Origin of the sequence: Sporosarcina sp. FSL K6-5500, assembly GCF_038005665.1 — a bacterium.
Classification (GTDB): Bacteria; Bacillota; Bacilli; order Bacillales_A; family Planococcaceae; genus Sporosarcina; species Sporosarcina psychrophila.
This window is the reverse complement of sequence record NZ_JBBOTP010000001.1, coordinates 3893428-3951098: the sequence shown is the minus strand read 5'-3', so window position 1 is coordinate 3951098 and position 57671 is coordinate 3893428. Positions and strand designations below refer to the sequence as shown.

The 57671-nt window shown below is 39.9% G+C and carries 54 protein-coding genes, 1 pseudogene and 1 riboswitch (2 of these 56 only partly in view); of the genes and pseudogenes, 17 read left to right on the top strand and 38 right to left on the bottom strand.

All coding sequences use genetic code 11. From position 1 onward, the window contains the following. Positions 1-531, bottom strand: the 5' end (the start) of a protein-coding gene (locus MKX62_RS18760) for an ABC-F family ATP-binding cassette domain-containing protein (RefSeq protein WP_067209059.1). Its footprint begins 1350 nt before the window's first position; 531 of the gene's 1881 nt are visible here — the first part of the coding sequence; the start codon lies at positions 529-531; its stop codon lies beyond the left edge, outside the window. Between the two features lie 184 nt (positions 532-715). On the opposite strand from MKX62_RS18760, the gene MKX62_RS18755 reads away from it, so the two are divergent. The 4 genes from MKX62_RS18755 to MKX62_RS18740 are packed head-to-tail and all read left to right on the top strand — an operon-like array spanning position 716 to position 3352. Then, positions 716-1159: a LytTR family DNA-binding domain-containing protein gene (locus MKX62_RS18755; RefSeq protein WP_197485394.1), complete on the top strand. Its 444-nt coding sequence runs from the start codon at positions 716-718 to the stop codon at positions 1157-1159. A gap of 13 nt (positions 1160-1172) precedes the next feature. Further along, positions 1173-1592, top strand: coding sequence for a hypothetical protein (locus tag MKX62_RS18750; protein WP_187047728.1), 420 nt, complete (start codon positions 1173-1175; stop codon positions 1590-1592). After that, entirely contained in the window at positions 1585-2514 is a 930-nt protein-coding gene (locus tag MKX62_RS18745) for an ABC transporter ATP-binding protein (RefSeq protein ID WP_340742071.1), read from the top strand. Before MKX62_RS18750 ends, MKX62_RS18745 begins: the two co-directional genes overlap by 8 nt. Then, complete coding sequence (locus MKX62_RS18740; protein WP_067209045.1) at positions 2498-3352, top strand: ABC transporter permease; 855 nt, start codon at positions 2498-2500, stop codon at positions 3350-3352. The genes MKX62_RS18745 and MKX62_RS18740 overlap by 17 nt, the downstream gene beginning before the upstream one ends. A 59-nt stretch (positions 3353-3411) precedes the next feature. On the opposite strand, the gene MKX62_RS18735 is transcribed toward MKX62_RS18740, so the two are convergent. The 3 genes from MKX62_RS18735 to MKX62_RS18725 all read right to left on the bottom strand — a co-directional run bounded on the left by MKX62_RS18735 (position 3412) and on the right by MKX62_RS18725 (position 7671). After that, positions 3412-5004: a long-chain-fatty-acid--CoA ligase gene (locus MKX62_RS18735; RefSeq protein ID WP_340742070.1), complete on the bottom strand. Its 1593-nt coding sequence runs from the start codon at positions 5002-5004 to the stop codon at positions 3412-3414. A 172-nt stretch (positions 5005-5176) separates the two neighbouring features. Next, positions 5177-6523, bottom strand: a complete 1347-nt coding sequence (locus MKX62_RS18730; RefSeq protein WP_338652428.1) for a GntP family permease — start codon at positions 6521-6523, stop codon at positions 5177-5179. Positions 6524-6525: 2 nt separating this feature from the next. Beyond that, on the bottom strand, positions 6526-7671 hold the full coding sequence (locus tag MKX62_RS18725; RefSeq protein WP_340742069.1) for a glycerate kinase: 1146 nt from the start codon (positions 7669-7671) through the stop codon (positions 6526-6528). A 126-nt stretch (positions 7672-7797) separates the two neighbouring features. Here MKX62_RS18725 and MKX62_RS18720 point away from each other — a divergent pair, with 126 nt between their 5' ends. Continuing rightward, entirely contained in the window at positions 7798-8880 is a 1083-nt protein-coding gene (locus tag MKX62_RS18720; RefSeq protein ID WP_340742068.1) for a CdaR family transcriptional regulator, read from the top strand. A gap of 52 nt (positions 8881-8932) precedes the next feature. Here the strand turns inward: MKX62_RS18720 and MKX62_RS18715 are convergent, their stop codons facing one another. Then, a complete protein-coding gene (locus tag MKX62_RS18715) occupies positions 8933-9172 on the bottom strand; it encodes a hypothetical protein (protein WP_067209032.1) in 240 nt (79 codons plus the stop codon). Positions 9173-9192: 20 nt separating this feature from the next. Beyond that, a pseudogene (locus MKX62_RS18710) lies at positions 9193-9369 on the bottom strand (DUF1259 domain-containing protein); the annotation flags it as partial. A 305-nt stretch (positions 9370-9674) separates the two neighbouring features. On the opposite strand from MKX62_RS18710, the gene MKX62_RS18705 reads away from it, so the two are divergent. From MKX62_RS18705 to MKX62_RS18695, 3 genes are all read left to right on the top strand, one after another. Next, positions 9675-11165, top strand: coding sequence for a peptide MFS transporter (locus MKX62_RS18705; protein WP_067209029.1), 1491 nt, complete (start codon positions 9675-9677; stop codon positions 11163-11165). 205 nt (positions 11166-11370) lie between these two features. Next, positions 11371-11700 (top strand): hypothetical protein, encoded by a 330-nt coding sequence (locus MKX62_RS18700; RefSeq protein WP_067209027.1) that lies wholly within the window; start codon positions 11371-11373, stop codon positions 11698-11700. Positions 11701-12619: 919 nt separating this feature from the next. Further along, on the top strand, positions 12620-13636 hold the full coding sequence (locus MKX62_RS18695; protein ID WP_340742067.1) for a DUF1646 family protein: 1017 nt from the start codon (positions 12620-12622) through the stop codon (positions 13634-13636). A 208-nt stretch (positions 13637-13844) separates the two neighbouring features. On the opposite strand, the gene MKX62_RS18690 is transcribed toward MKX62_RS18695, so the two are convergent. From MKX62_RS18690 to MKX62_RS18680, 3 genes are all read right to left on the bottom strand, one after another. After that, on the bottom strand, positions 13845-14813 hold the full coding sequence (locus MKX62_RS18690; RefSeq protein ID WP_067209021.1) for a proline dehydrogenase family protein: 969 nt from the start codon (positions 14811-14813) through the stop codon (positions 13845-13847). An 87-nt stretch (positions 14814-14900) separates the two neighbouring features. Continuing rightward, positions 14901-15575, bottom strand: coding sequence for an amino acid ABC transporter permease (locus tag MKX62_RS18685; RefSeq protein WP_067209019.1), 675 nt, complete (start codon positions 15573-15575; stop codon positions 14901-14903). 20 nt (positions 15576-15595) lie between these two features. After that, entirely contained in the window at positions 15596-16456 is an 861-nt protein-coding gene (locus MKX62_RS18680; RefSeq protein ID WP_445683537.1) for a transporter substrate-binding domain-containing protein, read from the bottom strand. Positions 16457-16672: 216 nt separating this feature from the next. On the opposite strand from MKX62_RS18680, the gene MKX62_RS18675 reads away from it, so the two are divergent. Then, positions 16673-17620, top strand: a complete 948-nt coding sequence (locus MKX62_RS18675; RefSeq protein ID WP_067209014.1) for an urea transporter — start codon at positions 16673-16675, stop codon at positions 17618-17620. Between the two features lie 134 nt (positions 17621-17754). Here MKX62_RS18675 and MKX62_RS18670 read toward each other — a convergent pair whose 3' ends face one another. After that, positions 17755-19458: a methyl-accepting chemotaxis protein gene (locus MKX62_RS18670; protein ID WP_187047718.1), complete on the bottom strand. Its 1704-nt coding sequence runs from the start codon at positions 19456-19458 to the stop codon at positions 17755-17757. A 922-nt stretch (positions 19459-20380) separates the two neighbouring features. On the opposite strand from MKX62_RS18670, the gene MKX62_RS18665 reads away from it, so the two are divergent. After that, a complete protein-coding gene (locus MKX62_RS18665) occupies positions 20381-21124 on the top strand; it encodes an arylamine N-acetyltransferase family protein (protein ID WP_187047717.1) in 744 nt (247 codons plus the stop codon). Between the two features lie 59 nt (positions 21125-21183). Here MKX62_RS18665 and MKX62_RS18660 read toward each other — a convergent pair whose 3' ends face one another. Together MKX62_RS18660 and MKX62_RS18655 are read right to left on the bottom strand one after the other, a co-directional pair. Continuing rightward, a complete protein-coding gene (locus MKX62_RS18660; protein WP_340742066.1) occupies positions 21184-22011 on the bottom strand; it encodes a GNAT family N-acetyltransferase in 828 nt (275 codons plus the stop codon). Positions 22012-22095: 84 nt separating this feature from the next. Further along, the gene (locus tag MKX62_RS18655) at positions 22096-22866 is read right to left on the bottom strand and encodes a DUF2161 domain-containing phosphodiesterase (protein ID WP_340742065.1); all 771 of its coding nucleotides are present in this window, start codon (positions 22864-22866) and stop codon (positions 22096-22098) included. Between the two features lie 143 nt (positions 22867-23009). Here MKX62_RS18655 and MKX62_RS18650 point away from each other — a divergent pair, with 143 nt between their 5' ends. Then, positions 23010-23432 carry a MarR family winged helix-turn-helix transcriptional regulator gene (locus MKX62_RS18650; protein ID WP_067209002.1) on the top strand — a complete coding sequence of 141 codons (423 nt, stop codon included), beginning with the start codon at positions 23010-23012 and terminating at the stop codon, positions 23430-23432. A 54-nt stretch (positions 23433-23486) separates the two neighbouring features. On the opposite strand, the gene MKX62_RS18645 is transcribed toward MKX62_RS18650, so the two are convergent. Together MKX62_RS18645 and MKX62_RS18640 are read right to left on the bottom strand one after the other, a co-directional pair. Continuing rightward, a complete protein-coding gene (locus tag MKX62_RS18645) occupies positions 23487-24242 on the bottom strand; it encodes an SDR family NAD(P)-dependent oxidoreductase (RefSeq protein ID WP_082786558.1) in 756 nt (251 codons plus the stop codon). Positions 24243-24305: 63 nt separating this feature from the next. Continuing rightward, positions 24306-25112: an SDR family NAD(P)-dependent oxidoreductase gene (locus tag MKX62_RS18640; RefSeq protein WP_340742064.1), complete on the bottom strand. Its 807-nt coding sequence runs from the start codon at positions 25110-25112 to the stop codon at positions 24306-24308. Between the two features lie 141 nt (positions 25113-25253). On the opposite strand from MKX62_RS18640, the gene MKX62_RS18635 reads away from it, so the two are divergent. Both MKX62_RS18635 and ilvA read left to right on the top strand, forming a co-directional pair. Further along, positions 25254-26153 carry a diacylglycerol/lipid kinase family protein gene (locus MKX62_RS18635; RefSeq protein ID WP_340742063.1) on the top strand — a complete coding sequence of 300 codons (900 nt, stop codon included), beginning with the start codon at positions 25254-25256 and terminating at the stop codon, positions 26151-26153. Positions 26154-26275: 122 nt separating this feature from the next. Next, positions 26276-27544 carry a threonine ammonia-lyase IlvA gene (ilvA, locus tag MKX62_RS18630; protein ID WP_067208991.1) on the top strand — a complete coding sequence of 423 codons (1269 nt, stop codon included), beginning with the start codon at positions 26276-26278 and terminating at the stop codon, positions 27542-27544. 101 nt (positions 27545-27645) lie between these two features. On the opposite strand, the gene ypfJ is transcribed toward ilvA, so the two are convergent. Both ypfJ and dacB read right to left on the bottom strand, forming a co-directional pair. Then, positions 27646-28494 carry a KPN_02809 family neutral zinc metallopeptidase gene (gene ypfJ, locus MKX62_RS18625; protein WP_338652439.1) on the bottom strand — a complete coding sequence of 283 codons (849 nt, stop codon included), beginning with the start codon at positions 28492-28494 and terminating at the stop codon, positions 27646-27648. Positions 28495-28654: 160 nt separating this feature from the next. Continuing rightward, positions 28655-30142, bottom strand: coding sequence for a D-alanyl-D-alanine carboxypeptidase/D-alanyl-D-alanine endopeptidase (gene dacB, locus MKX62_RS18620; protein WP_340742062.1), 1488 nt, complete (start codon positions 30140-30142; stop codon positions 28655-28657). Between the two features lie 138 nt (positions 30143-30280). On the opposite strand from dacB, the gene selD reads away from it, so the two are divergent. The 4 genes from selD (at position 30281) to MKX62_RS18600 (ending at position 35625) form a co-directional block, all read left to right on the top strand. Next, positions 30281-31330: a selenide, water dikinase SelD gene (selD, locus tag MKX62_RS18615; protein WP_067208986.1), complete on the top strand. Its 1050-nt coding sequence runs from the start codon at positions 30281-30283 to the stop codon at positions 31328-31330. A 33-nt stretch (positions 31331-31363) separates the two neighbouring features. Then, positions 31364-32428, top strand: a complete 1065-nt coding sequence (gene mnmH / locus MKX62_RS18610) for a tRNA 2-selenouridine(34) synthase MnmH (protein ID WP_067208983.1) — start codon at positions 31364-31366, stop codon at positions 32426-32428. A gap of 507 nt (positions 32429-32935) precedes the next feature. After that, positions 32936-34423, top strand: a complete 1488-nt coding sequence (locus tag MKX62_RS18605) for a catalase (protein ID WP_067208981.1) — start codon at positions 32936-32938, stop codon at positions 34421-34423. Positions 34424-34599: 176 nt separating this feature from the next. Next, positions 34600-35625, top strand: coding sequence for a hypothetical protein (locus MKX62_RS18600; protein ID WP_340742061.1), 1026 nt, complete (start codon positions 34600-34602; stop codon positions 35623-35625). A 167-nt stretch (positions 35626-35792) separates the two neighbouring features. On the opposite strand, the gene cyoE is transcribed toward MKX62_RS18600, so the two are convergent. The 22 genes from cyoE to MKX62_RS18490 form a co-directional block, all read right to left on the bottom strand. After that, positions 35793-36734, bottom strand: a complete 942-nt coding sequence (gene cyoE / locus MKX62_RS18595) for a heme o synthase (RefSeq protein WP_304627127.1) — start codon at positions 36732-36734, stop codon at positions 35793-35795. Positions 36735-36940: 206 nt separating this feature from the next. Then, positions 36941-37945 carry an ABC transporter substrate-binding protein gene (locus MKX62_RS18590; protein ID WP_338652443.1) on the bottom strand — a complete coding sequence of 335 codons (1005 nt, stop codon included), beginning with the start codon at positions 37943-37945 and terminating at the stop codon, positions 36941-36943. 330 nt (positions 37946-38275) lie between these two features. Next, positions 38276-39280: an ABC transporter substrate-binding protein gene (locus MKX62_RS18585; RefSeq protein ID WP_340742060.1), complete on the bottom strand. Its 1005-nt coding sequence runs from the start codon at positions 39278-39280 to the stop codon at positions 38276-38278. Between the two features lie 198 nt (positions 39281-39478). Further along, complete coding sequence (locus MKX62_RS18580; protein WP_067208970.1) at positions 39479-40231, bottom strand: ABC transporter permease; 753 nt, start codon at positions 40229-40231, stop codon at positions 39479-39481. Then, positions 40164-41006: an ABC transporter ATP-binding protein gene (locus MKX62_RS18575; RefSeq protein WP_067208968.1), complete on the bottom strand. Its 843-nt coding sequence runs from the start codon at positions 41004-41006 to the stop codon at positions 40164-40166. Before MKX62_RS18575 ends, MKX62_RS18580 begins: the two co-directional genes overlap by 68 nt. 164 nt (positions 41007-41170) lie before the next feature. Then, positions 41171-42100 carry a cysteine synthase A gene (cysK, locus tag MKX62_RS18570; protein WP_338652445.1) on the bottom strand — a complete coding sequence of 310 codons (930 nt, stop codon included), beginning with the start codon at positions 42098-42100 and terminating at the stop codon, positions 41171-41173. 23 nt (positions 42101-42123) lie between these two features. Further along, complete coding sequence (locus MKX62_RS18565; RefSeq protein ID WP_340742059.1) at positions 42124-42747, bottom strand: precorrin-2 dehydrogenase/sirohydrochlorin ferrochelatase family protein; 624 nt, start codon at positions 42745-42747, stop codon at positions 42124-42126. A 480-nt stretch (positions 42748-43227) separates the two neighbouring features. Beyond that, positions 43228-44952 (bottom strand): assimilatory sulfite reductase (NADPH) hemoprotein subunit, encoded by a 1725-nt coding sequence (gene cysI, locus MKX62_RS18560; protein ID WP_338652448.1) that lies wholly within the window; start codon positions 44950-44952, stop codon positions 43228-43230. A gap of 25 nt (positions 44953-44977) precedes the next feature. Next, positions 44978-46804: an assimilatory sulfite reductase (NADPH) flavoprotein subunit gene (locus MKX62_RS18555; RefSeq protein WP_340742058.1), complete on the bottom strand. Its 1827-nt coding sequence runs from the start codon at positions 46802-46804 to the stop codon at positions 44978-44980. A gap of 144 nt (positions 46805-46948) precedes the next feature. Further along, the gene (locus MKX62_RS18550; protein ID WP_082786557.1) at positions 46949-47095 is read right to left on the bottom strand and encodes a YezD family protein; all 147 of its coding nucleotides are present in this window, start codon (positions 47093-47095) and stop codon (positions 46949-46951) included. A gap of 35 nt (positions 47096-47130) precedes the next feature. After that, a complete protein-coding gene (locus tag MKX62_RS18545) occupies positions 47131-47886 on the bottom strand; it encodes a sirohydrochlorin chelatase (RefSeq protein WP_340742057.1) in 756 nt (251 codons plus the stop codon). A 99-nt stretch (positions 47887-47985) separates the two neighbouring features. Then, the gene (cobA, locus tag MKX62_RS18540) at positions 47986-48768 is read right to left on the bottom strand and encodes a uroporphyrinogen-III C-methyltransferase (protein ID WP_338652453.1); all 783 of its coding nucleotides are present in this window, start codon (positions 48766-48768) and stop codon (positions 47986-47988) included. Between the two features lie 44 nt (positions 48769-48812). Then, complete coding sequence (gene sat / locus MKX62_RS18535) at positions 48813-49961, bottom strand: sulfate adenylyltransferase (RefSeq protein ID WP_067208941.1); 1149 nt, start codon at positions 49959-49961, stop codon at positions 48813-48815. After that, positions 49962-50690, bottom strand: a complete 729-nt coding sequence (locus tag MKX62_RS18530; protein ID WP_067208939.1) for a phosphoadenylyl-sulfate reductase — start codon at positions 50688-50690, stop codon at positions 49962-49964. Between the two features lie 260 nt (positions 50691-50950). Continuing rightward, a complete protein-coding gene (gene cysC / locus MKX62_RS18525) occupies positions 50951-51550 on the bottom strand; it encodes an adenylyl-sulfate kinase (protein WP_067208936.1) in 600 nt (199 codons plus the stop codon). A 223-nt stretch (positions 51551-51773) separates the two neighbouring features. Further along, a riboswitch (SAM riboswitch) is annotated at positions 51774-51874 on the bottom strand. Between the two features lie 166 nt (positions 51875-52040). Beyond that, positions 52041-52949, bottom strand: a complete 909-nt coding sequence (locus MKX62_RS18520) for a DMT family transporter (protein ID WP_340742056.1) — start codon at positions 52947-52949, stop codon at positions 52041-52043. Between the two features lie 59 nt (positions 52950-53008). Further along, positions 53009-54178: a TraB/GumN family protein gene (locus MKX62_RS18515; protein ID WP_067208930.1), complete on the bottom strand. Its 1170-nt coding sequence runs from the start codon at positions 54176-54178 to the stop codon at positions 53009-53011. A gap of 156 nt (positions 54179-54334) precedes the next feature. Further along, positions 54335-55090 (bottom strand): amino acid ABC transporter ATP-binding protein, encoded by a 756-nt coding sequence (locus MKX62_RS18510; RefSeq protein WP_340742055.1) that lies wholly within the window; start codon positions 55088-55090, stop codon positions 54335-54337. A gap of 24 nt (positions 55091-55114) precedes the next feature. Next, positions 55115-55828 carry an amino acid ABC transporter permease gene (locus tag MKX62_RS18505; RefSeq protein WP_067208928.1) on the bottom strand — a complete coding sequence of 238 codons (714 nt, stop codon included), beginning with the start codon at positions 55826-55828 and terminating at the stop codon, positions 55115-55117. Between the two features lie 12 nt (positions 55829-55840). Beyond that, a complete protein-coding gene (locus MKX62_RS18500; protein WP_187047696.1) occupies positions 55841-56548 on the bottom strand; it encodes an amino acid ABC transporter permease in 708 nt (235 codons plus the stop codon). Positions 56549-56642: 94 nt separating this feature from the next. Then, complete coding sequence (locus MKX62_RS18495) at positions 56643-57497, bottom strand: transporter substrate-binding domain-containing protein (RefSeq protein WP_187047878.1); 855 nt, start codon at positions 57495-57497, stop codon at positions 56643-56645. Positions 57498-57532: 35 nt separating this feature from the next. Then, positions 57533-57671 carry the 3' portion of an acyl-CoA dehydrogenase family protein gene (locus tag MKX62_RS18490; protein ID WP_340742054.1) on the bottom strand. The gene runs 1037 nt beyond the window's last position, so the window shows 139 of its 1176 coding nt (coding positions 1038-1176); its start codon lies beyond the right edge, outside the window — the gene reads right to left on this strand; its stop codon occupies positions 57533-57535.

Here is a 57671-nt window from a genome sequence, read left to right as displayed (position 1 = left end):
GGCAGGCTCAATCAATACTTTTGCAAGTGTTACCCGTTTTTTCTGTCCGCCTGAAAGCTCGCCCATCTTCTTATCGAACGTTTCAATACCAAGTTTCGACAAAATCGTCCGTGCTTTTGAGTTTATATCCCAACCAGATAGATCGTCCATCTCGATTTGAAACTTTGAATATTGTTCCTGGTTTAGTGTAGATTCCGGATCCGCAGAAAGTGCTTGAAGTGCGTACTCATACTCTAAGTTGACCTTGATAATCGGTGCGTCACTCTTGAACACCGTTTCCATCACTGTAAGGTCCGGGTCAATTTCTGGCTCTTGTGGTAAATAAACAATACGGTATCTATTCGGATGTTCGGCCGAAATCGAATCAGCTTGTTCGACTCCTGCAATGATTGACAATAACGTCGATTTGCCTGTTCCATTGATTCCGAGTAGGCCTACTTTTTCTCCACTTATGACCGTAAACGCTATATTTTTAAACAATGTTTTCTCCCCAACAGTCTTCGTGAGGTTTTCGATTATCAATTGACTCATAACAACACTTCCATTTCTAATATGTACCTCATCCTATCATAGCCGATTTACCTTGCTTTTTAAAAGAGTATTGTACTATCGCATGCATCTTATTAGTTGAAAAATGCATGTTACCCGAGAAGTATTGTTCCAAATTCCACAAAATGGTACGATTCTATCCATAAGATTTCCGCGAAAGGATGTGATGATCATTCGTTTGACAGTTAATGAATCCAATACCTATAACGAGGTTGAAATCACTATCAACTGTCCACAAATTGACAATGAACTTGAACGATTAATCAAACAGATTAACCAACTACATATAACCTTAACTGGAACAAAAGATGGGCGGACATATTCCCTTCTCGTCGATAACGTGTATTATATTGAATCGATTGATAACCGCTCGTTTCTTTACAATGAAAAAGATATCTACGAAAGTGACTTGAAGCTATACGAGATTGAGAAGTTGCTGGCAAGCACACATTTCATCCGCATTAGTAAAAACTTAATTGTCAATACAGCTCTAATTGACAGTGTGCGAGCCTTATTTAATGGGAAGTTTGAAGCGTCTTTGATGAACAGTGAAAAAGTCATCGTCAATAGACATTACGTCAAATCTTTCAAAGAAAAATTTTTAACGTGAGGAGGAGATCATTATGGACCTAGTTAAGCACTACATTTCAGCAAGTTGTATTTCATTCACATTTAGTAGTCTATTTTATCTTTTTTTTAGTTGGTTAAAAGTTTTCCCACCTATGGATGAAGCAATGATTGTTCATATGCTGATTATTTCAATTTGCATCATCTGTTTGATTTTTATTACGCATCAGTTACCCATTCAAAATCCGCTCATTTTAAGGTTCATCGAATTACTAGATGTCATCATTGTACTTCTTGTTGCAGGTGCAGTTTTCAAAGTTTTCCCATTCACTTGGTATGATACACCGTTCATTATCACTACTGGAATATTGACTTATATCGTAGTCATTATCGTTACGTTTATGGGTAATCAAATGAGCGCTACGCAAATTAACGCCGCCATTGCAGGTAAAAAAAGGGGAGTCCCTATTGACTAACATAATTGAGGTAATTGGATTGTCGAAATCATTCGGAAAAATAAAAGCTGTAAACGACATCAGTTTCTATGTAGAAAAAGGCGCCCTCTTTTCTTTTTTAGGTACGAATGGTGCTGGGAAATCGACGACTATTTCAATTCTCTTGACGCTCCTCCAGCTAGACAGTGGTCATGTCTATGTAAATGGTTATACTGTCGGCAAGCACGACCAAGCCATTCGCCAGGAAATCGGCGTCGTATTTCAAGAGAGCTTACTTGATCCTTTATTGACCGTCAAAGAGAATTTAGCGATTCGGGGATCTTTTTATGGGATGCCGCGGCAAGAACGTAACGTTGCGATTACTCGAGTTATGGATATCGTGGATATACAGTCTATTTCGAATCGACCTTATGGGAAATTATCAGGTGGACAACGACGACGAGTGGATATTGCGCGCGCCCTTATTCATAAACCGAACATCTTAATTTTAGACGAACCGACAACAGGGCTTGATCCAGAAAGTCGAAAAAACATATGGGCTACCATACTGCAACTTCAAAAAGAAACAGGTATGACTGTTTTTCTAACGACACATTACATTGAAGAAGCAGCAAACTCGGATTATGTTGTCGTTATGAAAAAAGGCAGCATCGTGGCAAAAGGAACTCCTGAACAGTTGAAAAATAACTATTCAACAGATTTACTGACAATTTCTACGGAGCGAGCAGATGAGCTGCGAAGCTTGCTCATGTTAGATGGATTGGATTTCGATGACGAAAAGTCGCTGTTTACTATCCGCCTTAATCATACGACGGAAGCGATACCAATTTTGGTGAAATTCACTTCTTTCATCTCATCTTTTGAAGTGAAGAAATCCAGTTTGGATGATGTTTTTATCACCATCAATGGAAAGGTTGGGAATCCGGATGATCGCATTTGCTAAACGGAATATCTTATTGTATTTTCGGGATAAAGCCACTGTCATTTTCTCACTTCTAGCCGTCATTATTTTAATCGCATTGTACGTTTTATTCTTAGGGGATATGACCGCCAAAGGGCTTCCGGACTTCCCTGCAAAAAAGGCAGTGCTCACTACCTGGTTCATTGCTGGGATCCTAGCGGTAACCTCTATGACAACGACACTCGGCTCATTTGGCATCCTGGTAGAAGATCGCGCAAATAAAACATACATGGATTTTTACTCTTCCCCTATTTCAAGAACAAAGTTGGTGGGTGGCTATATCATCAGCGCATTGGTTATAGGTTTTATCATGTGTATGATTACGCTTCTTGTTTCAAATCTATTTCTCTTCGTTTCCGGAGAAGTGGTGCTGTCGTTCGGTAAAATGATGGCGGCAAGCGGTGTAATTATCTTATCCGTATTAGCTAGCGGATCAATGGTGCTTCTGTTGGTTTCCTTTTTCAAAACGTCAAATGCATTTGCCGCAGCAAGCACGGTTATCGGAACACTTCTTGGTTTTTTAGCTGGCATCTATATTCCGATTGGTGGACTGCCTGATTACATCCAATCAGTTGTCAAGCTGTTCCCGGTTTCCCATTCAGCCGCACTGTTTCGGCAATTAATAATGGAGGCACCCCTTCTAGAGGCCTTCTCTACCGCGCCAGTTGCCATGAAGCAAGCATTCGAAATTGATATGGGCATGTTATACGACATCAATGGTAAAAAAACTACCCAGTTATTTAGTATTATGTATCTCTGTGGTACAACATTGCTTTTTTTCGGACTATCGTTACTTGTTATGCGAAGGAAAAATAAATAAGCTTACACGTGCATATAGAGGGTGTTCCTCAATGCACGTGCAAGCTTTTATGTCATTCATTAATTCACCAAACGTCCCGTTATTCCTTGCGCTTCCCAGTAAGCATCGCGAATTTGGACTTTTTGAATTTTGCCAGATGCTGTTTTTGGAAGTTCATTGACGAAAGTTATGCCTGTAACTACTTTGAAATGGGCTAACTTTTCTTTGCAGAAAGCAATAATTTCCTGTTCGGTTGCGTTTCTATGCTCGCGTAATACAATATATGCGTGAGGTGTCTCTCCCCACTTCTCATGTGGAACCGCAATGACAGCAGCTTCCAGTACCGCAGGGTGTTCGTATAGGACACCTTCTACTTCAATCGATGATATATTCTCTCCGCCACTAATGATGACATCTTTCTTTCGGTCTACGATGTTGATATAACCATTTTCATCAATAGTCCCCATGTCCCCTGTTAAAAGCCGGCCATTTTGCAACGCTTGTTCCGTTGCATGATCGTTTTTCCAATAGCCTTTCATAACACCATGACTCCGCACTGCCACTTCCCCGACTTGTTTCCCGTCATGGGCAACTTCCACTCCATTTTCATCGACAATCCTAACATCGCTACCAATCATCGAGAATCCAGCCTTCGCTTTCAATTCAGTCTGTTCATTTTTTGACAACCCGGTCAAATGCGAGTGGATCGTTGAAATGAGGCTAAGCGGAGAGGATTCCGTCATACCATATACTTGGATGAACTCCCAACCCAGCTCTTCTTCGACCCTGACGATGAAGGCAGGAGGTGGTGCAGATCCTGCAATCACCACGCGAATGTCTTGATTGATGACCGGATGATGCTGATCATGATACAGCAGCAACGCATTTAATACGGTTGGTGCCATATGCAAGATGGATACTTTATGTTCTTGAAGTGCTTTAAAAATGGATTCAGGCGTCGATTTTCTTGAACATATATGTGTAGCCCCATTTGCCGTGTAGTAAAAAGGAGAGCCCCAGCCATTGACATGGAACATTGGAAGAACGTGCAAATAGACGTCCGAGTCAGTGACCCTCAAATGATGCATCGTACTAAGCGCATGTAGATAATTATTACGATGCGTCAACATGACCCCTTTTGGATCTCCCGTTGTTCCACTCGTATACAGTAAGCTACAGACATCATTTTCATCCAGTTCTGCACGGTCAAATGCATCAGATGAGTAAGTAGCAAGCCAGTCGTCATAGCCCGTTTCTAGTGTTTCTTGATCTTTGTAGTGAACAATAATATGCTTTACCGTTTCAAATTGATCGATCACTGGGTTAATTAAGCCATAGAGATCTTGGTCGACAAAAAGAACTTTGGCTTCACTATGATTTAAGATGAATACGTAATCTTCCGGCTTTAAACGAATATTGAGCGGAACCATTACTGCACCAATTTGAAAAACGCCATAAAACCCTTCCAACATTTCAAGAGAATTCCCTGCTAAATAAGCGACCCTGTCCTCTTTTCCAATCCCTAACTCGCGTAGCCCTCTAGAAAGTTGGTTTACTCTATTATTCAGTTGTCGGTATGTAAAAACACGTTCTTCACAATGTACCGCATCCTTTTCTCCATACAAAGCAACTGCTCGATCGAGAAATTGCGGTAATACTAGTGGCATATTCATATAGATCACCTCACCATTTTGATATAGTATATAACACCTTGAATTTTCTGTCATTAGCGATTGTTCAACTTAGTGAGTAATTAATATGGATATGATTTATTAATAGAATGGAAAAAGTCTGATCTGTTAGCTAGAAAGCTCACTAACAGATCAGACTTCCTTATCTCATGCTTTACACTAGAACGGTCCAAAGTAGCATCGTAACTATAATTGTTGTTACGCCTTGTAACAGCGTTGCCATCGTTTGTGCCTTATACGCATCCGTCACTGTCATGCCACTAAATTGTGTAACGACCCAGAAGAAGCTGTCATTCACATGGCTAACAGTCATTGCTCCGGCACCAATCGCCATGACTACAAGCGCAAGTGGAATCGCTCCTTCAATTCCCATTGAAGGCAATAGTGGTGCTATTAATGTTGAGGTGATGACAAGTGAAGCAGTCGAAGATCCTTGGGCTGTTTTCAATGCGGCTGCGATAATAAATGGAATAAGGAGGAACAGAGCACCACCCGCTAACGCCTCCATATTCATGTTTGCGATAAGGTCTGCAATACCTGAATTTGAAATAACTTTCCCGAATGCTCCTCCTGCCCCAGTAATAAGAAGAATAGGAGCAGCTTCCTTCAATGCATCGCCAATCCAACCTGAAAGCGTTTCCTCATTAAATTTAGGAAGTAACAAAAACGATGCCAGCACACCGAATAGAAGCGCGACGGATGGTGCTCCTAAAAATCGTAGGAAGTTGATAAAAGCAGTGTCTTCGCCAGTAAGTGCTGCCACAGAACCGATTCCAATCAATACTATTGGCAGTACAATTGGCAAGAATGCTTTGAACGTGGAGGGCATTTTTCCGAACGATTCAACAATCTCTTCGTAATTCAGTCCGCCTTCCTCAGTATCTTCCGGTACTTCGATTTTTGAGGCTACTTTTACCGCCCAGAAATAACCAACAATAACTGCTGGAATCGCAACGAAAAGTCCAATTAAAATAATAGTCCCTAGATAATTTTCCGCGCCGATATTACCAGCTGCAGCAATTGGTCCCGGTGTTGGCGGAACTAACGTGTGTGTCGCATACAATCCGGTTGCAAGTGCAACTGACATGGATGCAATCGCCACTTTTGAACGTTTCGCCAATGCCTTTTTCAAACTTGCTAATATAATGAAGCCAGAATCACAAAAAACAGGGATTGATACGATATAACCGATGATTGACATTGCCAACTGAGGGCGCTTTTCACCGATTACTCGTAAAACGACTTCCGCCATTCTATATGCCGCACCCGACTTTTCTAGAATGACTCCAATAATAGTCCCCGCGACAATGACAATCCCAATCGATTTCATTAATCCGCCGAATCCTTCATTGACATTTTCCACTACCGTGAGCAACGGCATGCCTGAAGCAATACCGACGAAAAATGCGCCGAGCAGTAAAGATAAAAACGGATGAACTTTAAAAACAGCTGTCAACACAACAACGAGCACAACACTAAGTGCAATAACTGCAAATAACATCTCTACACCCCTTTTGTATAGTTAGTTAAATAATTCTCCATTACCAACTTTGTTTTCGCTCTTAAATAATGACTTGGATGCGCAATCGACTCTTGTGATGAAACCGTTCCGTCTGTAATCGCATGTAATTCGTTGAATATGGGCGCCAATAGATCCCGGCTCTCTTGATCTATCACACCTGAAATAAGAATGATTGGCTTTCCCTCTTTATAGGCCACTTTCGCAACTCCAAATGGTGTTTTACCCGATAATGTCTGACTATCAGTTTTGCCTTCACCTGTAATAATTAAATCTGCGTCAGTAATTTGTTTGTCGAATGAAATCGCATTCAACACAACGTCGATACCCTGTTCCATTTCCCCAGGAAAAAAAGCTTGAAAAGCACCTCCGGCTCCCCCTGCCGCACCTGCTCCTTTTTTCCCGTGAAGAGAAATGCCGGTTAGTTGTTCAATTACATGGGCTAACCTCATCAAGTTTTCGTCAAGTCTATTTACCATCGCAGGACAAGCCCCTTTTTGTGGACCGAAAACAGCGGAAGCACCAGTTGGCCCGACAAATGGGTTACTGACATCACACGCAATTAGGAAAGTGCTTTCTGAAATTCGTTTATCAAAATCATGCATATCGATTGCATGAAGATTACCAAGTGAACCTCCCCCCCTTGACAATTCCACTCCGTTTCCACCCAGAAAACGCATTCCAAGTGCCTGTAACATTCCTACACCACCGTCGTTTGTCGCACTTCCCCCAAGCCCAATAATAAAATTGCGTAAGCCCGCGTCAAGTGCATGAACAATTAATTCGCCCGTGCCATAAGTCGATGTAACAAGTGGATTTCTTTCCTCTTCGTGCAACAGCATCAATCCAGATGCTTCCGCGATTTCAATGACAGACGTTTTCCTATCTCCAAGAACGCCATAAGCCGCCCCGACTTCTCGGCCAAGCGGATCTTGTACGACGACGGATACGATTTCTCCCCCCGTAGCGCCAACCAAACTGCTCATCGTTCCTTCCCCGCCATCAGCCGCAGGAAGCATAACTGTCTCGATAGAGGGGTCAGCATCATAAATGCCTGCCACCATCGCTTCAGCTGCTTCAACGGCCGTTAAACTACCTTTAAATGAATCTGGTGCCACAACTACTTTCAAAAATACTTCCCCCTTAACTAAAGCGCTTACTAATAGTATAGTTGAGCTATTCAGATAATACGTTATGCTAATTGTATAGAATTACCCGTAATATTTCCGGAAAAGTTATACATGGGGGATAGAATAATGCTGACAAAGCAACTTGCAGATGAAATTGTTGAACAAACGATGGTCCGGTTAAACCGTAATTTGAATGTCATGGATACGAATGGAATGATTTTGGCTTCAGGTGAAGAACAGCGCATCAACAAAATACATGAAGGTGCAGCATACGTCGCAAAAACGAAGGAAATATTATGGATTACAGAAGAAAACATGGTAAATTGGCATGGCACAAAACCAGGCGTCAATATGCCGATTCATTTTCAGCAACAATTAGTTGGTGTCATTGGAATAACCGGTAATCCTGCAGATCTCCGAGAAATCGCAACACTTGTACAATTAACAACTGAAATGATGGTTCACCAGTCACTCATTACCTCGCGGGCGGAATGGAAACGGAAGATGAAAGAACTGATTTTTGAAGAGTTAATTAGCGGTGAGCCGCTTTCGTTGATTGTTAAGGAGAGACTTTCTCTTTTGGGATTTAGCACAATAAATCCATACACAACACTTTTAATCGAATTTAAGAGCTTCCTACCTTCCTCTCAAAGAATCATTGAAAAATTGGAGGATCAATTTGAAAAAAACTCTGTTCTCATTGGACATTCACAATTGAATGAGGTATTCATTTTAATTAGCGGAATGACTGAAACTACTTTGAAGAGAAAACTTTCTATTTTACTACTTACTTTGCAGAAAGACTCCCTAGTCAGAATTGGCGTTGGCTATCCCGTCAATTCTTTAGATGAAATTCGCTACTCCTATACTACCGCCAAAAATGCATTGCAATTTGCACAACCAACACAACATCTCATATACTTTGAGGATGTCGAGTTATTGGCCCTACTGAAAAAAAACGCCTCATCGAGTGAGACGTTCAGATTTTCAAGTAGAGTGTTAAAGGGATTGAATGAAAAAATGAAACGTTCACTCTCCATCTATTTTTCTTGTAATCAGAACAACACTATAGCTGCTGCAACCTTTGAAGTTCACCGCCACACATTAACGTACCGGCTTCGAAAAATAGAAGAAATAAGCGGCTATAACCCAACCCTCTTTCATGATGCAGTTTTATTGAAAATCGCTCTTTTACTAGATGAAAAATAGGTATCGATCCCCCTTAAGCTATCCATTGCCTAAGGTGTTTTCCACATTTTCTCTATTCAGTTTTCTCGATTACCGTTCTCCCTCCCGCATACAACCCACTTGCGGATAAGCCCATCATCAAACCCACAAGTATACCTGCCTTAATGTCTTCAGGATAAATATAAATAATGCCCCCTACAACACCGAAGAGTAGTGATATGAACGGCAGTAGCCGCCTTGGCATCCCATACATCTTCAATAATTCCACGATTCCGATGATAAGCGGAATTAAAACGACATCATAGATTTCCAACGTTTCTCCTCCTCGAATAATTAGTCTACAATCGGATAACTGCTCAATAAAGTAAATGAATACGTAAATTTACTTGTGAAATCCAGTGGAGGTTCAGCGGATTGGATGTGAATGTACAGAATTGTTGGTTGCATATAGAGCCAATGGTTATGTAATGAACTAACAATCAGCCTTTGCCGGGAAATAGAGTGCATGAATACTATGACAACTGACGTGCATTGCACTTTGAGCTGCACCTTTTAAGGATTTTCATCGAATTTAGCATCTACATCTCCTACACTCTATGAAAAGTGACATGGATACATGTGTATTAATCTCGCAGACTTTTACTATATAATTAATTTATTATCACAAAATATCTATTTATTAGATTTAGAAAATTATCATTATATCGAAACGTTGTAATATAAACGTTAATTGAAATAACAGCGTTTCCAATAATTATTTTTGACAATTGAAAACGTTTAATTGTATTATAGTGAAATATGAAGGAGGCATCATCATGTCACAGCTAACTAAGAAACAGATCGTGGAGAGTGTTCCGCAAAAAGGCTTCTTCGGGCACCCGAAAGGTTTGTTCACATTATTCTTCACGGAATTCTGGGAACGGTTCTCGTATTATGGTATGAGAGCAATACTCGTGTACTATATGTACTACGAAGTATCAAATGGCGGACTTGGATTAGATAAAACTATCGCCTTGTCCATCGTGTCAATCTATGGTTCGCTGGTCTACATGTCAGGTATTATTGGCGGCTGGTTAGCTGACCGGGTATTCGGTACCTCAAAAGCAATTTTTTATGGTGGAATATTCATTATGCTTGGTCATATCGCGCTTGCAATTCCCGGTAACATTTCACTGTTCTTCGTTTCGATGATTCTTATCGTAATTGGTACAGGGTTACTAAAACCAAACGTCTCCAGTGTAGTTGGTGATATTTACCCTGAAAACGACAACCGTCGTGATTCAGGATTCAGCATCTTCTATATGGGTATTAACTTAGGTGCATTCATCTCACCACTTATCGTTGGTAGTTTAATGAAAACAAGTTTCCATCTAGGATTCGGTGTTGCTGCTATTGGAATGTTTTTCGGTTTATTAATGTTCGTTTTGACAAAAAAGAAAAGTCTCGGCTTAGCGGGTACACAAGTAGCGAATCCATTACAACCGTCCGAGAAAAGAAAAGTATTCTCAATTTTCGCAATTGCGGCTGTAGTGATTGGGATTCTTGTTGCAATTGCCATCCCTCGAGGTTGGCTGACTTTTGAATCATTCATTATAATTGTCGGTATTCTCGGCTTCCTTATCCCAACGGTTTATTTTATTGTTATGTATAGGAGTCCAAAAACAAATGATGTGGAACGGTCCCGAATAATTGCGTTCATCCCGCTCTTCTTATCAGCTGTCGTATTTTGGGCAATTGCCGAGCAAGGTTCAACAATTCTTGCAGTTTATGCAGATACACGAACAAACCTTAATATTTTTGGCTATCAAATTTCACCAGCCTTTTTCCAATCATTTAACCCATTGTTTATCATTACAATGGCTCCTGTCTTTGCATGGCTATGGATGAAACTTGGTGATCGGCAACCGAATATTCCGCAGAAGTTCTCGTTAGGTCTTCTGTTTGCCGGTTTATCATTCATCATTATTTTAGTGCCCGGCTATTTAGGTGGGACAGATGCTCTCGTGAACCCACTATGGCTCATCCTAAGCATCTTTGTCGTCGTCTTAGGGGAACTGTGCTTATCTCCGGTAGGATTGTCAGCTACGACTAAACTGGCGCCGGTAGCGTTCTCTGCGCAGACGATGAGTCTGTGGTTCCTATCGAATGCTGCTGCACAAGCGCTTAACGCACAGATCGTTAAATTATATAAACCTGAAACTGAAATGATGTATTTTGGAATCATCGGTGGAACAGCGATTCTATTAAGTTTCCTCTTATTCGCAATGTCGCCGGTTATCCAACGATTTATGAAAGGCGTACGCTAATACAATTGAAACAAAACAAGCAGCCCTGTGAGTTTACAGGGCTGCTTGTTTTGTTTCAACATAAGTCTTAAATCTTGCATTTAACAACCTCGAGTAAACTAAACATAGGATAGTTTACAGTAAGTTCCCCGTTCTATTGGATGAACATATAGTATCTAATAGAATGAAATAATACGTTAGTTAATATGGTCAAGGAGTGATAACTTTGAGAAGAAGCGACTCAGTATTCAATACGGGATTACAAAATAACGATAGTTCAACGGATACTGGTGCTAAAATTTCATTATGGGGTTCAGCAATTTCTACCTTAGGGGATGCCCTACAAACCCTAGGGGCCGCTATTTCAATCGAAGAAAGTAGGATTTCTGACATCCAACAGCAACAAGAACTTGATAAATTACAGAATCAAATTGACGAATTAAAAAATGATCAAGTACAGAATAACTCGCAGAGTACTGATATTGAGAAACTCAATAAGTTTTTGGAGATAATTGTTAAACGCTTAGAAAAGGAAGACGATACAAAAGAAAATTAAATACGCAAATTGAGTGGAGTAAAATCGCAAGATTCAAACTCACTTGAAAATATCAGTTTTTAATTCGTTTACAAGCTTCACTAAATTATTCGTCATCTACTTTCCAATATTATGATTATGATAACAAATTGTACTGATTAAGATTAAATCATCGCCAGTTCGCAATAACCACCGATTCTACCATGTCCCTCTATTCTCCATATGAATTACAAAACCACGGTCACAAGCGTAATGAATTCCCTTGAGGCGGACAAAACAACTAAATAGCTTAGTAAATAACAAATCGCAGTCTTTTCAACGCAGAACAATCAATATACAAGACTTTTTGAATGCTGATAACTCTAATGTGACAAAAGGAGAATTATTATATTTCGAGTTTCTTGATTAAGACCTTAACTTTTAGAACCTGTTACGTTTCAAGCATCTATTACGACTGATAAAAATTCAAGCGACAAAATAGCGATAACTTCGCCCCTACTATTTGAACTGTTAAGGGCGAAACATTAGAAGGAATAAAAAAGTACTTATTTATATTGAACAAATAGAGAGCGAAGTCGCCTAACGAAGGAAAGTAGGCATCACCTCCCCCTAGATAATTCAATGGGTTCTTAATTTCAACATATCTTTTGCACTATACACAAATTTTTTTTAGATTTAGCGAGAAATTAAACCACTTAGTGAATCTAGGTGGTTTTTTTGTTTATTTAACTTCTGAAAAAGTACGATTTCTTCTGTTTTTTTGCTTCATTCAAATAGAGAATTTGGAATCTCAACTCAATCATACTTTTTTAATTTCAGAATAGAAGAAATTAATTATCCTGTTGAATTCATTTTTATAATAAATTGTTTTTCTATTACTATTTCAATGATAAGATGAATTTGACCCTATTTTTAGATTAGAATGAAAAGGAGGATAATTATGATTGTTGGCTTGTCTATTATTTTAATACTAGTTTTATTTTTGCCGTTCACTGTAAAAATAGTTGAACGGAACTTAGAAGTGTTTTTATTCATTATGGGGATTTCCGCGGTCCTTGTCAGTCAAGTACTTGACTCAACTTTGATCGTTAAAGCCCTGGAGGATCCGATACATATAACCCTAGCCGTTATTATCGCTGGATTAGTATTCCGCTGGTTACAAAAACCTTTCGAAAAAAGTATACGAGGCATGAGCAAAGCAATTCCATTTCGCTTATTCTTAGCACTTATCGTTATCGTTTTAGGAATCCTTTCTAGTGTCATTACAGCAATTATTGCAGCAATTGTCCTGGTCGCAATAGTAGGCGTTTTGCGCCTTGACCGTAAATCAGAAATCCGTCTTGTCATCATTGCTTGTTATTCAATTGGGCTTGGTGCTGTTCTTACACCAATCGGGGAACCTCTATCAACAATCGCAACAAGCAAATTGGATGCAGACTTTTTCTATTTACTACGATTAATCGGTCCTGATATCATTCCAGGCGTCATTGCTTTTGGAATACTGGCCGCAATCATAATCAAGCCTTCAAACAAGTTGAACAGTTTAAAAGTTAATCAAGGAACCGAATCGTATATGGATATTATTATTCGTGGGATTAAAGTATATCTGTTCGTAATGGCCCTTACACTGCTTGGTGCAGGTTTCGAACCATTTATCGAAAGATACCTATTAGATTTAAACCCTCTTGTATTATATTGGATTAACATGATTTCAGCAGTGCTTGATAATGCTACATTAGCTGCAGCAGAAATCAGCCCTGTTATGAATGATTCGACAATTAAAGCCCTTTTACTTGGACTGTTAATCAGCGGAGGTATGTTAATACCCGGAAACATCCCAAATATCATAGCTGCCGGAAAACTTAATATTAAAAGCAGTGAGTGGGCTCGTTTTGGTGTTCCGATTGGCTTGATTGCAATGGTTATTTATTTCATAGTGATCGTGACTGTCGGATGAATTGAAAAAAGGATGTAAATTGAGGGGTTCCCCATTTTACATCCTTTTCCGTTTCTTAGGATATTATAAAAACTCGTACTATGGATAAGTTAGCACATAGAGATTTCACGTCCAGACTCCTAAGCCTCCGAACAGGCACTTGCACTTGCACTTGCACTTGCACTTGCACTTGCACTTGCACTCGCACTTGCGCTTTTGTTTTTTATACTTATTTCTTCTTGGTAACTCTTCCAAGAGCGAAAGCTCCGACAGCCAAGCCAAGAATTGTATTTGTTTTCTTATTGAACACTTGTTTAACAACAAGATTCAAGTTTTGTGGTCTTTCAGCAAGGCGACGCATGAAATAGCCGTACCAGTCATTCCCAAAAGGAACGTATGTACAGAAATTATACCCTTCGCTAGCCAATTGCAATTGCATGTCCTTTCTAAAACCGTATAGCATTTGGAACTCGAATTTATCATTCGGGATGTCATTTTCTTTAACAAATTGTTTTACATGATTAATGACATGATGATCATGTGTTGCAATTGACGTGAATTTACCATTTAACAAATGCCATTCGATCAATTGAATATAGTTTTCATCGATTTCTTTTTTATCTTGATAAGCATATTCTTCAGTCTCTTTATAAGCACCTTTTACAATACGCAAACGGAAATTTTTGTAATTTTGAATATCTTCTACCGCGCGGAAGAAATAAGCTTGAATTACCGTTCCGATATTGTCATAGTCCTTAGATAACTCATCGAGGAGATCAAATGATGGTTGCAAACGAGCATGATCTTCCATATCAAAGTTAATAAAAATTTCATAACTTTTTGCTTTAGCTGCAATTTCTTTTAGATTTTCCAAACAGAAATCAATATCTATATCTAAACCTAATTGAGATGGTTTTAGAGAAATATGAGCATCGACCCCGTGTTCGTGAATAGCTTCGATGACTTCCAAAATTTGTTTTTTCGCAGCTAATGCTTCCTCTTTTTCAAAGACGAATTCCCCAAGGTTATCTACCGTACAAGAAATCCCATGTGCATTCAGTTCTTTAATACTTTGGATAGTTTCAGCTACATTAGTTCCTGCTACAACATTTTGTGCTCCCATTTTTAAGCCGTATTTTTTTGCCGCGCTATTCAAAAGCTGGTTTTGGGACAATCCGATAAAGAAGTCTTTTAACATGTTATATGCTCCTCAATATTGTTTTTTATTTTTTAATTATATCACACGACCGTGCTTTTGCTGAAATGATAACTGGTTACAGAATCATTAGTTGTTCAAAGAACTTTTTTCTAGATAATTTTGCCACACTTCGACAAGTAAGCAAATGCCCCAATAGATTAGACCTACCAAAATATAAACCGTCATATAGTCGAATTCCCTGCCCCCAACGATTTTTGCGCGTTGAAACAGATCGGGCACAGTAATCATCGCAGCCAATGAAGATGCTTTGATCAAATCTAGTAGAACATTAGACAATGGCGGAATTGCGATTCGTGTTGCTTGTGGTAAAATTACAAAAAGCAATGACTGCCAATAGGACATCCCTAATGCAGTGGCAGCTTCCCATTGTCCCTTATCAATTGAGTTAAGCGACGATCGGATAATCTCAGCCATATAAGCTGAAGAGTGAAGGCTGAAGCCTATTAAAGCGGCAGTGACAGCTGAAAATTGAATTCCGATATTAGGCAAACCAAAATAGAGTAAAAATAGGAATACAAGCATCGGTGTACCCCGCATATAGGATATGAAGATACGTGCTGGCCACCTAAATAGTACTAATTTAGACGTTCTGCCTAGCGCCAGGAAGAAGCCCAATATCAGCCCGCACACCATGCCCCCAAAGGAAATGAGTATGGTGTAACCAACCCCCTGCAAAATATACGGAAATGACTCGATGGCAAGCTGCAAATCGAAAATGTGTTGCCATTCAATTCCACTCACATTACAAGCCGCCTTTTCGATTATTCAAAATCATAGTCTTGTTCAACTGATACATCTTCCCCACCAAAGAATTGCTTCGACAATTCAGAAATTGTTCCATCCGCGTGCATGTCGACAAGTACGGAGTTCACTTGCTTTAGTAGTTCATCATTGTCTTTTTTCATGATGATTGCTTGGACATTCGGATGATATTTGATATCCGGATGGATCATGATTTCAAACTCCGGAAATGCAGCAAGTGCCAATTTTTGTAAGTAGTAATCATTCAAGATGACATCCGTACGGCCTATAGAAACATCACGCAAATACACATCATTTGTGACGTTATCATAAATCACCTCTTCAGCACCGTGGTCGCGTCCAACTTGCATATAAACGGAAGTTGCAGCCCCAGCCGCTTTTTTTCCTTTCAAATCTTCAAGAGACTCAATACCTGAATGATCCGATTTCCGTACGATAGCAGTACCGAATGAATACTTATAAGGCTCAGAAAAAGTGAATTTCTCTTCCCGTTCGGGTGTGATTTCAATATCATTCACTGCTAGATCAGCTTGCCCACTATTCAAAGAAGTAAGCATTCCATCTAGACCCATTTCAACGTATTTGATCTCCAGCTTCAGACGCTTTCCTAGCTCGTTCATTATTTCAACTTCGTACCCCGTTAGTTCCTTGCTTTCGCCGTCATGGTATGATGCTGGATAAAGAGTTCCTGACGTTGCGACAACAATTTCACCTTTTTCTTGAATGTTCTCCCAAGCGGAAGTTTTAGAACCACTCTCCTTATTTGTGTCGCCACTAGCACCACAAGCAGCTAAAACAACCATCATTGAAAATAGTAATAAAGACATGAAGATTTTACTAAGATGTTTTTCTTTTGTCATCGAGATTCTCCTTTTGAAAATAGTATTTTACAACTAATTGTCCACTGAAAATTATAATACATTCTTAGTTAAGATGTAACCCTTATGATTCTAAAATAGGAATACAGATAGTTTAGAATAGGGGGTTTATTAGAGAAAAATGAAAAATAGTGATGGGATTATGGTATATTCATAAACAATTAGTTTTATATTCAGAGTGAAAGGAGATGTTCCCAAATGTGGGGATCTTTCAAGTTGGATAGCATTAAAGACCTGATACGTATTTCACTCAAAGGGTTTTCTCAAGTAATGTTAATCGACAATGCAATCTCAGGAGGGCTAATTCTTCTAGGGATAATGCTGCACTCTCCCCTTCTTGGATTAATGGCACTACTGTCTTCCATGATTGGTACGGTGACGGGAAAATATTGTGGAGGAGACCAAATTGCAGTTAGCCATGGAATATATGGATTTAACGCCATCCTTTCCGGTATCGCGGTAATGTTATTTTTACAAAATGATTGGAACTGGGTTATTGCACTATTTGCTGCAATAGCAGCTGCTTTGCTTATGGCTATCTTATCGAAGTTTTTAGCCAAGTGGAATATTCCCTTGCTCACTTTTCCATTTCTTTTTGTAACATGGGTTAGCCTTTTTGCGGCATATCGTTTTAGCGCAATGCATGTAAACCCGTCATTTGTCACATCATCTCCTGCTAACTGGAATCTTCCAGTTGAAGGTAAACCCAATTTCTTTCTCGGTTTAATAAAAGGTGTAGGTGAAGTATTCATTATTGACTCTCTATGGGCAGGTTCGCTTATTCTAATTGCTCTCTTCGTGGCTGGATGGAGATTTGGTGTCTATGCGATTATTGGGACATTTGTGTCTTGGCTAACTGCATACTCGCTAGGGGTCGATGTTGAATTGCTAGATTTAGGTCTCTATAATTATAATGCCGTGTTAGCAATGATTGCCGTGGGTCTAATGTTCGATGAAAAAAATAATTTCCCCCTAATGGGTATATTTGCAGCTGCAATGACAGTCCCAATTGCAGCAGGTATGGATTTAATTCTTTATCCGAAAGGGCTTCCCGTATTAACATCTCCCTTTATCATTAGTACATGGCTATTTTTAGCGATGAGGAGAACGATACCCATATTTGAGCCACAAATTACAGAAAAGTAGCAAGAAAATACATAATTAAAATGTGTAAAGACCCGCAAAAGCAATTAGCTTTTTGCGGGTCTTGTTTTAATAAGAATAAGAAAGTATTAGTTTTTCGACTTAGAATAGTGTCTAGCTTCAGGCGCTTTTCTTAATTATTCCAATCTGAACTGCCCGACAAGTTTCTCCAGATCTTGTGCCATATGACTCATTTCAGTAGAACGTGTTGCAACTTCTTCAATTGAAGCTGATGTCTGCTCTGTTGCAGCCGAGATATTGTTAGACATATCTTCAATTGAATGAATCGATTGCGTCAAGTCATTGATGAGTACTACTACACGATTTGAACTTTCTGCTTCAGCTGTCGTTAATTCTGAAATTAAGTTAATTTCCTTAACAGTTTCAGAGACGGCAATTGAAATGTTACTTAAGGAAGTTGCAGTCAAACGAACCGTTTCTGTTCCGGATTCAATAAGTTTTGTGCTCTCTGATGTAGAAGTAACAACTCGACCGATACTTTCAGTAATATCTTGCACTAGCTTTTCTACTTCAAGAACTTCTTTATTGGACTGTTCTGCAAGTTTTCTTACTTCCTCCGCAACGACCGCAAATCCTTTGCCATGTTCACCCGCACGTGCAGCTTCTATCGATGCATTAAGCGCAAGTAAATTCGTTTGGGCAGCAATGCCTGCAATTGAACTGGTGATATTTTGAATTTTAGTTGTAGATTCAATTAGATTTTGAATCGTACCACCTGCTTCATTTGAGGAGACTCTGATTTTCTCCATATCATTACTAATGTCATTTACGCTATGCTGACCTTCTTCTGCAATTTTCATTGTCCGCTCAGAGTTCCCCGCACTTAGTTCAGCTTTCTCTTTTGAATCCTGAAGATCATTCGCCAGAGAAGACAAGATTTTGGATGCATGTTCTGCATTGATTGTCCCGTCGGAGATAGAAGCTGCGGTTTCACTCATATTGTGTGCGACCTGTTGAATCGCCATCTGCATTTCATTTAATGAAGCAGCTGTGTCAAGTGAGTTTTGCGTTAATTGAACAGCTGTTGTTTTGACTGTCCCAATCGTATTGCGCAAGTTCGCTGTCATCATGTTTAATGTTCGTCCTAAATCGCCAACTTCATCTTTACTTGTTACAACTGTATCTTCAATGCCGAGATTTCCATTCGCAATTTCTTTCGCATGTGCGATTAAAGCTGAAATCGACTTTGTTTTACGTCTGATTAGCATAATTGTAATGATCGATGCGATGATCATTGGAATAAGGCTGATTAAAATACCATTCCGAACAACATCCCATGTTCTTCCAGCAACAATTGAACCATCAAAATCGATAACGCTGATTGCGATGATTTCTCCATTTGGATCGTGATTTTCAAATATCGGTGCATAACCAGATAGACGTTTTAGACCTGCAAATTCATAGAGCTCTGTGTAAGTTGAATGCTTCATATCCAAGAGCATTGCAAGCGCTTTTTCATCAACCGGAACCGAATCACCTGGTTCGAATCCTTTTGCACTTAAATGGTCATCAAGTGCTAGAATTTTCCCATCTAGATCAATGATGTATTGAGTCTCGAAAATAGCTTTATGATTGAGTGTCCAGTTAAGCTGTTGACCAACCTCATCCATCGTTTCGCGGTCACCTTTAAGCATTTTTCCTACGTCTTCCGGCCGGATCAAACCTGTTGTAATACTCGCGCATCCGTACGCTTCAACACCTGCGGCATCATATAATTTATCGTAAGCTGTTTTATATGTTGCGATGGACGTAATCGCTAACATTGCAACCATGATACCGACAATAATCGTTCCCAATTGTACCGTTAGTGTATTTCTCATTGTTTTTCCCCCTACTATTCTACTAGTCTATAATACTCTATAAATCAACAAAAACAAAGTCCGTAAGACATAGATTATTCGTCCGTTTCATGCCTAATTAGACAAATTTCTGTTATTTTTGATGTTATCTTCTATGATAAGAGGGGATTATCTTCTGTATTGCCTACGGATAAATAATATAATTAGATATGTTGAATTAAAGAATCCCATTGAATCTGTCGTGGCACTCAATAATAAGAGAGGTGTAATTCGGGGTGTGGATTGTAGAACGCTTGGCGCTAGGGGATGCCTCTCACCATAAGCCAGATGAGGTATTCTTTAACCTATCTGGAATAACCTCTTGGCATTAACTGTATAATTTCTGCAAAGAACGCAGAAATTATACAAACCGAACTCTTCGTTGTTCGGTTGGCTACCCCTGTTAAGGCGCCTTCGCTCAATATATACCGGATTCAACATATATAATTATAGTCAAGAAAGACCCAATCCAGGTTGCAGATTTCATCACAAATAATGAAATGCTCTTTCTCACATAGACCATTCAGCGAAGGCGCGACTTCGTGGTAGCCGGAGCGATAAGACTAAGGAGGGATGCAGTTCAATCCCTCCCAAGGGGTCTTCTTTCTGGCTTATCGCGGGAGGCATCCACAAAGCGTCGAAGCGGTATTGGCAGGAATTCTAATTTGCTCTAAATAGTGGGACTTTTTCAGTGACCTCCTAAAAGCCTTTATTAAGCGCATACGCCGTATTCATTTGTTCAACATATAAAGATATGGTGAAATAAAGAATTCCATTGAGTCCGCTACGCCTTAAATAGATTCATTTAATTATTCTACTTCAATGGAGTATAATAATTAATACGTACTTTTAATGAGCAGTTAACTAGTATATTTTTCTCGAAATAATGAAATGGGGTGCTGAAATGGAAGTCCTCAACTACTTAGCTAGGTTTTGCGGAACACAGAACAAAGAGATATCCCTCTTTGATTTAACCGAGTTACAACGATTGCATGTCCAACATATCCCTTTTGAAAATTTGGATGTGATTCGCAGGGTACCAATTTATCTTAACTTACAACATATTTATGATAAAATCGTCCGTCGTAAACGTGGCGGTTATTGCTACGAGTTGAACGGGCTTTTCAGTTGGCTACTAACCGAATTGGGGTACGATGCACATTTAGTTGCAGCTACAGTTCTAAGGCCAAGCGGAGAGTGGGCAAAAGCAGATACTCATGCAGCTATTATTGTACAACTTGATCAACCCTATCTTATAGACGTAGGTTTTGGTGACTCCACTTCTTTACCGATTCCACTAAACGGGGAGGAACAAACTGATATAAGCGATACATATAGGGTTATTCAACAGCTAGATCAATCATTTTATCTGGAACGAATCAGTGACACTGAGATAAAAACGTTATATCGATTCGATTTAACCTCAAAAGCACTTGTCGATTTTCATGAGGGCTGTGTATTTAATCAAGTTGCAAAAGAATCATCTTTTACACACTCAGATATCGTCACCCGCGCCACTACTACCGGTCGAATTACATTATCAGATCAGACAGTAACTATAACCGAAAATAATATTAAAACTAAAACAATACTTTCAATAGAAGAGAAAGTACACTTCTTAGAAGATGTTTTTGACATTCGTCTATAAAAAATGACAAAAAAAGCTAACCGGAATGGCTCGTAGCATTGATTCCGGTTAGCTTTTTTCTAGTTGCCCCTATTCTTTTTATAATAATCCTGACCTTGCATTTTCACGAAACCGACTGATTCATATAGGCCAAGTGCACGATTATTTTTCGCTTCTACTTCAAGCCAGATTTGATTGCCAGCATCGTGCTCACTTTTCACGATATTGCGGAGTACCTTCCTACCGTACCCTCTCCCCTGGAACTCGGGTAAAATGGCGAATCCGTAAATCCATGCTTCACCATCCGTGCGATTGATCCGGACCTTACCAATCGTTCTGTTATCTGCCTCAATCATCAAAAACTGCTCGTCCTGTCTTTCTTTTATGCGCTCCAGATGAGAACGCGCATCTTCTTCATCCATTCCGAATGCAAGGACATCGAGCTTCACTTCAAGGTTCGCATCACTTTTTTTCGCCACACGAATCAGAACCTCGTCGCTCGCTTCAATCGGCTGTTCTGACCAACGCATCTGATATTCAGAAAACGCATAGGAATAGGGCTGACTTGCTAACCATCCCTTAGCGGTATTGGACAAAGACGGGGTGTTCAATAAAATTGTTTGAAAACCATATTGTTCGATTGGTGCTAATGCTTGTTGCCATAGTTCGGTAAAATGCCCTTTCCTTCTATTCCTCGGATTAACCATTCCACATACTTCAACGGTAGAGCCAAAACCAAATAAAGCTAAATAAGCGACAAGTTCTCCATCCTCTTCATGAAAAAAATCCATTTGACGTCCTTCTCGTTCTCTGAGCATCTCCCAATTTAACTTCAGTTGAATACCATCCGTTTTTTCACATTCTTTTTGAAGCTGTTTAATCGCAATTAATTGACTTTCTTTTAACATATATAATCCTCCAATTCAAAAGCTTCTTGCTTTTGATATGTAAATGCCTAATTCAATAGTAACACGTATTGCAAGTTCTCCCCTTCACATATTTCCCCCGACATCATCGATATCCAAGTAAGCGCTAGCAGTTTCTCTTACCACCTCATGATAATAGCTAAAGAGATCCGGGAATTCGTGCAACTCATTTTTTCCAATGTCACTAATCATATATATTCCTCGTTGAATTTTATCAAACCAACCATAATAGTTTTTATTTAAAATTGTTAACGTTTTTTCCCCAGTCCCCATCTTCCGTAACGATTTTGGAGATAAAGGTCCCAATTCCAAAAGGCAACAAGCTATATGAATGCAGTTTTCTTTATAGGCTGTCATTATCTTAGTCTGGCAACTTCCGCCAATATTATAGTCTCCAAGTCTGCCTTCCATTTCAGTCAACATCGCATTTCTTTTTTTCTTACTACGTTGCATACTTTTCTTCCGATCAAAAGACGCGGGATGAAACACTATTTCCACCTGTGCATCATTTTCCAAGAATGAGACAAGGATGAGGCCTAACTCTAGTCTTCTCACCAAATGACAACTATCTTTCCACTTTTTCGAACGAAAGTTGAGTTTAGGTCTAGGAATTGCGACATAGACTTCATTAGTCAGCCGCTGTCTTTTTGTCGCTTGGATTAAAAGATCAATTGATAGCGATAATTTCAATTCAATGAGGACCAGCTCTTGATCTCTTACAGCCGCAACGTCACACTCATTTACTTCACCATGGACATCATAACCTTGTTGTGTGAAATATTCTTTTACTGGTTTATATAAATCAACTTCATATCGTTTGGTTTCTTTGCCTTGCATGTTAATCTCACCTCATTATGATGGTATACATAATTGAACGAAACTACCACCCCAAAATCCCCCTTAATGATGGTACACTAGTAATGCGCGAAAAAATAAAAAGTTATTTGGAGACGTATTATGAGAAAAGGATGGGGAAAATCATGTCTACTCAGACAATCTTTGAACTACTACATACGATTGAACAAGTAACACATAAAATGCATGTAAAGTGGCGGCAGCAAGTAGATTACGATCTTGGTGTATCGCATATTGTTGCCTTGCACGAATTACAGATGAATGGGGAAAGCCGACCTTCCGAGCTTGCCCGCCTATTAAACTTTACACCTGCATCTCTCACGCATCTTTCCACTAAACTATCGAACAAAGAACTAATCACGCGTCGGCAGGACGATACTGACCGCCGTATCATCTATTGGAAAATTACGCAAAAAGGCGAAGATTTATTGAATCAAGCACAAAAAGACGGTCAACATCTCCGCATGAAGGTCTTTTCACATTTAACAGAAACAGAGCAGCAATCGTTACTTTCCATTTACACAAAGTTAAATAAGTCGTTAATATGAAAAAAGAGCATCTTCTCAACGGAGATGCTCTTTTAGTCTGTTCAATTAGTTGGTTTACCTAAGTTTAGTAATTCCACCATCGACCATTAATGTTTGTCCTGTAATGTAATCAGAATCGGCACCTGCCAAGAATACAGCAGCCCTCCCGATATCATTTTCTAGGTCACCAAGTCGTTTTAACGGAATCTTAGACACCATTGTTTCGAAAGCTTCAGGTTGTGCTTTTGCCCATTGCTGAATCCCAGGAGAATCCGCAAGTGGTGCAATTAAGTTCACATTGATTCCGAATGGACCAAATTCATTTGCAGTAACACGCGTAATCGCCCGGATTGCTTCTTTTGCCGCAGCGTATGTAGCTTGGTTAGCGTCTCCGTTTATACCTGCTCCAGAAGCGAAGTTAATGATTTTACCTTTCGTCTCCTTTAAATAAGGCAATGCAGCCTGCATTAAATAGAACGTCGGATAAAATCCTGTGTTGAACGATAAGTCTAGATCCGCTTGCGTAATCTCTTCGAATGGCTTATTTGTCGATGCGTGTGCATTGTTTACTAAAATATCCAACTTACCGAATTTCTCGACGGTTTGCTTCACTATTTCCGGCAATTTATCATGCTCGGCTAAATTCGCTTGGATGAAAATCGATTCCGGTTGATAAACTTGCAATTCCTTAATTGCCTGTTCCCCTAATTCCCCGTTTAAATCGACGATGACAACTTTTGCACCTTCTTTTACGAATGCAGTCGCCATCCCTTTACCAATACCTCCGGCTCCGCCAGTAATAATTGCAACTTTGTCTTGAAGTTTCATAATTAATCAAACCCTCTCTTAAAACGTCTATTGTTAACTTTTCTATATGGATTATCTATTGAATTCTTACGATTTCGCTTGTGACATTAACTGATGAAAGTCAGCAATACTTGGGTTACTTAAATAGTGACCACCTTCAACTTGAATCGTTTGGCCAGTAATAAACTTGGATTCTTCAGAAGCTAAAAATAAGACGGTATTTCCAATATCGTCAGCTTCCCCATGGTATGGTAATGCGTTATATTTCTCAAAAATATCAAGTACTTCTTGTGACATATTTTGTTTTGCAGCAGGTGTTAAAATCAAACCAGGAGCAACTCCATTACAACGTATATTGTCTTTTCCATATTGCGTTGCGATATATTTCGTCAAGTTTACAACTGCAGCCTTCGATGCACCATAAGCTGAACGGACAGAATCCCCCGCAAAGGCAGCCATGGATGCAGTATTAATAATAGAACCTCCGCCTGCTTTTTGCATATGTGGAATTGCATATCGGCTTCCTAGTAAAACACTTTTTGCATTCACATTCATTAAACGATCCCACTCATCTAAATCAATATTCACGACATCCAAATCTTTTTGCAAATTTGTCGTCCCTACATTGTTATAGAGGATTGTAATGGTACCAAACTGTTCAACCGTGAAATCAATCGCATCTTTAATTGATTGTTCTCTCCCAGCATCCAAAAATACAGCAACGGCTTCTCCACCGTCGTTTAAGATATTTTGGGCAACTTGTTTCGCACCTTCCAGATTAAAGTCTGCAACGACCACTTTTGCACCTTCTTTTGCAAGAAGTGTAGCAGTAGACAACCCGATACCTGATGCCCCACCTGTTACTAATGCAACTTTATCCTGTACTCTTCCCATAAATTTACCCCTCTCAATTTCCAATTTAGATAGTACCACTCAATATACTTTAACATTAAATCATATTGAGAGGAAGCTTTAACTTCGTAAGCCTATAGATCCAAATGTGCTACTATGAAAATAGTAGCATTGGGGAATGTTATGTATCTTTTCATCGTAAATCCATTATCGGGAAATGGCCAAGCTTGCTCATTATGGGATGAAATCGAGAAGAAATTGAAGCAAAAAAATAGAGAATACAGTGTGATTGTCAGTGATTCAGAAGTTACAGCACGCAAATTCATCACAACTTACCTTCAGTCAACTACCATTCATGCTGTGACAGTTATCGGTGGAGATGGCACAATGAGTTCTGTCATACAAGACATTGCTGGAACCGGTATTCCACTCGCTATTCTACCTGCTGGTTCAGGAAATGACACTGCTCGGATGTTCCGCCTAACTACTCACCCTGATCAGTTTATCAAAGGACTATTAGAGCATCGGACTGTTGCCATTGATTTATTAAACATAAATGACCGTTTTGGCATTACTGTCGCTGGAATCGGGCTTGATGCAAGGATTGGTCAACTTGTAAATCACTCATTTTACAAACCGATATTAAATAAGCTTGGCTTAAGTTCATTCACTTATACCATTGCTGCGATAATTGAGTTACTGTCATTTAAGACGTTTAAAAGTACAGTCACAATCGATGATATGACCTATACATACGCTATTACCTGGCTCACTGCTTGTGGAAATACTTCCTCCTATGGCGGCGGATTAGTCGTTTGTCCCGGAGCCTCTCCAACAGATAGTATGTTAAATATTACAATGCTTCATGATGTAGGGCGGATGAATATCTTAATGCGCCTATTTCCTGCTTTGCTTCGGGGTCAACCGATTCTCAGGAAAGGCGTTACATACAGAACGGGAAAAGAAATCACAATTGAAACAGACAGGCCAATTCTCGCAATCATCGATGGAGAAGTTATAAAGTCCACCCCACTCCATGTTGCAATTCATGAAAAAGCATTGAATCTTATTCTAACTAGATAAGACAGATTGCCATTTTCCCTTTCGAAATTAACTCATAATTACAAACATTGATGTGTTTATTCTCCTTCTGTCATGTTAGTATAGAAAAATGATCTATTTATATGGAGGGTGCTGAGATTACTATGAATCTAACAAAGACGGAACCAACTGGAATTCAAGTCGAGGATATACTGATTGCCAATCAATTACTAAAAGATGTAGTCGCACATACTCCTCTACAAAAGAATGAACGACTATCAGAAAAATACGACTGTCGAGTCTATGTAAAAAGGGAAGATTTACAACATGTTCGTTCCTTTAAATTACGGGGTGCCTATTATAAAATCAAAACCATAGAAGCAGCTGCGCTTGAAAAAGGTGTTGTCTGTGCCAGCGCAGGTAATCATGCGCAAGGAGTCGCTTTTGCTTGTGCGCATCTAGGTATTGACGCAAAAATATTCATGCCACAGACAACTCCGAAGCAAAAAATTAACCAAGTGAAAATGTTTGGACGGAATTATGTAGAAATCATTTTAGTAGGCGATACATTTGATGATTCATCCGCTTCAGCGGTCGAATGTGCGACTGCTGAAGACAGAATTTTCATCCACCCATTTGACGATTACGATGTCATTGCCGGACAAGGAACAGTCGCGGTTGAAATCATGAATGATATAGAGGAACCTGTTGATTTTGTCTTTGCCAGTATTGGGGGCGGCGGCCTTATGTCTGGTTTGAGTACTTATATTAAAAACCTGTCACCACATACACGTATGATTGGTGTAGAGCCTGAAGGTGCTGCTAGTATGAAAGCAGCATTAAAGAATAATGAAGTGACAACCTTGGATACAATCGATAAATTCGTTGATGGGGCAGCCGTACAAAGTGCCGGCCAACACACATTTGAAATTTGCCGTAAGTACCTGGAAGACATTGTACTAGTTCCAGAAGGTAAAGTGTGTACGTCTATCTTGGAATTATATAACCAACATGCAATTATCGTAGAACCAGCAGGCGCGTTATCTATCGCCGCATTGGATTTTTATAAAGATGAGATTAGGGGGAAGTCTGTCGTATGTGTCATAAGTGGCGGGAATAATGATATTGGTCGAATGCAGGAAATTAAAGATAAATCATTGATTTATGAAGGACTTCTTTATTATTTCATTGTTAACTTTCCTCAGCGTTCTGGTGCATTACGTCAATTCTTAGATGAAGTACTTGGACCTGACGACGATATCACTACATTTGAATATACAAAGAAAAACAACAAAGAAAGCGGCCCTGGACTTGTAGGCATTGAAGTAAAGAGGAAGTCAGACTACGAAGGACTTATTCAGCGAATGCATGATTGCGGTTTCTCTTTTAAAGAGGTTAACAATGATAGCACGTTATTTGAGTTACTTATCTAACTTGCTTTTTGATAACTAAAATCTTGCTTATGGCGATTATGTCCTAAGCAAGATTTTTTCATTGTGCCACGGAGGAAACCCTTGTCACCTCCCTGTTTCTTTTACAATCCACTTGCTTTAAATGTATCTCCACCCTCAATGGTGCCGTTTTCAAATCCTTTAGTAAACCAGCGCTTCCTTTGTTCAGAAGTTCCGTGAGTAAAGCTGTCGGGGACAATATACCCTTGGGCTTGTTCCTGAATGCGGTCATCACCTACAGCACTCGCTGCTGTAATGGCTTCATCAAGATCACCTTCTTCAAGAAAATTCATGTCCTTTTGATGCCTTGCCCACACACCAGCAAAATAATCTGCCTGTAATTCAAGGCGTACCGAATATTTATTAAACTCTTCTGTGCTCAGTTTTGGGCGAAGAGCATTCACTTGCTCATTGATGCCTAAAAGGGTTTGTACATGATGTCCTACCTCATGCGCCACAACATAGGCCATCGCAAAATCCCCAGGAGCTTGGAACTTGTCTTGAAGTTCTTGATAGAAACTTAAATCAATATAAAGTTTGTGGTCGCCTGGACAATAAAATGGTCCAACGGATGCTCCTGCTGCTCCACACGCAGATTGAACGCTATCTGTATATAACACGAGGATTGGTTCCTCGTATTCCAACCCTTGTTCGCGGAACAATTTTGTCCAAACAACTTCTGTATCTGCAAGAACTACTGAAACAAATTCCGCAAGCTCCTTTTCTTCAGCCGTTTCTTCATATGGAACCGAGGGACCCGAATCCGCACCTTGTAAGTCATTCAAAACTTCACTTGGACTGCCTCCAAGAAAAGTAATAATAAGTATAAGAATTAAGCCGCCAATACCGCCCCCGGCTAATGCTATACCCCCTTTTCCCTTGCCTCTTCGATCTTCAACATTCGAACTTCCTTTTCTGCCTTTATACTCCACATAACTTCCTCCCGACATCTGATTTATGCATTGAATACTCAAATTGTACATATGTATTTCTTGCTATACCCAAAATGTCCAGAAAGTAATTATTACAAAAAAATACATGACACTAAAAAAACATCGAGGTAAATATATCCCGATGTTCAAATTCACATTATTATTTAATTGTTGAATTAGTTATAGCAGTTGCAATACGGTCTAGGATAGGAATCGTACTGGATTTGTGATCCTGCGTTAGGACACTGAAAATGAGCGTTTCTCCATCTTTTGTTTGTGCATATCCTGCCAATGCACTGACATTTGTCAAGCTCCCCGTTTTCGCAATGACATTACCTTTAGCAGTTCCCGTTTTCATGCGATTCCTAAGCGTACCTCCGATGAATCGGTCCGGTGCCCCAGCAACAGGTAGTCCTTGCGCAAACGACCCGTACCAGGGTGCCGTTCGCACTTGATACAATAACTCAGTCAGTTGTGCAGATGTCACTTTATTCGCATGGGACATACCGGATGCATCTTCAAACAACCATTCGTTCACATCTAAACCGACTGACTCAGCATAGTCGCGCATCACCCGTAAACCTGCATTCCAGCTGCCATCCCCATACTTCATTTTCCCCATTGCCTTCGCCAATACTTCAGCATGTGAGTTATTACTTAATTTCATAAAAGGTCTCATCAAGCTCTTTAATGGCATGGAATTTTTAGTTACGAGAATTTTGGATTCTTCTAGAGTTTTTCCCGGTAATACTTTAGATGAGGGATCAAAATTTATCCCTTTTGCTAGTAATGATTTTTTAAAAATATCAAGTGCATAGGCAGTTGGGTTGGACACAGTAATCCACTCTTTCCTGCCAGCGGAACCAATCGGGACATTTCCAGTAATCATAATGTTATTCGTACCGTATTGACGTTCAATTTTCAAAGTGTTTTTAGTCCCCTTAGGAACTGTCTTAGAACGATTGACCACTCGAACAACGCCAGTTTCCGGGGTTAGCATTACTTTTGCTACTTTCCCGCGTGCAGCTGGCTTTGCGTCTACAATGACCGTTCCAGCATCGTAATCCGTATTCGGAGATACAGTCAATGCTGAAATCTGAGCTGCATAGTAATAAGATTCATCATTTTTATCAATACCTGGTGATAAACGAATCGTATCGAACCAAGTGTCATCCCCTACCAGATTACCTGAAATCCGTTTGACTCCAAGTGTAGCCAACTTCGAAGCAAAATCATCAAAGTCTTTTTTCAACAACGTAGGATCGCCTGTCCCGCGAAGGTATAGATTTCCGTCTAGTATTCCATTTGTTACTTTGCCATTTGTTAATACATCTGTAGTGAAACGATAATTTTCACCAAGTGTCTCAAGTGCTGCCGCTGCTGTGAGTATTTTCAGCGTGGAGGCGGGTGTAATCCCTTTATCACCCTGTTTTTGGTAGATGATTTCCCCAGTTGAAGCTTTGCGCACGGTTACGCTGCTAGAAGCTGCACGCATTCTACTATCTGCCATAATCGTATTAATGGTGTTTTCCAAACCCTCATACGAAACAGCTGCAGACACGGTTGAATGTTCTGGAACCGTTGTAAATAGCATTCCAACGAACAATAATACAGATAGTAACGATAGTGCTATTCTTTTTTGAATCAAACCTGTACCCCCTTAAAATTTGCACGAACTATGAATATTCTACCATAAGAAATAGATTGCGAGGACTTGCTATACTAAATCTATTTTCCCATTGTGTTAAGATTATAAATAGAATTGTAATCGAAAGGTGGAAAAATAATGGAGAAAACTGAACCAGTAAAATTGACTTCCCTTACAAAAAAAGGAGGCTGTGGCTGTAAAATCGGACCTGCAGATTTGGCGGAGGTATTACGTAGCCTACCAGTTGCGACTCCCAATCCTAATTTGCTCGTTGGTCTCGATACGAGCGATGACGCGGGTGTTTATAAACTGACTGATGAAATAGCCATGGTACAGACGCTCGACTTTTTCACGCCAATTGTCGACGATCCTTACGATTTCGGTCAAATTGCTGCAACAAATGCAATCAGTGACATCTACGCAATGGGTGGAACTCCAATTACAGCGCTAAACATCGTTGCTTTTCCAATCGCTACGCTGGATAAAAAAATCCTGACAGAGATCCTTCGTGGTTCCGGTGATAAATTAAAAGAAGCAGGAGTTACACTCGTCGGCGGACATTCAATAGATGATCAAGAACCAAAATTCGGTCTTGCCGTAACCGGAATCGTTCATCCCGATAAAGTACGAACAAATGCCGGTGCACAACCAGGTGATAAATTACTTTTAACAAAACCAATCGGTGTCGGGATTTACACAACTTCATTGAAAAATGGTTTATTATCGGAAGATGAAATTGTCTATGTTACAAAAATTATGACCACACTTAATAAAACGGCGGCAGAAACAATGGCGACATACGATGTCCATGCTGCCACAGATGTAACTGGCTTCGGACTACTTGGACATGCATCTGAAATAGCGAAAGCAAGCGACGTGGGTATTCGAATCTTTGCAGACCAAGTACCAACACTCCCCCGCACAAAAGAACTGGCGGAAGCTGGAAAAGTACCTGGCGGAACAAAGAACAATTTCGCCCACGTAGCGGATGTTGTCACGTACTCGGAAACAATGGACCAATTCGACCGTTGGATTTTATGTGATGCAGTTACTTCTGGTGGACTGCTCATAGCACTCCCTGGAGACCAGGCGAGTCAACTGTTGGATGAACTTCAACAAAAAGGCGTAGACGCACGGGTAATCGGCGTAGTAACAGAAGATAATAAAGGACGGATCACTGTCATTTGATAAAATGTAAATTTTGGTTAGAAGGTGTATTGAATGTTTCGAGATCTGATGTTGGAAGATATATTTACATTGCAAGAAAAAGGCCCACATACATTCATTGATGTCCGTTCTCCTAAAGAGTTTAATGAGGCGACGATTCCTGGAAGCATTAACATTCCTGTCTTTGATGATGAGGAACGCGCGGAAATCGGAACTCTTTATAAACACAATGGACAAGAAGTTGCCATGGAAAGAGGGCTTGAAGTCTTTTCAGAGAAATTGCCGGATTTTATTCGAGCTTTCAAACTTATTAAAACGCCTATGACGGTATTCTGTTGGCGTGGCGGCATGCGCAGTAAGACAGCGGCTACTGTCCTTGATTTAATGGGCATTCATACCACTCGACTAAGTGGAGGGATCCGTTCGTATCGCCAATGGATCGTTCATGAATTGGAAAAGGAGAACTTTCCGCCAAACTTCATTGTATTGAATGGCTATACGGGTACTGGTAAAACAGAGATTTTGAAGCGTCTAGCGAACAATGGCTATCCAGTCATCGATTTCGAACACATTGCTGGTCATCGCGGTTCTATTTTCGGACAAATAGGACTTGAGCCAAGCAATCAAAAAAAATTCGACTCATTATTAGTCCGTGAATTAGAACGTTTTAAAACTGAGCAGTATGTTTTCATAGAAGGTGAGAGCAGAAGGATTGGGAAAGTAAGTTTACCGCAATTTATTTATGAGAAAAAGGAAATTGGGATGCAAATTGTCATTCACCTCCCTCTTGAGGAACGGGTCAAAATTGTTTTAGCAGACTATGAACCGTGGAACAACCCGGAACGTTTCAAGGAGGCTTTTCAATTAATTAAAAAACGATTACATACCCCCATTGCCAAGGAGATTGAAACGCATTTGGAAAATGGTGAGTTTGCATGGGTAGTCGAGTTGCTACTTGAACACTATTACGATCCAAGGTATAAACATTCTGGTTATCAAAATACTGACATACAGAAAGTAGATATCGATGCGAAAAATATAGAAGACGCATTTCAAAAAGTTCTTCATACAATCGAGCGAGAGCAATTGCGCCTAGGTGTAATTGCGTCCGAATTTTGAATTGCGCTTGTTTCCGTAGGACGAGGCGATTTTAGTCTGAATTCTCCTAATCAGTAGGGATTTCTGCTGATTCAAGTTAACATTGCCTCTTTATCGAGAAAATGAACTGCCTGAACAATCTACCTTATCGTTGACTGTTCAGGCAGTTTTTCATTGTTGAGATATGCCGAATCACAGAATTCTCTTTAACGTTTAATTAATTTTTATCATACCCGTATAATTTTACTGACTTTTCCGTTAATAAAAGTTAATATAGAAGGAGAATCCTATTTTCCGAATTGCCTGCGTCTCATTTCTAAGTTTTTTATATACCTTCTAATTGAGAATGGATATATGTAATTCTCCCCCTCTTCATTCAGTAAAAGTGTATACGAAGCTACTTACGACTTGAGGATATGCAGCCTTTATAAAAGAATTAATTTTAGTAGATGTTATTAGTAGATATATTGTTTCTTTTTTAGTATGATTATCATGTAGGAATTAAAACAATCTAGGGAGTGAGAATCTATGACAGAAAAAGACAATAATAAAAAATTAACAACTGCTGCTGGTGCTCCAGTTGTGGATAATCAAAACTCAATGACTGCTGGGCCTAGAGGGCCAATACTATTACAAGATGTTTGGCTATTGGAGAAGCTCGCGCATTTTGATCGCGAGGTTATTCCTGAACGGCGTATGCATGCAAAAGGATCTGCTGCGTATGGTTCATTTACCGTAACACATGATATTTCACAATATACAAAAGCAAAAATCTTCTCTGAAATTGGTAAGAAAACAGATATGTTCGTTCGTTTCTCAACAGTAGCCGGTGAACGGGGTGGTGCTGACGCAGAACGCGATATTCGCGGATTTTCAATGAGATATTATACAGAAGAAGGTAACTGGGACCTTGTCGGAAATAACACACCTGTGTTCTTCTTTAGAGACCCAATGCAATTCCCAGACTTGAACCATGCTGTTAAGCGTGATCCACGTACAAATATGCGTAGCGCCAATAACAACTGGGACTTCTGGACATCACTACCTGAGGCACTTCACCAAGTAACAATTGTTATGAGTGACCGCGGACTTCCAAATTCGTACAGAAATATGCATGGTTTCGGAAGCCATACCTTTAGTATGATCAACGCTGACAACAAACGTGTTTGGGTGAAATTCCATATGCGTTCACAGCAAGGCATTGAAAACTTGACTGACCAAGAAGCCGAGGCAGTTGTTGGGAAAGACCGTGAAAGCCATCAACGCGATCTATATGACAATATCGAAAATGGGAACTTCCCGAAATGGAAAATGTACATCCAAGTAATGACAGAAGAACAAGCCAACAATATGCCTTACAACCCGTTTGATTTGACAAAAGTATGGTATAAAAAAGACTTCCCTCTTATTGAAGTTGGCGAATGGGAATTAAACCGAAATCCTGATAACTATTTTGCAGAAGTAGAGCAAGCTGCTTTTACACCCGCAAACGTTGTACCAGGTATCAGTTTCTCTCCGGACAAAATGCTACAAGGTCGTCTCTTCTCCTATGGAGATGCACAGCGTTACCGTTTAGGCGTGAACCATCACCAAATTCCGGTCAACCAACCGAAATGCCCAGTTCATAGTTTCCACCGTGACGGCGCGATGAGAGTCGATGGCAATATGGGTAGCACACTTCATTATGAGCCGAACAGCTATGGTGAGTGGAAAGAACAACCAAAATATAAAGATCCAGCACTAGATCTTTTCGGTGCAGCAGACCAATGGAATTTCAGAGAAGATGACGATAATTACTTTGAGCAACCAGGTAAACTCTTCAACTTAATGAGCATAGAACAACAACAAGTTTTGTTCGAAAATACGGGTCGTAATATGAATGGCGTTGAGAAACATATTCAGCTTCGTCATATTGTTCACTGTTACAAAGCGGACCCTGCTTATGGTCAAGGTGTAGCAGATGCACTTGGTGTTTCTTGGCACGAGGTGGAAGCAGCTGTTGGTTCTGAAGATTAATTATTGAAGCAAATAAGGAGTGTACTTCGCATAATAATGCGAGGAACACTCTTTTTTTATAGGCAATCCCTATCCCTACACCCTTTTAGACATTCACTATGATACTACTGACTTTTAAGTGAATCACAGGTAGAATAGAAAGTGTATTTAGAATATACAGTAGGGGGAAACTATAGATGTCTATTACTTTTATAGCAAAAGAAGAATTTTTTACGTTTCATGATCCGATGCAAGATGGAAAATTGATTGACCGCAAAACTGAAATTCGAATGGATCCGCTAACAGGAGAAACATCCCGAATCATTTTCGACCCAGGTGCATCCTTTACGTCAATAGATTATTCTGAGCTCGCAACACAAACCGCGGGTAGTAAATGTCCATTCTGCATTGAAAACGTACACACAGTCACACCTAAATTCCCGAATGATTTAACCGAAGACGGCAGGATAATTCAAGGAGAAGCCGTCGTTTTTCCAAACCTCTTCCCTTACAGCAAGCATAATGCGGTGGTCCGAATGTGTGATCAGCATTACGTTAAACTCGATGAATTCACAACACCAATGATTGCCAACTCCTTTTCTGCCGCACATAACTATTTGAATAAAGTTATTGCCCAGGATCCGGAAACTGCATATGCATCCATCAACTGGAACTACTTACCCCCTTCAGGCGGTAGCATTTTACACCCACATATTCATGTGCTGGCCTCTGAGATGCCGACCAACTATCAATTGATAACATTAGCAAGCAGCGAGCAATTTTACACAGAAACAGGAAGAAACTATTATGATACATTAATAGAAAGTGAGCAAGATGTTGGTGAACGTTTTATCGCGACGGTGGGTTCCATCGACTGGGTTCATGCTTTCGCACCTAAAAGTCATATTGATTTCATTGGAGTTTTAGGTGCTTCTTCGTTAGGTGAATTAACGGATACCAACTGGCAGGATCTCGCAGAAAGTCTCACAGGCTTTTTCAATTACTTTGAATCAATCGGTATCGCAAGCTTTAACCTCGCCCTGTTTATCCCTGTAAGTAAGAATTCATCTGACCGTGTTCACGTTCGAATTGTTCCCCGATTGACTATGGGCGCACTCCAAACAAGTGATATGAACGTATTCAATTTCTTGCACGGAGAACCGCTAAGTTTAAAAGTACCTGAAGAAATCACAAAAGAAATAGCTGTGTATTTCAGTAAATAATTTGTACAAGTTTTCAAATAATTTCGGGATGAATAGATTCCTGTCATTTAAAAATCCTCTCATGTCATTATAGACACGAGAGGATTTTCATTTTTGCATACTTGTGTTATTTGTCACCTTGACACTTACGTGGTTTGACCATTCTAAGATAGCTTGAAATTTCTTGTTTAATTAAATACTGGCAATGTAACAAGAATCATTAGTGTAAACAGGATAGCTACATAATTCACCGAACACATGAACATCAGATGCGCCCACTTCATATCGTTTTTCGTGAAAAATCCGGCGATAGTCGCAATTAACCACCCAATGTTCATCAACGAGGCAATAATAACAAATACTGTACCAAGTGATCCTAAAAAGAATGGTAATGGCAGTAAGCATGCGACATAGATAACCATTTGCCGCTTTGTAAAATTAAACCCGTGAACGACTGGAAGCATCGCCACTTTTGCCAAACTGTATTCTTCCACTTTCTTCATGGCAATAGCAAACGTATGCGGCATTTGCCAAATGAATAGGATAAGCGTCAGTACGATTGGCACGATATGATAACCAGGTGCAATTGCAGCCCATCCAATTAAAGGTGTCACCGCACCTGATACACTGCCAATGACTGTATTTAGCGTATATCTACGTTTTGACCACATTGTGTACAAAATAACATACGTAAACCATCCAATAAATGCGTAGACAGCCGCTTCAATTGTTGTAAAAGCTAGAAGTACTAAACCTACTACAGATAATATGATTCCTAATCTAAAGACAAACTTAAGTGTAAAGTTTCCAGTAACTGTCGGACGGTTTTTGGTCCGCTCCATCACTGTATCAATATCGACGTCGTACCAGTTATTCAAGATAAGTGCCCCAGCCATAACAAGTGTACTGCCTGAAATCGTCAACAAAAATACATCCCAGTTTGCTAAAAAAGTTCCATTCGTAAAATAGAGTGCTAACCAAAATCCAGTAAGGACAGGTAGCACATTAGAGATTAAGACTATCGCCTTAAATAAAGATTTAAGATCTGCGAATAGCGTTGAAAGATTTTGTTCTTTCGATACAGTTTTTTCATTAACCTTCTCCCAAGAAGGATCCATTACTTTAGTCATCAATTCGTCTCTCCTCAAAAAAGCCAGGTGCTTTTCCAATTTGGTGGATTCCCAATTCGTTCAGTGGCTGGCATACTTAACTCCATTTTACTCTTAGTTTTCAAGTAAGACAAAGGAAAGCTTTGTGACATTTTCAAAACTACGAGAAAAAAGAATTGGAAACATCAATATGATGTTTCCAATTCACTATAATTAGTTACGTTTTATTATTTTCCTTCTATAGACTTCAACTGATCCAATTGAATTAAACCTTCAATATCGCTACTAGGGATATATCCTGCTTCCTTACTGATATCAGCCATTTCCTGAATTACTTCGTCATTGACAGAAGTAGTTACTTTTAGGCGCTTAAATGCGACTTCGAGTTCAGCTTTGTTAATCTCTTTTCCCGTTAGTTCTTTGATGTGTTTAATGACAAGATTTTGACTTTCTTCAGGATTTTGTTCAATAAACTCAACTGCTTTTACATGGGCTGTTAAGTAGGCTTTCATCAACTTGTCATCCTCCAAAAAATTCTTACTTGCGGCGACAACAGTATTTGGTGATTCTTTCCCCCACGCGAATGATTCCCAGTCCAATAAAAGCTTACCATTTGCCTGTGTTTCCAAAATATAGCCCCAGGGTTCTGGTATTGCAGCTGCATCTAGAGACTTTTGAATAAAGAGCGTTGCTGTATCAGCTGGTGCTGCCGCAAACATTTCGACTGTTCCTCCATTTGCTGTCGGCTTCAGACCCACATCTTTTAGTGCTTTACGCAACATGATATCTTGAGTACCCCCAATTCCAGGTATCGCAACTCTCTTCCTATCCAAATCAGCAAGCTCATTAACGTTACTATCTTCACTAGCAATAAGGACTGCACCACCATTTACAGCGCCTGAAATTATATGATAGTTAGGGTCTCTTACGTAAAAGTTCAGTACAGGACCTGGTCCTACTGTTCCCACATCAATGGATTTAGTAGCCATCGCTTCCATGAACAGTCCGCCGTTACTGACGGTCTTTGTGTTGATTGTAATATCTTCCCCAAACGCTTCAGTGAAATAACCTTCCTCCAGCGCAACGATTGTAGCCATGTGCGTTAAGTTCGGGAAATATCCAATGTTCACGACTTTACTGCCTGGTGCTCCTTGTTCTGCTTTAGCGCATGCAGCACAAATACTCAATATAACTAAGGAAATAAGCGCAAGTACGAAAAATTTACGTTTCATCCTTTTCTCTCCCCATCTGTTTCTATAAATAACCTCTTAACTTATTCCCCATTTATTCTGCACACTGCTCTCCAGTCGAAAAAAACTAGATTATCTACGTTTGTATCGATGCCGCCAATAATGATCATTACCTATTACATGTGTTGATTAACCTAAGCTAACCAGTAAATGATTGCTTACTTTTGTGATAAAACACTAGATACCCTATGTACAGGTGCTTTCGGATCAGTTTGGACTAAACGACTACTGCACCATTAACGAACGCAGTAGGATTATAAACATCATTATGATGTTTATAATCCTACTAAATCAGTAACGCTTTACATTTTATTATTTTGCTTCTATTGACTTCAACTGTTTCAATTGAATTAAACCGTCAATATCATTACCAGTAACATACCCTGCCTCTTTACTAATATCAGCCATCTCCTGAATAACTTCTTCATTGACAGACGTGGTTACTTTCAGGCGCTTAAATGCGGCTGCGAGCTCAGTTTTATCAATCTCTTTTCCTGTTAATTCTTTGATGTGCTTTATAACTAGATCTTGACTTTCTTCAGGATTTTGCTCAATAAACTCTACTGCTTTTACATGTGCTGTTAAATAGGCCTTCACTAATGTTTCATTTTCCAAAAATTTCTTACTTGCTGCAACCACGGTATTTGTCGATTCTTTCCCCCAAGCGAATGATTCCCAATCTAACAACAATTGACCGTTCGCCTGCGTTTCCAAAATGTAGCCCCATGGTTCCTGGGTTGCTGCAGCATCCACAGACTTTTGAATAAAGAGCGTTGCTGTATCAGCTGGTGCTGCAGCAAACATTTCGACTGTGCCACCATTTGACGTCGGCTTCAGACCCACATCTTTTAGTGCTTTACGTAACATTACATCTTGGGTACTTCCTATTACAGGAATCGCAACTTTCTTCCCGTCTAAATCAGCAAGTTCTTTAATATTACTATGTTCACTCGCGACGAGGACGGCTCCCCCGTTTACAGCGCCTGAAATAATATGATAGTTGGGATCTTTTACGTAGAAGTTCAGTAATGGACCGGGTCCTACTGTTCCTACATCAATGGATTTAGTCACCATCGCCTCCATAAACAAGCCGCCGTTACTGACGGTTTTTGTGTTGATTTTAATATCTTCTCCAAATGCTTCAGTGAAATAATCTTTCTCTAGCGCCACAATTGTAGCGATATGCGTTAAATTAGGGAAATAACCAATGTTCACTTCTTTACTGTCTTGTGCTCCTTTTTCTGTCTTTCCACAGCCAGATACAATTGCCAATACAGCTAAAGAAATAAGCCCAAGTAAGAACAAATTACGTTTCATTCCGTTCTCTCCCCTTTTTTATCTATTATCTATTCTTCAACACCCAGACACTTGGTCTGCACGATGCGGGTCATCAGTGGGGGGGATTGAACTTCCCCCTCCTTGTTGCGCCATGAATATCACGTATTTAGACTACCATCCTTCAAAGTCATCCTGCTTATGCCTGTCATGTCGTAGCATGCTGTTTCCGCTTTTCCCTTAACTAATTCCCCATTTTTTCTGCACACTGCGCTCCAATCGTAAAAAGACAAGATTATCCATGATTGTACCGATAACACCAATGATGATCATTACTGAGATAACCAAATCCATTTGTCCGAGTGATCTTCCCATTTCCAAGAGATACCCAAGCCCTCCTCCACCACCAAGAAGTTCCCCTGCCATTAACGCGCGCCAGGAAAATGCCCAGGCGATTCGTAATCCAGATATGAGTTGGGGGACAGATGCTGGCATAATAACTGTTCGCAAAAAGTGAAAACCGCTAGAACCTAATGTTTTAGCTACTTGTTGATAAAGCCTTGGCACATTTTTGAAACCACTTGTCGCATTGATTGTCATTGTCCAAGTCGCTCCGATTGTTACAATAAAAAGAATAGAGAAATCGTTCAAACCGAACCAAATGATTGCAAGTGGGAACCAAACAATACTCGGAATCGATTGCAATGCCGTGACAAGAAATCCAAGTGTGTCTTCCACTAACTCAGAACGCCATATGAGGTAGCCTAAAAAAAGACCAAGGATTGTCGCAATTGTAAATCCTATTAATAGACGACTCATGCTAGTAAGGATTGCAGTCATTATTTGACCACTCAAAATACCTGTGTAAAGTGTATGCAATACTTGGCTGAGACTCGGAAACATGAAATCGGGTAAGCTTGATAATCTAGATGTGACTTCCCATATCGCCGCTAGAATCCCGATGAAGAGGGTTCGTCTTAAAAATGTAGTCATCCCCCATTTCCTCCTTTAACACTTTCTCAATTTCACCTTGCAGTGATGCCAATATCTGTTTTTCCAAATGAAAGGTTACATCATTTGGCATAACGCCGTCTTTCATTGTTTTTGAAGAATAAATCTCTTTTATTCTTCCAGGACGTGTTTCAAATACAATAATCTTTTCGGATAAAAGGACAGCTTCCCGAATGTTATGCGTAACGAAAAAGATTGTCACCTTCGTTTTTTGCCAAATTTCCAGAAGTTCATTATGTAACACCATTCTGGTCTGCTCATCCAGTGCCGCAAATGGCTCATCCATCAGTAAAATTGCGGGCTCCATAACAAGTGCGCGTGCGATAGCAACACGTTGTTTCATACCTCCGGACAGCTGATGTGGATAGGCGTCGATAAAATTACTTAGATGGACCATTTTCAACATTTCTCTGGCTTTGTCCTCTGCCTCTTTTTTTGGCAGACCCTTTAAACGTAAGCCATACGTGACATTATCAAGAACCGTTAACCATGGAAATAATCCATCCTGTTGGAATACAACGACACGATCTGGTCCGGGATCTGTCACTACTTTTCCAGCAATCCGAATTTCCCCTTGATCAGCCTTTTCAAGACCAGCAATCAGATAGAGCAATGTCGACTTCCCGCAACCGGAAGGACCAACAATTGAAACAAACTGTCCTTTTTCCACGTCTAACGAGATATTATCCAGCACTTTGACATGACCATTTTCTTTGTGCGGAAAGCTTTTCACAATGCCGTCTATTGTTAAATACATTCAAATACCCCTTCCCTAAAATTCCCTACAAGTAAATCTATATAGGTTGAAATAAAGAATTCCTTTTAAGGCCACTTCGTTTAGTTTATATAGGTTTTCATATGTTCAACTAATTTAGTAGCAATATTTATTATTCACGCACTCCGTAAATTGAAGATTTGGTATTAAAATCCGAACAGATCGCTCGATAAATAGCGTTCACCGGAATCTGGTGCAATACAGACGACCGTATCATTTGGAGTCAATCGTCTTGCAACAGTCAAAGCCGCGTATACGGCGGCGCCTCCCGAAGGGCCAATAAGAATCCCTTCATTCGCAGCTAAAGACCGTACTGTCTCGTAAGCTTCATCGTCTTGTATCATAAATATTTCATCATAGACGTTCGTATTCAAAACGGAAGGAATAAAACCTGGACTTGTTCCAACAAGCTTATGCTTACCAGGCTCTCCGCCCGATAAGACAGGTGATCCGGCGGGCTCAACAACATGAACCGTTATTCTAGCATCAAGTTCTTTAAGTGCTTCTCCGGTACCTGTCACTGTCCCTCCCGTTCCTGATGTACAAACAAAAGCATTAAGCTTTCTTCCAATGGACTTCATCGCTTCACTAATTTCAACAGCCGTTGTTGTCCGATGAATATCCGGATTTGCAGAGTTTTCAAATTGCATGGGGATAAAACTGTTTTCAATTTGTGCAGCTAATTCATTTGCTTTGGCGATTGCACCTGGCATTCTTTCCTCACTTGGAGTTAGAACGACCTCCGCACCATATGCTTTCATTAAATTAATGCGTTCAATCGTTGCATTATCCGGCATGACGAAAATCGCTCCATAACCTCTTGCCGCGGCATTCATTGCCAATCCTATTCCTGTATTGCCTGATGTCGGTTCAATAATCGTTGCCGCCGCAACCAATTCCCCACTTTTTTCTGCTTCGTCAATCATATTGTAAGCAGCTCGGTCTTTTACGCTCCCGCTTGGATTAAAATATTCAAGTTTCACATAGACAGCTGCTCCTTCTGAATCTGGCAGTCTATTCAATCTCACAAGCGGAGTATTTCCAATCAATTCAGCTATATTGTTTACGACGCGCATATCTGTCATCCTCCCAGTTACATTTAGGACATGTTTTGATATCCACTTATTAATTCTAGAAAGGCATTTTGCATGTTGTTAGATTGCCTGTACGTGTCATTCGTGATTGCTTTAAGTAATTTCGTTTTTATTGTTTGATCAAAGATAGAATGCTTAACTTTTTCTCTCGACAGCGTTAGAAATTCAAGATAATCGCCATAAGTATCGTCGTAAATTACGGCAAGTTCATCACGAATGCTTTTGGAAAGTGTCGGACTTCCGCCGCCCGTTGCAACACTTATCGTTAGGTCACCCCTTGTCAGCTTTGCAGGGACATGAAAGGTGCTTAACTCCGGATTATCAACGATATTGACCAGTTGATGCTTGCCAGCAGACGATGCAACGAATGTGTTCATGATTTCACTATTTGTGGCTGCAATAACAATCAATGCGGAATCAAGATCAACCGGTTCAAACAATTTATTTTTCCAGGAAATCTTGTTCTCAATAAAGAGTTGTTCTATTTTCGAATGAATCACCGGACTAATCACAGTTATATAAGCACCTGCCTGTAGCAAGCCGGTAATTTTTCTGTAGGCAATCAGACCACCACCAACTACTACTACAGCTTTGCCTTCGATGTTCAACATAATCGGGTAGAATTTCATTGTTTTATCCACCTGCCGCTGTAAAGTTATTCTGGAAAAGACCGTAAAATCAACGGTCCTACTTAGCTTTTTTATATTATTAGAAAGTATAAGTTTTTTACTTGGAGCATTGTCTAGACTCCAGCGCCTAGACCCTCGAGTCGCTTCAGTCCTTAAGTTAAAGGCAAAGTACGCCTTTATCTTTAGGCCCTCTAGCGCTTTTCGGGTCTACCTAGGCGCTTGCGCTTTTCTTATTGTCTAGACTCCAGCGCCTAGACCCTCGAGTCGCTTCAGTCCTTAAGTTAAAGGCAAAGTACGCCTTTATCTTTAGGCCCTCTAGCGCTTTTCGGGTCTACCTAGGCGCTTGCGCTTTTCTTATTGTCTAGACTCCAGCACCTAGTCCCTCGAGTCGCTTCAGTCCTTAAGTTAAAGGCAAAGTACGCCTTTATCTTTAGGCCTCCAGCGCTTTTCGGGTCTACCTAGGCGCTTGCACTTTTCTTATTAATCGTGAAAGTCCAATCCAGATTGGACTGCTTTCACATGTCCTGCACGGATAACAAAATCTCCAAAATGCTCGCCTTCTTGTCTTTCCTTCGCGTATTGGAAAAATAGTGGTCTAAGTAGTGCTAGAATCTCTTCTTCTCCAATGTTTTCTCGGTATAATTTGTTCAGTCGATCTCCAACAAAGCCAGCCCCTAGATACATATTATATTTTCCAGGAGATTTACCGATAAAGGCTATTTCCCCTAAAGAAGGACGAGAACAACCGTTCGGACACCCTGAAATACGTATGATAATCTCTTTTTCACGCAATCCCGCTTCATCCAAAATCAGTTCCATCTTATCCAACAGCGAAGGAAGATAACGTTCAGCTTCAGCCATCGCTAGTCCGCAAGTTGGAAAAGCAACACAAGCCATTGAACTTCGACGTAATGCAGAATGATGCTGTCCATCAGTCAATCCATGCTGTTCAATCAATTCGACGATTTTTTTCTTATTTTGACTCGAAACATTGCTGATAATCAGGTTTTGGTTTGGGCTAAGGCGGAAATCTCCTGTGTGAATCTTGGCAATTTCGCGCAAGCCAGTCATCAGTGGATAATCATCCAAGTCTTGGATTCGACCATTTTGGATAAAGAGCGTGAAATGCCAAGTGCCATCGCTTCCTTCTATCCAGCCATAACGATCTCCATTATGTTCAAAATGATAATCACGCGCGGTTTCTAGTTCCCAGCCTAATCGCTCATTGAGTTCTTTTACGACCCATTCAAGTCCACGTGTATCAATTGTGTATTTAAAACGTGCATACTTTCGAACAGAACGATTCCCGTAATCACGTTGAATCGTAATGATTTTTTCGGCTACTTCGATAATCTGATCTGTTGTACAAAATCCAATCACCCGTGCCAACTGAGGATAGGTCTCTGTATCTCCGTGTGTCATCCCCATGCCGCCTCCGACTGCAATGTTGAATCCTACTAATTTACCTTCTTCTAAAATGGCAATTAGACCAAGATCCTGCGAAAAGACGTCAACATCATTATTAGGAGGAACTGCTACACCAATTTTAAATTTCCGTGGTAAATAGAGCGCACCATATAATGGTTCGATTTCTTCCTCTGTTTCTTGACTGTCGATTACTTTTTCACCATCAAGCCAAATTTCATGATACGCATTGGTCCGTGGCGAAAGATAATCACTTAGTTTCTGAGCCCAACCATAGACCTCGGCATGAATATCCGATTGATAAGGGTTTGGGTTACACATGACATTCCGGTTCACATCCCCACAAGCCGCTAGTGTATCCATCAATGCCGCATTAATTTCCTGAATATTTTCCTTCATATTCCACTTTAAAATCCCATGCATTTGAAATGCTTGTCGGGTAGTCAATTTCAACGTTCCATTACCAAATTTATTGGCAACACCGTCCATTGCGAGCCATTGCGCCGAGGTTGCAACGCCGCCCGGAGCGCGAACACGGACCATGAACTGGTATGCCGGCTCTAATTTTTGACGTTGTCGCTCATTGCGTAAATCCCGATCATCTTGCAGATAACTCCCATGGTGTTTCATCAATCGATTATCGTCGTCAGGTATCCCCGAACTAATCGGATATTCAAGCGTCTCCACAAGCGTTCCTCGTAAATAGTTACTCTCACTCTTAATCCGCTCAACATCACTAGGTGGACCGGGTTGTGGCGGAAGAATTATTTTTTTAGTCATGTAACTAGCTCCTCTCTCACTTGTTTCAATAGACATCACGTTGATAACGTTTCTGCTGTTGCATGTCAGCTAAATAATCAGATGCTTCCTTGGTACTCATGGCACCTTCTTTTTCAATGATTTTTTCCAAAGTAGTATGGACGTCAGCAGCCATATGCTTTTCATCACCGCAGACGTAGAGTACAGCACCCTCTTCTAGCCACTTAAAAATAGCTTGGCTGTTCTCAATCATTCGGTGTTGGACATAGACTTTATCTTTCGTATCACGGGAAAATGCAACATCCATTCTCGTCAATACACCCTCTTTGAGCCATTGTTGCCATTCAACCTGATACAGAAAGTCTGTAACGAAGTGTTGATCACCAAAGAACAACCATGTTTTCCCTTCGGCGCCAATCTCCTCGCGTTCTTCCAAGAATGATCTGAACGGAGCTATTCCAGTACCAGGTCCAATCATAATCAAAGGCGTGTTAGGATCTTCTGGTAATTTAAAGTTCGAGTTACGCTGAACATATACCGGTAAATGATCTCCTGGTTGCGCACGTACAGCACATTCATCTGAACAGACACCAACCCGATCGCGACCATGTGCCTCATAACGAACAGTTCCAATCGTGAGATGAACTTCATCTGGATTTGCTTTTGAACTACTGGCAATTGAATATAAGCGCGCGGGTATTTTACGTAATATTGCGACAAAATTACTTAGAGTGACTTCCCATGGCGCAAAATCCCGTACTAGATCCAATAGATCACGACCATAGAGATAATCCCTGCATTCTTGGTCCTTTGCTGATTCCAAGAGTTCCTTTAATTCATTGTTAGCGGTAAATTGCACTGCTTTTTGTAGTAATGGTTTCGTCAATACAGTGATTTCAAAATTAGAAATCAACGCCTCGCGCAAGGGCTTAAGCTCCCCCTGGTTATTGACCTTCACTGCTTCGCTAGCATTCCAGCCCATCTCTGCAATCAAGGTATCTACTAATTCTGTATCATTTTCTGGAAAAATGCCTAAACTGTCTCCTGGTTCAAACTCAAGGTTCGATCCTTCAAGTGATAACTCAAGATGACGTGTTTCTTTGTTTGACCCACGGCCATTTAAATTCAAATTCTCTAGGATTTCAGCTTTAAATGGATTTGTTCTAGAATACTCCAACTGTTCCGTAACACCCTTGTTGACTGGTTGTTGGACCGTTGTAGAACTGCTTCCTTGTTGCTCATTTAATGTGGCTAAAACATTCGTAAACCATTCCGCAGCAGATTCATCATAATCCAAGTCGCAATCCACACGTGGACTAAGCTGTTTTGCACCTAACTTCAGTAATCGTTCATCAAATTGTTTACCTGTCTGACAGAAAAACTCATAAGAACTATCTCCCAAAGACAGGATCGAATAGTGCAGATTATCCAATTGTGGCGCTCTTTTACCATGAAGAAATTCATAGAACGGCAATGCATTATCTGGTGGATCACCTTCACCATGTGTACTTACAATAAGTAGTAAGTTCTCAATTTTCTTAAGCGAATTCGGTTTGAATTCATTCATAGAAGCAAGCGTTACTTGAAACTCTTCTGCTTTTAAATTCTTCGTCAGTTTTTCAGCTAAAGCCTGCCCGTTACCAGTCTGAGATCCATAGAGAATTGTCACTTCTTTTGAGATGACTTCTATTTTTTTTGACGGAGCTTCCAGAACAGCCACGCTGCCTGAAGCGTTTGATTGCGTAGCTAATTGACTCGCACTCAGATAGCCGCCCAACCAGATTTGTTGTGTCTCTGTCAGTATCGGTAAAAGTTGATTTAGGAGTTCTACCTGCTCCTGATTAAAAGGACTGTTTATCACTTGAAGCGCCAAAATTTCCCACCCCGCAAAATTAGTATTTTACATATATATGCTGAACACGCGAATACTTATATAAACTAAGCTGAGGTCTCCTCAAGCGTCATAGCGAATTCAAAAGAATTCTTTATTTCAACATACACAGCTATAAAAAGAGCATTATTTTAATCTAATTTTCTCGTTTCTCTCTATTTGAACCACAACATTGTCTTGAATAACCAATGTGATAGAGCCATAATTCATCGTGCTCAGCATCTTTTTAACATTTTCAATAGTAAGTTCAAGATTTTGTTCCCGTTTCTCCATAGTCCCTTTCATCCTCTCAGACAAAATATCTTCATTTAAATAAGCTGACTGATTTGCTCTTTTTCAAGTAACTCATTCACCCGTTCTACAAGTACATCCTGGACATATTTGTGATAACCAAGATTTTCACAAAGAATAAGCTGCTGGTTATTAGTAGACTGTGTCACAATCTTTTTCTCAATGCCATTCATTAAAATACCTGTAAATAGTAAGTACGGAATAATGAAAACTTGCTTTTGAGGTGCTTCCTGTAGTTGCAGTAATGCTTCATCGAAATGAGGATCTGCTCCGTAAAGAAAACAAACAGTTACTTTATTAAAGGCGTACTTGTCAGCAAGAAGCTGTGCAATTTCATTTAAATCATGCTTAACTGCGGGATCACTACTCCCCCTGCCTACGATTAACACTTGAGCATCTTCTGCAATCACTACTTGTTGTTCAACAACTCGGTCATATAAACTATCAACAATCTTCGGATGAATGCCAAATGCTTTTCCGTATGTAAATTCGATATCGGGATACATGATTTTTCCCACTTCGATTTCAAATGGAATATCTTCATTTGCATGCGCTGCGGATAATAAAAGTATAGGTACAATGGCAATTTTAGTTGCTCCGCGTTCCACGCATTTCGTAATCCCTTCATCCACGCTTGGTGCCGCTAGTTCTAAAAAACAAATCTCTTGAATCGGAACATCGATCATTGCTTGACTGCTCTTAATAAACTGAATGGCTTCTTCGACACCTGCTTTAATTCGGCTACCGTGGCCCACATATAAAACTGCCTGCATGCTAATCCCTCCTCGTATCAAGTACGCCTCGGCGTAATAAGGTAACCTTTCTTTATTATTAAGCGGGGATTTTCACCCCTGCTGAATGAAGTTAAACTGCTAGTATGCAGATACTTCTTTAATACTATTTTGGTTCAACTCTGTTTGTTCAAACCATTGAATCTTCTCTCGCAATTTCACAACTTCGCCGACAATGATCATACTTGGGTTTTTAATTTCAGATTCTCTCGCAATCTCTACAATGGTCGACAGTGTACCTGTAATCGTATACTGTGCTTCTGTCGTCCCCCAATGAACAAGTGCTACTGGCGTGTTTTCAGGTCGGCCATGCTTAGTCAGTTGCTCACAAATATAAGGTAAGTTTCCGACACCCATATAAATCGCTAATGTATCAATACCAACTGCAAGACTTTCCCAATGAATGGAATCGCTTTTTCCAGCACGCATATGGCCAGTTACAATCGCAAAACTAGAACTTAAATCACGATGCGTGACTGGGATTCCCGCATAAGCAGGAGCCGCAATTCCAGCAGTAATTCCTGGAACCACCTCAAAAGGGATTCCGTTGTCTGCAAGAACTTCTGCCTCTTCAGCACCTCTGCCAAAAACGAATGGATCTCCACCTTTTAAGCGTGTGACGATTTTTCCCTGCTTCGCATATTTCACTAAAAAGTGGTTAATCGTCTCCTGAATCATTGCATGGTAATTTGGGAGTTTTCCGCAATAAATCAAGTCCGCTCCCGGTTTTGCATAGGAGAGCAGCTCTTTATTAATTAAACGATCATACAAGATGACATCCGCTTGTTGAATACATTTCATCCCTTTAACGGTGATTAAATCAACATCTCCAGGTCCAGCTCCAACTATAAATACTTTTCCCATTCTCATCTCTCCTCTCACCGCTCAGTTCTACAATAAAATCATCGTTATGAATGAATCTCTTCTTTTTGCATTCCTGCAATTAATACTTCGATCACTTCCGGTCGGCTAAATGTCGATGGCAGTTGTTCTCCCTTACGAAGCATTTCTCTCACTTTTGTTCCCGACAAGATCACATGGTGACTGGCATCATGCGGACAAGTTTTTGGTGTTGCCATGTTACCGCATTTATTGCAGTAAAAGCTATGCTCGAAAAATAATAACGTGATCCCAAGTTCTCCAAGCGTAAAGTTGCTAAAGATTTTCTGAGCATCATACGTACCGTAATAATTACCAACACCCGCATGATCACGACCGACGATAAAGTGTGTGCAACCAAAATTCTTTCGAACCATCGCATGAAAAACAGCTTCTCTTGGTCCGGCATAGCGCATTGCTGCTGTAAACACACCTAAAAACACGTGCTCTTTCGCATAATATTTTTCTAGTAAGACTTCATAGCTTTCCAGGCGCACATCTGCTGGAATATCATCTGATTTCGTTTCACCTACAAGGGGATTCAAAAATAATCCATCTACAATTTCCAATGCAGTCTTTTGAATATATTCATGTGCCCTATGAACTGGGTTTCTCGTTTGGAAACCGACGACTGTTTCCCAGCCTAGCTCTTGGAATTTCCCTCTTGTTTCAATCGGGTCATATAGGTACTCCGAAAACTCATTCAGCGGCCTTCGCTGAATCAGTGTGATGGTTCCACCCAGGTAGACATTAGGGCGCTCAAACAACTTCTTGACGCCTGGGTGCTCACGGTCTGTCGTTTGATAGACTAGTTTAGCTTCTTTTTCCTTATCTGGTGTGAAAATATCCGATACTTCGAGAACACCATAGACAACTCCATCTCTCACCAATTTCACAAATTTCCCAACAGCGATACCTTGTGCGTTCACCTCTGTCGTTGGCAATGTAATCGGAATTGTCCAAGGTACTCCAGTAGATAATCTCATTGTTGTAACAACAGAATTGTAGTCTACTTCTGTAAGAAATCCACTTAAAGGGCTATAAGCACCCGTACCAATCAAATCCAAGTCACTACTAGCAATTTCGTCTAATTCAACTGTTTCAGTTATTCCTTCGTATTGAAAACCAGGATTCCAGCGATTAATTAATGTACCACCATGCGGTTGACTCAAACTCATTTAAATTCCCCCATTTTCGTTAGCATTATGCAAGCCACACTCTGTCTTCGCCTGATTTGCCCAGCGCCCTGACCTCGACCCCGTCGTTGTATCCCCTTTGAATGTGCAGTGTGAACAACCGATACTGGGATAGCCTTGGTCATGGAGTGGATTATATGGCAAATTATGTTTTTTTACATAATCCCAAATATCAATCCACGTCCAATGAATCAGCGGGCAAATTTTAACCGATTGAAAGGTTTCATCTTTGTTCACAAAGTTTGTCTGACTTCTTGATGGTGATTGTTCACGCCTAAGTCCTGATAACCAAGCGGTCGTACCGCTCATTGCTTCACGGAGTGGAATTACTTTCCTCATATGACAACAACGATCCGGCTGTCTTTCCCATAGTCGATCGCCATACTTGTCAGCTTGTTCCTCAACCGTTAAGCCGGGAGTCTTCATTTCAATTACAAGCTTTGGATAACGTTTCTTTACTTCATCGATTAAGGTATGCGTTTCTTGAAAATGAAATCCGGTTTCGAGAAAGACCACTTTAGCAGTTGGTTTTATTTGCGAGATTAAATCTATCATTACGATACCTTCAACCCCAAAACTACACGCATATACAAGTTCATCGTCGTATTCTCCGTAAGCCCATCGCAAGACGTTTAACGCACCTTTTGACTCGTCATCGATTGGAAAAACTTCACTAGTCTCAGCCCAAGATTTGTACGTCAACTTCGCCATACTAATCCCCCCTCTAAACTCAATAACTCTATTACATTATCTTTTTTTAAAAAAGGCGACTTTAATCTACTATTGATTAAAGTCGCCTCTAATTTTTTAGTCAGCGAATTGTTCGTATGTTCACGATTGTCCATTAGCTTCTGGATTTCCAGTCGGCATGTGATTAGCGTTTATACTAACTTTATTAATCCTATGTGTCAAGTAGGTTTAAATACATTCTATTCCTAAAACCCCAATATGTTACGCATTTTGTAATTTTTTTAGATATAGTTATTTTCTTTTAAATAAGAAACGATGACTTTGACAGACTCTACAATATTTAATTGATTGGTATCAATGATTATTTCCGGGTTAACAGGTTCTTCATAAGGAGCATCAATTCCTGTAAAGCCTTTAATTTCACCCAATCTTGCTTTCTTATAAAGCCCCTTCGGATCCCGTTCTTCACAAGTTTCTAAACTTGCCTTAACGTATATTTCGATAAACTCATCGGATTTGACAATTTCTCGCACCTGATCTCGATCTTCCTGATAAGGCGATATGAATGCTGTCAATGTGAATAAGCCAGCGTCGACCATTAGTTTTGAAACTTCACCGATTCTGCGAATATTTTCCGTCCGATCATTTGGACTAAACCCTAGATTCTTATTTAAACCGTGCCGGACATTATCTCCATCCAGTCGATAAGTATGAATGCCTTTCGCGTGTAACTCTGTTTCTAGCGCTACTGAAACTGTTGATTTCCCTGACCCTGATAGCCCAGTGAACCAAAGAATAGCACTCTTATGGCCCTTTAGTTCTTGACGATTTTTTTTTGTTACCTCTGATTCATGCCAAACGATATTTGTAGACTCTGTCATTGTTTGCCCCCCTAAATCATTTGTTTCAGTTTAATTTTTATATACAAAAAAGACACCTTTTTCCGATTCAAATAATCGATTAGAAAGTTGCCTTTAGTTGTCTAATTAGCATGTATGAAATTGTTAAAATGATAAATGACTTACAACCTTTACAGTAAAGAAATAAAAAAACCACTTCTAAATAGAGCAAGAAGAGGTTAATAGAATCGAACACATATTACTCCTCTTATCTGCTAAACTTTCGTTTACTGGAATTGGCACAGTACTAAACAGTCTGTTGCCGAGGTTTCATCGGGCCAGTCCCTCAACCTCTCTAGATAAGATATAAACTATTAAGTTGAGACCAATACTACATTATCGAAAATTCAAAGTCAATGACTTATCAGAATTTATTTTCAATCATATCAGTTTAGTTGGAATTAAAGGCGATCTTCTTGCACATATAATAGGCACTTTAAACTACTTTTCAGTGCGCTAGGAAACATGTTAGTTAACTCTCACTTAACCTTTCGTTGTTCTCATCGGTTTTCTCTATTTCCTTTTCATAATTATTTTTCCAATTAACAAGAAAGATTCCTGCAAATATTAGTAATCCACCAAAAAGGATAGACCAGGTTAGTCTTTCATGGAGTAAAAACCATCCTGTGAGTACACCGAAGAATGGCGCTAAAAAAAGGAATGCACTAGTTCGTTCTTGATTACCTCTTTGGAGAAGATAAAACCAAATAGAAAACTGAATAATTGAGGCTGCAATGGTAAGCCATAACAAAATCAGGATAGATTGAGTAGTCATTTTAAAGAAAGTCTCTTCCAGTAGTAAGCTTCCCAGAAAGAGAATTAATCCACCAAAAAGCATTTGATAGGCTGTCATTACATACGTATCAAATTTGAAACCATGTATTTTTATCAATAGCGTAGCAATCGCCCATGAAACAGCCGACAAAAGCCCTAATATGGTACCGACTTTAAAGTCAAGATGTGAACCTAACGTGAGAAAAACCCCGATAAAACCTAACAGTACACCTATCCATTGCTGAATATGGTAACGCGATTTTAAAAAAAGCGTCCCAAAAACGACAACGAGTAAAGGATTCATAAACGTTAGGATAGACGTATCTCCAGAAGTGATTGTACGCAGTGCCATAAATATACAGCCCATCACAAAAGCTGTTTGGAAAAGTCCAATTAGAACAAGCCACACCCAGTCGATTGCTTTTACTGGATGTGGCTTGTTTAAGATTTTAACGATAGTTGCCATAATAATCCCTGCAAGCGTAAAACGCAGAGCGACTAATAGGAGTGGAGATGAATAGGCTAACCCTAACTTCCCTATTGTAAAAGAAGAACCCATTAGTCCAGTCGTCAAAATCACTAACAAGCAAAAACTGATTCGATTCATCCGATCCCCACCCCATTATTACTATAAAACGTTTAAAAGAAAATGCTGATCAATTGATTTCACTTTAAGTTTTCAAAGAATACACGGATAACGTCGGCTCCGCCTAAGAAGGTCCCCAACGTTCCTCCCAAGTTAGTCAAAACGATTACCAACAAGACCCGTGTCACCTTATTTGCCCAAAAACCTTTAATCGTAAAAACATCTGCAGAAAGCGTTTCAAAGTCACCAACACTTGGGCGGCGAAAAAATGCTTGAACAATTCCTGAAACCCAACCGGCCGCTATCAGTGGATGCAAGGTAGTAATAGGGGCTGATACAAAGGCCGCTAAAATGGCCAGCGGGTGTCCAAGAGCCACCGCAGCACCAATAGCTGACAGGCTACCTGTCCATAAGACCCAGCTTAACGCTTGATCGAAACCGGCAGATGGATTTGCGATAAAGGTGTAGGCGATAATTGATAATAGAAGAATCGGAATTGCCCATCCGATAATTTTTGGGATTTTTGATTTTGGTGGTGTTTGCGCTAATGCGACTAAATCATGGTCATTATAGATTTCTTTTGTAATCCCTGGAACATGTGCTGCACCAATGACTGCAACGACCTTTTTACCTGGTGCATCTTTGATTTTCTGTGCTAAATACTGGTCTCTCTCATCGATTAAGGGCGTCTTTAACCTTGGAAATGATTCCGTAAAGTCAGTTAGAACGGCATTTAGCGTGTCCTTTGATTTCATTTTCTCCAATTCTTCTTCAGAAATCGTCTCTTTGCTGAAGATACTATAAAAAACCGACATCAGAAGCTGACTTTTCCCCTTAAGTCCAATATTCCCCCAAATTCGGGAAAAAGTAATTTGGATATTACGGTCAGCCAGCACCAAATTTGCACCGACTTCTTTTGCTGATTCAATCCCCTGAATCATTTCCTGTCCAGGTTTAATATCAAATTGCTTTGCCAAACGATTTTGAAAGGAGGATATTGCCAGATTCATTAAGAGCAATGTAGCTTTCTTCTCTTTAATCACCTTGAAAATATCCGTTTCTTTCCACTTATTACTATCCATTATAGATTGAAACCTTTGTTCATCCAATTCAATGCATACTGAATCGGGTCTTTCCTTGTCGATTACCTCTTTTACTTGTTCTGCACTTTGCTTGGAAACATGGGCAGTTCCAATAAGTATTAGTTCTCTACCGTCTAATTCTATTCTCGTAATGTTAGTCTCTTGCATTGACAAACTTCCTTTATGAACTTATTTCTTCTGAGCAACCTTAAGCCAAGGTTTACTAAAAAGACGGTCTAGTTATTATAATGAATCAGTTTGAATGAAATTTCAATTATCTTTCATTATTAATATAATGAAAGTCACCCTCATGGATAACGACTATTAAATATGATACGTAAAGTCCTCGGGCAATACCCTTTTTAAAAATTTCTGTGTTCGTTCTTCCTTTGGATTTACAAAGATTTCATGGGGTGCTCCTTCCTCTACTACGACTCCCCCATCCATAAATATTACTTTGTTAGCTACATCCTTCGCAAAACCCATTTCATGGGTGACAACTAACATAGTTGTTCCTTCTTTCGCGATATTCTTCATAACTGTCAAAACTTCCCCGACTAATTCTGGATCCAATGCAGAAGTTGGTTCGTCAAATAAAATAATGTCTGGATTCAAAGCAACTGCTCTTGCAATGCCTACCCTTTGCTGCTGCCCTCCCGATAATTCACTAGGATATGCATTGTATTTATCCGATAGCCCCACTTTATCCAACGCTTTTTTCCCTATCTCAACCGCTTCTGCTGTCGGGATTTTTCTTCCGATAATAAGTCCTTCTGTAACGTTTTCTAAAGCTGTTTTATTATTGAACAAATTATTGTTTTGAAATACAAAAGCGATTTTCTGTCTAATCTGATGGATTTGTTTTTTGGATGCTGTTTTTAAATTCACTTCTATATCCCCAAAAATAGCACGGCCTTGATCCGCTTTTTCTAAAAAATTGATACATCTCAGTAATGTTGTCTTACCGGATCCACTTGGCCCCAGTATAACAACAACATCGCCTTTATCTATTGTTACGTCAACACCTTTTAAGATTTCAGTTTTACCGAATGACTTATGGATATCTCTAATTTCTAACATGCTTCGGATCCCTCCTTTTCATACTTAAACGACTGACGGTTTATATTTACTCAAACGTTTTTCATATAGTTTAAATGCGAATTCGACTGCACTGCATAACAGTAAATAGACAAGAAAGATATCGATATAGGCCTCAACATAATTGTAGCCTACGTTCGCTGCCACTTTTGCTTTCAGCGTAATTTCTTGTAATGACATTGCATACCCGAGAGATGTCGCTTTGATTAAGTTGACTGTCGCTGTACAGATATTCGGCATTGCAACGACCAATGCCTGTGGAATAATAATTCTTCTGTACGCTTGCACATTCGTTAGCCCCACTGATTGGGCAGCTTCCAACTGCCCCTTGTTCACCGTGCTTAGTGCAGAGCGAAAAACTTCAATCAGGACCGCTGTAGTGTTAAAAGTGAAGACAATGAATGCGTACCAAATTGGATTCACATCATACACATTCATCCCAATATTAAACTTTGTAAATAGTGAACTTAGCAATAAGGGGACACTACTATAGACGATGAAAATCTGAATGATAATTGGGGTTCCTCTGACAAAAGAAACGTATACTTGTGCAAAACGATGTAACACGGGAATTCGATTGATTCTTGTTAGTGCCAGTAAAAATCCTAACGGCAACGCAAAGAGCAAAGCTACAATTGTAATGAATAGCGCTATAGGAACACCTGATAATGCGATAAAAAATGTATCTACTAAAAACTTGTAATTTAATCCTTCAGACACTTTCTCACCCCCTTATGCAGTTTTCAATCCTTGTTTCCCCTTACTAAATACTTTCTCTAATTTTAAGAAGAACTGTTCAATTGCTATTGAAAGTATCCAGTAAATAATTGCTAATGCAAGAAATATTTCTAATGCATGAGCGTTATAGTTGCCCGCAATAATAAGATTTGCTTTTCCGACAACATCTATCAACCCGATTGTATAAGCTAACGATCCTTCTTGAAGTACTGCCAGCAAGCTGTTTCCAAAGTTCGGTAATGCGACTACAAAAGCTTGGGGAAATACGATTCGTCTATAAGCCTTTGAATTGCTTAGCCCAACACTTACTGCGGCCTCAAATTGTCCCTTGTCAATTGATTGAAAAGCTGAGCGCATGACCTCGGACATAGCCGCCGCAAATTGAAGTGTAAAAGTGATTATGACAAATACAGCTGTGTGTATATTGTTCAAATTCAGACCGACACGATCACCGATTGCAGGAAGTCCATAATATACTAAAAAAAGGAGTACGATAGAGGGTGTACACCTTAATATCGTTGTATAACCATTAGCTACCTTCCTTGCAAATTTACTTTTCCCTATTTTCGCCGCCGTTAAGATAAAGCCCAGGAACGTACCGAACAGGACGGAAAGACCTGCAACCATAAATGTCATTTTTAAAAAAGGAATTAGTAGTGGGATGGACTCCCATATATATGATGCGTCAAAATACTTCTCCATGTATCCACCCCGCTTTCATTTTCAAATTGTAACCATTTGATTGACAAAGGCTGTTGAGCATATCGCACACCCAACAGCCTTTATATCTTTAGCGTTATCTCTCTACAGCGTCCAACACTTCAAACAAATCTCTGCCGTAAAACGATGTGCTTAATTCACTTGTCTTCTTTTCTTCTTTCAATTGTTTAACTGCTTGATCATAGGCATCCGCAAATTCCTGTTCTTTCTTATTGAATAAAGGCCATGTTTTTATGACTGCAAATTCATTGTAAACAACCTCGTCTGCCAGATTATGATACGGGCCATCTTCAGCAGTCACTTGCTTTTCAAAAGGCCCCTCAATGATAACACCACCATCTACGCGACCTTCATTCACCCACTGAACAACGTCAACTGTGAAAGCATCTCCAGCTTTCAACTGCACTTTATTACCTGGATTTTCTTTGTTATATTCATCAATTACAGTGTATTGAGCATTATTAGCTGCAATAGGTGCCAACGAAAAGCCGGCAGAAGCGAAGTCTGATAGGGATTTGATATGTTCATTCTCTTTCTTAAGCACAAGACCCGCACTGCTTAAGCCGATAAATTCTTTCGGGAAGATAAATTTTTCTGTTCTTTCCTGTGTCCAAAATGCATTTTTAACCCCTACCTGGTATTTCCCTTGTTCGACACCCACAAGTAGGTCATCGCTTGTCGTTCCAACGTACTCAAATTCGTATTGTGGAAGTAATTCATCAACTAGTTTCATCACTTCAACATCATATCCAGTTGCATTTCCTTTTTCATCCAACCAGGACATTGGTTTTGAAGCTTGATCATAGGCGATTTTTACTTTTTGTATGTCTGAATCATTACCATCGGCCGCTTTACTTGAGTTACATCCAGCTAAAATAGTAGTTAATGCTAAACCAATTGCCGCAAGTTGAAACACGCTTCTTCTTCTCATCATGAAATCCCCTTTTTCGCTTCAATCCAATATGCTTACATTTGGATAGCGTTTTTTATTGTATCTTGTTCAATTGCAGTCAGTGCCAATTTCTTAATTGTCATATCGTCCATAGGAGGATTGTGCAAACCTGCCCTGACATCCCGATAATAGCGCTGTAATGGATTCGTCCGT

What these genes read in the sequence shown, in the direction of transcription:
- MKX62_RS18575 (WP_067208968.1), bottom strand. Translation starts at nt 41,006, where the DNA reads ATGTATTTAACAATAGACGGCATTGTGAAAAGCTTTCCGCACAAAGAA.
- MKX62_RS18750 (WP_187047728.1), top strand. Translation starts at nt 1,173, where the DNA reads ATGGACCTAGTTAAGCACTACATTTCAGCAAGTTGTATTTCATTCACA.
- MKX62_RS18530 (WP_067208939.1), bottom strand. Translation starts at nt 50,690, where the DNA reads ATGGCGAAGTTGACGTACAAATCTTGGGCTGAGACTAGTGAAGTTTTT.
- MKX62_RS18705 (WP_067209029.1), top strand. Translation starts at nt 9,675, where the DNA reads ATGTCACAGCTAACTAAGAAACAGATCGTGGAGAGTGTTCCGCAAAAA.
- MKX62_RS18720 (WP_340742068.1), top strand. Translation starts at nt 7,798, where the DNA reads ATGCTGACAAAGCAACTTGCAGATGAAATTGTTGAACAAACGATGGTC.
- cysC (WP_067208936.1), bottom strand. Translation starts at nt 51,550, where the DNA reads ATGACAGAGTCTACAAATATCGTTTGGCATGAATCAGAGGTAACAAAA.
- MKX62_RS18740 (WP_067209045.1), top strand. Translation starts at nt 2,498, where the DNA reads ATGATCGCATTTGCTAAACGGAATATCTTATTGTATTTTCGGGATAAA.
- MKX62_RS18730 (WP_338652428.1), bottom strand. Translation starts at nt 6,523, where the DNA reads ATGTTATTTGCAGTTATTGCACTTAGTGTTGTGCTCGTTGTTGTGTTG.
- MKX62_RS18585 (WP_340742060.1), bottom strand. Translation starts at nt 39,280, where the DNA reads ATGAAACGTAATTTGTTCTTACTTGGGCTTATTTCTTTAGCTGTATTG.
- MKX62_RS18695 (WP_340742067.1), top strand. Translation starts at nt 12,620, where the DNA reads ATGATTGTTGGCTTGTCTATTATTTTAATACTAGTTTTATTTTTGCCG.
- MKX62_RS18565 (WP_340742059.1), bottom strand. Translation starts at nt 42,747, where the DNA reads ATGAAATTCTACCCGATTATGTTGAACATCGAAGGCAAAGCTGTAGTA.
- MKX62_RS18755 (WP_197485394.1), top strand. Translation starts at nt 716, where the DNA reads ATGATCATTCGTTTGACAGTTAATGAATCCAATACCTATAACGAGGTT.
- cysK (WP_338652445.1), bottom strand. Translation starts at nt 42,100, where the DNA reads ATGCGCGTCGTAAACAATATAGCTGAATTGATTGGAAATACTCCGCTT.
- MKX62_RS18510 (WP_340742055.1), bottom strand. Translation starts at nt 55,090, where the DNA reads ATGTTAGAAATTAGAGATATCCATAAGTCATTCGGTAAAACTGAAATC.
- MKX62_RS18600 (WP_340742061.1), top strand. Translation starts at nt 34,600, where the DNA reads ATGTCTATTACTTTTATAGCAAAAGAAGAATTTTTTACGTTTCATGAT.
- MKX62_RS18515 (WP_067208930.1), bottom strand. Translation starts at nt 54,178, where the DNA reads ATGCAAGAGACTAACATTACGAGAATAGAATTAGACGGTAGAGAACTA.
- MKX62_RS18635 (WP_340742063.1), top strand. Translation starts at nt 25,254, where the DNA reads ATGTATCTTTTCATCGTAAATCCATTATCGGGAAATGGCCAAGCTTGC.
- cysI (WP_338652448.1), bottom strand. Translation starts at nt 44,952, where the DNA reads ATGACTAAAAAAATAATTCTTCCGCCACAACCCGGTCCACCTAGTGAT.
- MKX62_RS18680 (WP_445683537.1), bottom strand. Translation starts at nt 16,456, where the DNA reads ATGACAAAAGAAAAACATCTTAGTAAAATCTTCATGTCTTTATTACTA.
- mnmH (WP_067208983.1), top strand. Translation starts at nt 31,364, where the DNA reads ATGTTTCGAGATCTGATGTTGGAAGATATATTTACATTGCAAGAAAAA.
- cyoE (WP_304627127.1), bottom strand. Translation starts at nt 36,734, where the DNA reads ATGACTAAAGTAATGGATCCTTCTTGGGAGAAGGTTAATGAAAAAACT.
- MKX62_RS18590 (WP_338652443.1), bottom strand. Translation starts at nt 37,945, where the DNA reads ATGAAACGTAAATTTTTCGTACTTGCGCTTATTTCCTTAGTTATATTG.
- MKX62_RS18520 (WP_340742056.1), bottom strand. Translation starts at nt 52,949, where the DNA reads ATGAATCGAATCAGTTTTTGCTTGTTAGTGATTTTGACGACTGGACTA.
- ilvA (WP_067208991.1), top strand. Translation starts at nt 26,276, where the DNA reads ATGAATCTAACAAAGACGGAACCAACTGGAATTCAAGTCGAGGATATA.
- MKX62_RS18660 (WP_340742066.1), bottom strand. Translation starts at nt 22,011, where the DNA reads ATGTTAAAAGAAAGTCAATTAATTGCGATTAAACAGCTTCAAAAAGAA.
- MKX62_RS18650 (WP_067209002.1), top strand. Translation starts at nt 23,010, where the DNA reads ATGTCTACTCAGACAATCTTTGAACTACTACATACGATTGAACAAGTA.
- MKX62_RS18655 (WP_340742065.1), bottom strand. Translation starts at nt 22,866, where the DNA reads ATGCAAGGCAAAGAAACCAAACGATATGAAGTTGATTTATATAAACCA.
- MKX62_RS18545 (WP_340742057.1), bottom strand. Translation starts at nt 47,886, where the DNA reads ATGCAGGCAGTTTTATATGTGGGCCACGGTAGCCGAATTAAAGCAGGT.
- selD (WP_067208986.1), top strand. Translation starts at nt 30,281, where the DNA reads ATGGAGAAAACTGAACCAGTAAAATTGACTTCCCTTACAAAAAAAGGA.
- MKX62_RS18675 (WP_067209014.1), top strand. Translation starts at nt 16,673, where the DNA reads ATGTGGGGATCTTTCAAGTTGGATAGCATTAAAGACCTGATACGTATT.
- MKX62_RS18665 (WP_187047717.1), top strand. Translation starts at nt 20,381, where the DNA reads ATGGAAGTCCTCAACTACTTAGCTAGGTTTTGCGGAACACAGAACAAA.
- MKX62_RS18500 (WP_187047696.1), bottom strand. Translation starts at nt 56,548, where the DNA reads ATGGAGAAGTATTTTGACGCATCATATATATGGGAGTCCATCCCACTA.
- MKX62_RS18580 (WP_067208970.1), bottom strand. Translation starts at nt 40,231, where the DNA reads ATGACTACATTTTTAAGACGAACCCTCTTCATCGGGATTCTAGCGGCG.
- cobA (WP_338652453.1), bottom strand. Translation starts at nt 48,768, where the DNA reads ATGGGAAAAGTATTTATAGTTGGAGCTGGACCTGGAGATGTTGATTTA.
- MKX62_RS18640 (WP_340742064.1), bottom strand. Translation starts at nt 25,112, where the DNA reads ATGGGAAGAGTACAGGATAAAGTTGCATTAGTAACAGGTGGGGCATCA.
- MKX62_RS18670 (WP_187047718.1), bottom strand. Translation starts at nt 19,458, where the DNA reads ATGAGAAATACACTAACGGTACAATTGGGAACGATTATTGTCGGTATC.
- MKX62_RS18735 (WP_340742070.1), bottom strand. Translation starts at nt 5,004, where the DNA reads ATGAATATGCCACTAGTATTACCGCAATTTCTCGATCGAGCAGTTGCT.
- MKX62_RS18605 (WP_067208981.1), top strand. Translation starts at nt 32,936, where the DNA reads ATGACAGAAAAAGACAATAATAAAAAATTAACAACTGCTGCTGGTGCT.
- MKX62_RS18690 (WP_067209021.1), bottom strand. Translation starts at nt 14,813, where the DNA reads ATGTTAAAAGACTTCTTTATCGGATTGTCCCAAAACCAGCTTTTGAAT.
- MKX62_RS18495 (WP_187047878.1), bottom strand. Translation starts at nt 57,497, where the DNA reads ATGAGAAGAAGAAGCGTGTTTCAACTTGCGGCAATTGGTTTAGCATTA.
- sat (WP_067208941.1), bottom strand. Translation starts at nt 49,961, where the DNA reads ATGAGTTTGAGTCAACCGCATGGTGGTACATTAATTAATCGCTGGAAT.
- MKX62_RS18550 (WP_082786557.1), bottom strand. Translation starts at nt 47,095, where the DNA reads ATGGAGAAACGGGAACAAAATCTTGAACTTACTATTGAAAATGTTAAA.